This is a genomic window from Massilia brevitalea (assembly GCF_030711405.1).
GTDB lineage: Bacteria > Pseudomonadota > Gammaproteobacteria > Burkholderiales > Burkholderiaceae_D > Telluria > Telluria brevitalea.
Window position 1 is genome coordinate 1 of sequence record NZ_JAULSI010000007.1, and the last position, 55,665, is coordinate 55,665.

Below are 55,665 nucleotides of genomic sequence, written 5' to 3' on the forward strand. Positions count from 1 at the left end.
GGCCAGCTACGGCGAGGAATATGATCGCACGATACTAAACAATTACCGGCGATGGCTTCGATGAGCGCGTGGAGCTAGGCTTTCGATTTCTCGATCAATTTATCGACAGGGATAGCGCCAACACAACGCTGGATATCGATGTGGTCGGCTTCAGCCGTGGCGCTGCGGAAGCCAGGGTCTGGATGAATACGTTAGCGAAGCGCTTGCAGGACGGGAAATACACGAGCGCAGCAGGTAAGGCGCGTTGCCTGAGTCTGCGTTTCGAAGGACTATGGGACACTATGCCGCATCTGGGGGCAGCGAACGGGGATGAACGCAAATACGATTTTTCTGTGCCGGGGCAGGTAAAATTCGCTGCACATGCGGTGGCCCTGAACGAGCATCGAGGGGGATGGATCAATTTCCATGGCCGCTCGATTTTGCAGAATCCTGCTTCGCCGAATGGTGGCAACCGTATCGAAATGGGGTTTGTTGGGAGTCATTCCGATATTGGCGGCGGCTACGGTACAGGTGATCTCTCCGATGTTGCGCTCATGTGGATGATCAAGCAAGCAAAAGATCAGGGTATAAAAATGCTGGACCAGGTTATTGATAAGAACGGTTGGAATATTGTGACAAACCCGATCCTGCACGATAAGAGCGGCAACAGGATTGATCCTGGCAGTTCGCCAGAGCGCGAAGACCGGGATTTCATCTATGGCGATGGCACCAAGGTCAGACAAAGCGAGGCAGTCCTTGGCCACAATACAGCTTGGGCAAAAAGTTTCGTTAATTACTATCACAATTGGTGCGGACCCCGCGGTTCACCTGCAGTTAGTCTGGTGGATATGCAAAAATACAGCGCCTGGCTCGAAACCCAAGGCGTGAATATCGGCTATGCCGTTCCATCCAATCCTCAACCGTGTAATTGAGTCCTATGAGACGTACCGTGATCAAGTCACTCCTTGCAGGGGTAATCGGCATGCTTGGCGCCGGTTGTGTCGAGGCTGGCGAGGGCCCCGGGATGGTTTTACATTTCGCCTCATTGAAGGAAGGGATTGTGGTTGTCTGCATGGGAGGGCGTTTGCCCAGCGGGAAACGCTTCCCCGGCCCTGGCGGACTCAGTCGAACCAAAGACTGGCTAACCGGCGGGAAGACTGAGGGGGCGGCACCGGACGGCCGACAATTGCCGGAATGGGTGGAGTTCGAGTGGACCGAATACGCCTCTGATAAGGATGATTCAGTAGAAGAACTTGGGCCGCTTCCTGTACACGTAGAGCGGGTCGTCATCAGAGAGCGCGTGCCGCAAGATGTGATCGAAGAAGTGATTCGCTCCAAGCTTGCCACCCCGCCGGGAAAATTGCCGGACAAATCCCTTTGGTTGGATTTCGTATGGACTGACGGCGGCATCAAGTTTCATTGGCGACTCGAGTCAGTGAAGGCGGCGCCGGAATACACATTGCGATCCGGTGGTGATGTGCTTGAAAGACCTTGACCCTCCAAAAGGAGATTAGTGAGCTGTGATATCCCATCCTCAACCGTTTAATTGAGTTTTATGAGACGCACCGTGATCTAGTCACTCCTTGCATGGGGCATCGGCATGCTTGGCACCGGCTGTGTCGAGGCCGATGAAGGCCCCGGCATGATGCTGCATTTCGCCTCACTGAAGGAAGGGGTGGTCATTGCTTGCAAGGGAGGACGACTGGCTAGCGGAAAGCGCTTCCCCGGCCCCGGTGCGCTTGGTCGAACCAGGGATTGGGTAACCGGCGGGGCAACCGAGGGCGCGGCACCGGACGGCCGGCAATTGCCTGAATGGGTGGAGTTCGAGTGGAAAGAATATGTCTCCGATAAAGATTATGCACTGGAAGAACTCAAAGCGCTTCCTGTGCATGTTGAACGAGTCACGATCAGGGAGCGCGTTCCGCAAGATGTCATCGACGAAGTGATTCGCTCCAGGCGCGCAACCCCGCCGGGGAAACTGCCCGACAAATCCCTCCAGTTGAATTTCGTCTGGACCGATAGCGGCATCAAGTTTCGTTGGCTGTTCAGGGAAAAGGACATCCCAAGACGTATGTCGCGATCCGGTGGCGATGTCATCGAAGGACCTTGACCTTCAAAAGGCAGTGCAGGGTGCCCACGTTTGATTCGGTAACGACGCAAAAACGCGAAGGCTGGCTCAAACTCCACACCCCCCAGCACGGTTGAACCGGCTCACTTGCCGAGGAGGCAAGAAAGCACTTACACTGCATGCGGGGCGCTAAGCGGCGCCCCGCGCGCGTTGTAGCGCATGTGCCGTGTACGTGCGTTTGCCTTCGTTTTGCGCAAGTCTGCGCGCGGGCGCTTGTTGTGTTCACCTGGACCTTGCCCGGCCCGGCAAGGAGTTTCGATGCATTCCTCATCCTTATTCGAGTCGGTTTTCAACCACGCGCCGATCGGCAACTACCTGCTGTCGCCCACGCCCGAGGCCATCGTCCTGGCCGTGAACGACGCCTTCCTGGCGGCGTCCGGCCGCACGCGCGAGGAAATGGTCGGCGTCAGCCTGTTCACCACCTTTCCCGCCGACCCCAACGATCCCACCGACGACAGCGAGACCGTATTGCGCGCCTCGCTGGCGCGTGCGGTCGCCAGCGGCAAGCCTGACAGCCTGCCGACGGTGCGCTATCCGATTCCGGTCACGCTGGCCGATGGCAGCGTGCGCTTCGAGGAACGCTTCTGGAACGCGATCAGCACACCGCTGTTCGATGCCGACGGCCGCATCCTGTGCGTGTCCCACTCCACCAGCGACATCACCGAACAGGTGCGGGCGACGGCCGCGCTGCGCGAAAGCGAAAAGCGTTTCCGCGCCCTGACCGATGCCGCCGCCGACGTGGTCTACACCATGAGCCCGAACTGGAGCGAGATGCACCAGCTCGACGGCCGCGGCTGCCTGAAGGACACCAGCGGCTCCGACGAATCCTGGCTCGACGACTACATCCCGTCCGAGGAGCGCGTGCGCGTGCGCCAGGCCATCGACACGGCGCGCCGCAACAAGGCGGTGTTCGAACTCGAGCACAAGGTGCTGCGCGCCGACGGCAGCTGCGGCTGGACCCTGTCGCGCGCGGTGCCGATGCTCGACGCCGCGGGCGAGATCTACGAATGGATCGGCGCCGCCAACGACGTGACCGAGCGCCGCGAAACCGAGGAAAAGCTGCGCCAGGCCGACCGCCACAAGGACGAGTTCCTGGCGATGCTGGCGCACGAGCTGCGCAACCCGCTGGCGCCGCTGGGCGCGGCCGCCCAGTTGCTGCAGATGGGCAAACCCGACGAAGCGCGGGTGCGCCACACCAGCCAGATCATCGCTCGCCAGGTGCTGCACATGACGCACCTGATCGACGACCTGCTCGACGTTTCGCGCGTGACCAACGGCCTGGTCGCGCTGGACAAGGCGCCTGCCGAACTGAACCGCGTCCTGGCCGAAGCGGTGGAACAGGTGACGCCGCTGATGCGCGCCCGCGCGCACGATTTCTCCTGCGAATTCGCGCCGGGTACGGTGATGGTCGACGGCGACAGCAAGCGCCTGGTGCAGGTAGTGGCCAACATCCTGAACAACGCCGCCAAGTACACGCCCGAAGGCGGCACGGTTTCCCTGGCGGCCGAGGCCGACGCGCGCGAGATCCGCATTACCGTGACCGACAACGGCATCGGCATGGCGCCCCAGCTGGCGGCGCGCGCCTTCGACCTGTTTGCCCAGGCCGAGCGCAGCCCGGACCGTTCATCCGGCGGCCTTGGCCTGGGGCTGGCGCTGGTGCACAGCCTGGTCGAGCTGCACGGCGGCAGCGTGGCCTGCGACAGCGCCGGCGAAGGGCAGGGCAGCCGCTTCACGGTACGCCTGCCGCGCCTGCCCGCCGGGGAAGGCCCCGCGCAGCCCGAAGCCAGTGCGGGCGTTGCGCACGATGCTGGCGGGGCGCTGCGCATCATGGTGGTCGACGACAACGTCGACGCCGCCTCGACACTGGCCATGCTGCTGGAAATCGACGGCCACGAGGTGGCGGTGGAACACCATCCGCACCCGGCTTTGGCGCGGGCGCGCGCCGCGCCGCCCCAGGTCTGCCTGCTCGACATCGGCTTGCCCGACATGGACGGCAAGGAGCTGGCCCAGCGCCTGCGCGCCCAGCCGGAAACGGCGCACAGCCTGCTGGTGGCGATCACCGGCTATGGCCAGGACAGCGACCGCGCCAGCGCCCTGGAGGCCGGCTTCGACCATTACCTGGTGAAACCCATCGACACGGCCAAGCTCGGCGATATCCTGGCCGAAGCCGGGGCCACGGCGTAAGCCGGTCGAAGGATTTGCCAAGATTGCAGTAGACGGCGCCAAGATTTTTCTCCTGCCGGCGTGCAGACTCTCCTTTCGAAGGAGAATCGCATGCACGCACAAACAACCTGGCGCGGTACCGGCGCCGGCATCGCCGCCGGCGCCTTGTGGGGGCTGGTGTTCCTGGCCCCGGAACTCACCCACGGCTTCACCTCGATGCAACTGTCGGCCGGGCGCTACCTCGCCTACGGCCTGGCGGCGGCGCTGCTGATCGCACCCGGCTGGCGCCGCGTGAGCGCGCGCCTGACGCGCAGGAAATGGTGGACCCTGGCCTGGCTCAGCCCCGCGGGCAACGTCGTCTACTACATCTTCCTTGCCAACGCGGTGCGCAGCGGCGGCGTGGCCATGGCTTCGCTGGCAATCGGCCTGTCGCCGCTGGCCGTGACGCTGTTCGGCAGGGACGAGCGGCAGGCGCTGCCGCTGCGCCGTTTGCTGCCCTCGCTGCTGCTGGGCTTCGCCGGGCTGCTGTGCATCAGCTGGGAATCGCTGCGGCAGTCCGGGCCCGGCTCGCTCTTCGGCCTGCTGTGCGCGGTCGGGGCGCTGGCGTCCTGGACGATCTACGCGGTCGCGAACAGCCGCGTGCTGGCGCGGCTGACGGCGGTCACGGCGCACGAGTGGAGCTTGCTGACCGGGGTGATGACCGGCGCCCAGGCTTTGCTGCTGGCAGTGCCTGCCTTCCTGTTCGCGTCGAACGCGCAGTCGGCGGCGGACTGGCTGCGCTTCATCGGCGTGGTGAGCGGCGTCGCCATCCCGTGCTCCATCATCGGCAATGGCTTGTGGAACGTCGCCAGCCGCGCGCTGCCCATGAGCCTGATGGGACAGATGATCATCTTCGAGACCGTGTTCGCGGCCCTGTACGGCTGGCTGTGGGAAGCGCGCTGGCCGAGCGGACTGGAATGCGCGGCGATGCTGCTGCTGGTCTGCGGCGTGGTGTCCTGCGCCTCGGCGCACCGGAACGCGGCGCGAAAAGACCGGGCGCCGAAGGCCGGAAATGCGGTATGCTGATCGACGCACCAGCCTGTTGATCGACGCGTTTCCTCAACCTTGGGAGAAATAAAGTGACCAGCAAAAATACGGTATGCCTGTGGTACGACGGTACGGCTTTGGAGGCGGCGCAGTTCTATGCCGAGACCTTTCCCGACAGCGCAGTCGGCGACGTATTCCGTGCGCCGGCCGACTTCCCGGCGGGGAAGGCAGGAGACGTGCTGACGGTGTTGTTCACGGTGGCCGGCATCCCCTGCCTGGGCCTGAACGGCGGCCCGATGTTCAAGCACAGCGAAGCTTTTTCCTTCCAGGTCGCCACCGACGACCAGGAAGAGACCGACCGCCTGTGGAATGCCATCGTTGGCAATGGTGGACAGGAAAGCGAGTGCGGCTGGTGCAAGGACCGCTGGGGCCTGTCCTGGCAGATCACGCCGCGCGTGCTGACCGATGCCTTGGCCAATCCCGACCCGCAAGTGGGCCGGCGTGCCTTCGAGGCGATGATGACGATGCGGAAAATCGACGTGGCGCGGATCGAGGCGGCGGTGCGCGGCTGATGGGCCGGCTTGCAGGCTGGCCGGCGTTTGCGCCGCCCAGCCTGCCTGCGTTCAGTCCAGGTCGGACGCGTCGTGGCGCTCGGCCACTTGCTCTTCGGGCTTGCCGCGCACGCGGTTGACCTTGCGGCCCCGGATCACGGCCGGGCGCGCCGCGATCTCGTCGGACCAGCGCTTCAGGTGCTGGTACTCGTGCACGGCCAGGAATTCGGCCGCGTCGTAGATTTCGCCCTGCACCAGGCCGCCGTACCAGGGCCAGATCGCCATGTCGGCAATCGTGTACTCGTCGCCGGCGATGAAGCGGTTGTCGGCGAGCTGGCGGTCCAGCACATCGAGCTGGCGCTTGGCTTCCATGGCGTAGCGGTTGATCGCGTACTCGATCTTTTCCGGCGCGTAGGCGTAGAAGTGGCCGAAGCCGCCGCCCAGCAGCGGGCCGGCGCCCATCTGCCAGAACAGCCAGTTCAGGGTCTCGGTGCGCCTGGCCGGGTCTTTCGGCAGGAAGGCGACGAATTTCTCGGCCAGGTAGAGCAGGATGGAACCGGATTCGAACACGCGCACCGGCGCGTCGCCGCTGCGGTCCAGCAGGGCCGGGATCTTCGAATTCGGGTTGACGTCGACAAAACCGCTGCCGAACTGGTCGCCCTCGTTGATCTTGATGAGCCAGGCGTCGTATTCGGCGTCCTTGTGGCCGGCGGCCAGCAGCTCTTCGAGCATGATGGTCACCTTCACGCCGTTCGGCGTGGCCAGCGAATACAGCTGCAGCGGGTGCTTGCCGACCGGGAGTTCTTTCTCGTGGGTCGGCCCGGCGGTCGGGCGGTTGATGCTGGCGAAGGGGCCGCCGTTGGCGGAGGGTGCCCAGACCCTGGGCGGTTGATATTCTGTTGTTTGATGCGACTGGTCAGTCATCCTGTTCTCCTTTGTGGGGTGGACTTGCATGCCTGACCAGATTCTAGCCGCACTCGCCGGATGGCGCTGGCGGCGGACAAATTTGTACGGATCAGCGGCCGAATCAGCGGCCGAACTCCGGGTTCGGGCGGGTCAGGTAGTACCACTCCGAGTTGGCGTTGGCCTTGGCGTCCGGGAACAGGATGCGGCCACTGAACTCGGCCACCACCGGCGTGCCGTCGGCGCGCGTGCCGATCTGTTCGCCCTCGATTACCGGATCGAAACTGGCCCAGCTGCGGGAAAACGCATCGGCGGCATCCGTCTTGTCGTGCACCACGACCATCTGCAGCGCTTCCATTTCGTCGAACGGAACCGGTTCCGGTTCCGGCGCGTCGATCAGCTTCAGGAAGGCCAGGGTGTTCATGATGGCACGGTAGGCCACTTCCGGTGCGCGCGGGTCGAGGTGCTGGCCGCATTCCAGGGTCAGCGCGTAGCCGCCCGTGGTGCGCATGTATTCGGTGGTGCCGACGCCGTAGCGCAGCACGGTTTCCAGCTCGGCCGCATTCCCGCGCGAACGGCGCTTGACGCCGCCGCCGTAGGCCGCCATCCAGCCGGTCACGAAGCGGCGCACGCCGAGGCGCCGCGCCAGTGCGCGTTCCTTCTCGGCGTGCTGGAAGGGTTCGAGGTCGCCATCATTATTGGCCGGGCCCACCATCACGAAGGGCTCGCCATGGGCGGCGTTGAACGAGTGCAGGTCGAGCAGCACGTCGTGCTGGGCCAGGAGCGGGCACAGCCAGTTGGCGACCTGGTCTTCGAAATCCTGCGGAACGTCTTTCGGGAACAGGTTGCGGTTCAGGTTGCGGTCGCCGTTGCGCTCGTTCTTCTGGTAGGCGAGGGGATTCACGATCGGCACGAAGGTGACGCTGCCGGCGGCGATACGCAGGGCGCCGCTATCGAGCTCGGCCATCACGCGCTTGATCGCTTCGGTGCCGCAGATTTCGTTGCCGTGGGTGGCGCCCATGATGATGACGCGCGGGCCCTGGCCGAGGCCGGTATAGGTGACGGATTTGAACTGGAAGTTGCGGGCGGAGCTCATGCGATGGTGATCCAAGGAAATATCGGTGGCGTCATTTTATCGGGAAACCTTGGCCCGTGCGGAGTCGCATGGCATCATGCGCCACCTCCGCAAGCTGGCTCTCTACGATGACTTCTCCCCACAGTGCTCGCATATATGGACTCGATACCCTGCGCGCGCTGGCCGTGACGCTGGTGGTGCTGCACCATTACATCCTGTTCGTCTCGAACGACGACGCTACCTTCGGCTGGGTCGGGCGCATCGGCTGGACCGGTGTCGACTTGTTCTTTGCCCTCTCGGGCTACCTGATCGGCAACCAGATCTTCGCGGCGCTGCGCACGGATGCCGGGCTATCGCTCAAACACTTCTATGCGCGCCGCCTGCTGCGCACGCTGCCGAATTTCTGGGTAGTGCTGGCGCTGTATTTCCTGTGGCCGGCCTGGCGCGAGCATGCCGAGCTGCTGCCGCTGTGGCGCTACCTCAGCTTTACCCAGAACATCGGCCTGCCGCCGGGTACCGGTTTTTCGCACAGCTGGTCGCTGGCCATCGAGGAACAGTTTTATTTGCTGCTGCCGGCGCTGGCCATGATCGCGGCCGCACTGCGCTGGCGCATCGGCGTAGCCTGGCTGGCGATTGCGCTGGTGGTCGCTGGCGGGATGCTGCTGCGCGCCGATTTGTGGAGTGCGCACGTCGGCGGCAACAAGTATGGGACTTACTTCTATTACAAGCTCATCTATTACTCAAGCTTATGCAGGCTCGACGAGCTGGTGGCCGGCGTGGCGCTGGCGCTGCTGAAGAACCGCCACCCAGGCGCCTGGGCTGCGCTCACGCGCCACGGCAACGCGGCGCTGGTGGCGGGCCTTGCCATCATCGGCGTGGCATTCTGGTTCTTCCTCGACAAGCGCTACGGCTTTGCGGTGACGGTGTTCGGCCTGCCGGCGCTGGGCCTCGGTTTCGGCTTGCTGATCCTGTCCGCGCTGTCGCAGCGCTCGCTGCTGCGCGACCTGCGCATTCCCGGCGCCGCCAGCCTGGCGCTGTGGTCGTACGCGATTTACTTGACCCATCGCGGCGTCAGCGCGCTCGGCTCCGCATGGCTGGCGGACAGGGGATATGGGCCGGAGACGGCGCTTGCCATCGTCGTGCTGCTGGCGCTGTCGGTGCTGGGCGGCTGGCTGCTGTATGTGCTGGTCGAGACGCCCTTCATACGCCTGCGCGAGCGTTACGTACCCAGCAACCTGGCGAAACCTGTGTTCAGTCCCGTGCTTCGATGACGTCGAAGGCGGCCGGCATCGCGCCAAGAAATGCGAGCGTCGCATGCACGCGCTCGCGCATCTCTTGCCCCTGCGTTGCTTCGATGGCGGCGCGCAGGCCGGGTCGGGCTTCCAGCGTGTGCGGACTGCGGTAGGCCTCGACCAGCAGCGCCACCAGGTCGAGCGGGGCATTGCAGCTGCGGCGCAGGCTGGTGTCGATCATGGCGAGCAGGGTGCGCTGCATGGCCGGCGTCGGGTTGACGATGTGGGCGAACACCGACGGGGTATTCGCGATCGACGCGCACAGCGAACGTTCGATGGCGTCGGGTTTCAGGTCGGAGGCGATGTCGAAGTATGCGCGGTCCCAGCGCGTGCGCGCATAGGCGTGGCCGGCGGGGAAGCGGTCGACCGTCTCGAAGCCGAGCGCATGGCTGGCCTTGGACAGCAGATCGAGCACGATGGGCATCAGCGGCATGGCTGGAAGGGGTAGCGTGTGGACATGCCGTGAGTGTAATCGAAAGCGCAGTGGGCGATCGAACGACCGCCCGCCCACGCGTAAAACTTATGCCGCGAACTTCCCGGCGCGGAAATCCTCGACGGCCTGGTGCAGCTCGGCCTGGGTATTCATTACGAAGGGACCGTACTGCGCGATCGCTTCCTTCAAGGGCCGGCCCGCGATCAGCAGCAAACGCGTCGGCTTGGCCGCCTTGATCGCCACGCCATCGGCGCCTTCGGCATTGTCGAAGATCGCCATGCGCGTCTGCGGCACGCCTTTGCCGCCCACGACCGCTTCGCCGCGGAACACGTAGATGAAGGCGTTGTGGCCGGCGGGCAGCGCCTGCTCGAAGACCGCGCCCTCGGGCAGTTCAATGTCCAGGTACAGCGGCTCGGTGCCTTCACGCTGCACCGCACCGGCCACGCCATGGCTTGCGCCCGCAATCACCTGCACCGTTGCGCCAGAATGGAGCGTAAAACGCGGCACCTGTTCGTTCGGGATGTCGCGGTACCACGGCGCCATCATCTTGTCCTTCGCCGGCAGATTCAGCCACAACTGAAAGCCTTCCATCAGGCCTTCGTTCTGCTCGGGCATCTCGGAGTGGATCACGCCACGGCCGGCCGTCATCCACTGCACGCCGCCATCGGTGACGAGACCTTCGTTGCCTGCGCTGTCGCGGTGGCGCATGCGCCCGGCCAGCATGTAGGTGACGGTCTCGAAGCCGCGGTGCGGGTGCTCGGGGAAGCCGGCGATGTAGTCGCCCGCCTCCTCGCTGCCAAAGGCATCGAGCATCAAAAACGGGTCGAGGCGGCGCTGCAGGGTGCTGGTGAGGACGCGGTTGATCTTCACGCCCGCGCCGTCCATTACGTACTGGCCGGCGATCACGCGCTCGACGCCGCGCGCCTTGGTCACGTTCCGGGTTTGAATCACGTCGGTCATCATGTTCTCCTTGCTTGCGCCGCCGAGGCGGCTGGTTGGATTACGCCAGTGCTGCTGCAACGGTGGCGTCGGCTTCGGCCTGGCCCTTGGCTGCCGCTTCCGGACCCATCGACTGGGCAGCCGAGTACACGAAGGTCTGGTCCGTCATGCCCAGGAAGTTCAGCAGCATGCGCACGAACGGCACCTGCGGGTCTGCGTCCGTTGGGTAGATGCCGCCACGGGCGGTGGCAATGAACACTTTCTTACCCTTCAGCAGGCCTTCCGGACCGTTCTCGGTGTAGCGGAAGGTAACGCCGGCGCGGGCAATCGCGTCGAACCAGCTTTTCAGCTGCACCGGGATGCCGAAGTTGTACATCGGCGCGCCAATCACCACCACGTCGGCAGCCTGCACCTGGGCGATCAGGGCGTCGTCCAGGGCCACGCGCGCCGACTGCTCGGCGGTGCGCGATTCGACTGGCGTGAACAGGGCGCCCAGGGCGGCTTCGTCGAGCTGCGGGTGCGGCTGGCGTGCCAGGTCGCGGGTGACGACGTTGGCGTTCGGGTTGGCTGCGGCCAGTTTCGCCACGATGCTGTTGGCAACGCGGTTCGATTCCGATTGTTCGCCGCGCAGGCTGGAGGTGATTTGCAGGATGTTCATGGTGTCTTCCTTTGTTCTGTGGTTGGATGTTCGATGGGTCTACTGTAACCATTCCATAATCGATCCGGAAGCCGTTAGAATGGATAACATTATTCAGCCAGTGGAACAATCCCATGGAAGTCGAACCGAACGATCTGCTGCTTTTCGCCCGCATCGTCGAGGCCGGCAGCTTCAGCCAGGCCGCCACCCGCGTGAACCTGCCCAAGTCCACCGTCTCGCGCCGCATCTCGCTGCTGGAAGCACGCCTGGGCGAGCGCCTGCTGCAGCGAACCACGCGCAAACTCGTCGTCACCGAATTCGGCGCCAGCCTGCTGGAACATGCGCGCAAGGTGGCGGAGGAAAGCGAGGCGGCCGGCGCCCTGGCCCAGCACCGCCAGGCCGCGCCCAGCGGGCGCCTGCGCATTTCGCTGCCTGCGGACTTTGCCAACCTGGGCATGAGCAGCATGATCGGGCGCTTCCTGGAGCGCTACCCGGCAGTGAACATCGAGCTCGATCTGTCGCCGCGCCGGGTCGACCTGGTGGCGGAAAATTTCGACATCGCGATCCGCATGGGCGATTTGCCCGACGACGCCTCGCTCAACGCGCGCCGCGTCACGCTGCAACGCTTCGGCCTGTACGCTTCGCCCTGCTACACGGCCGTGCGCGGCCTGCCCGAGCACCCCGACGACCTGCTCGGGCACGATCTCTTGTGCCTGCTGAGCCGCAGCGGCGGGCCGGTGCGCTGGGCTTTGACGCGCGGCAAGGTGAAATGGGAGCACGAACTGCCGGCGCGCCTGACCGCGAATTCGCCCGACCTGCTGGCGCGCATCGCCTGTAGCGGCGCCGGCATCGCCGCCAGCTCGGAACTGTTCGCCCAGCCGCTGGTGCGCAAGGGCGAACTGGTGCGCGTGCTGCCCGAGTGGGATTTGCCGGCGGCGACAGGTTGGGCCGTATTCCCTGGGCGGCGCCTGATGCCGGCCAAGACCCGCGCCTTCCTCGACATGATGGAAGAGGTGTTCGGCAGTGGAGCAGGGGCGTAAGCGGGTCCCCGCCGCGGTCCTTGCACACGCGCGTGCTAGGATGAAGGGCTCATCCACTACCCGTGAGCACCAGTGCGGCACCAACTCTTTCTCTTCGACCTGGACGACACCCTGCTCGACTTCCGGGCATCCGAACAGCTCTCTTTCGTGCAAACGATGTCCGCGCTCGGCTACGACGGCGCCATCGAGCCGGTGTTCCAGGACTACCAGGCCATCAACGTCGCGCTGTGGCGCAGCTTCGAACGCGGCCTGGTGGACAAGGACTTCCTGAAGGTCGAGCGCTTCCGCCAGACCTTCGCTATCCACGCTCTCGCGCTCGACCCCAGCGCCGCCAGCAAACTGTATCTCGACGCCTTGCCCGAGACCGTGGTGCTGGTCGAGGGTGCGCTGGAAGTCTGCGCGGCGCTGAGCGTGCACGGCGAAATCGGCATCATCACGAATGGCGTCGAGCACATCCAGCAGCGCCGCATCGCCAGCTCCGGCCTGGGCGCCTTTTTGTCCTTTGTCGCCACCTCGGAAGCCTGCGGCCATGCCAAGCCCGACGTGCGCATCTTCGACTACGCCGCCGGCATGGCGCGCGCCTTCGTGCCGGAAGCGACCATCATCGTCGGCGACCGCCTGGATGCGGACATCCTCGGCGCGAACCGCTTCGGCATCGACAGCTGCTGGTTCAATCCGGGGGGAGCGCCGAACGGGTCCGAAGCGCGCCCGACCTTCGAGGTGGCGCGCCTGCACGATCTGCTTCCTGTGCTCGCGCAGTAAAAGCCGGTTGCACGCACGCGCTCACTCTGCATATAATTCGTATACGTTTCGTATATGGAGAATAGTATGGGTATCGTGAACATCGACGACGAGCTGCACGACCAGGTTCGCAAGGCCACGGTGGTGTCCTGCCGCTCGATCAACGCGCAGGCCGCGTTCTGGATCAAGGTGGGCATGCTGTGCGAGCTGAATCCTTCGCTCAGCTTCAACGAGATCGTCGCGCGCGAACTGAAGGCGGCCGGGGTCAAGCCGCAGCCGGTGAAAGTGGCGGCGCTATGACCAAGCGGCCCGAGGAAATCGAGCTGATGGCGGAGTCGGGCCGCCTGCTGGCGAGTGTCTTCGGCCACCTCGACAAGCTGGACCTGATCGGCATGTCGACCATGCAGGTCAACGACCTGGCCGAGCGCCTGATCGTCGACGAACTGCAGGCGCGCCCGGCCAGCAAGGGCCAGTACGGCTACGCCTACGCGCTGAACTCCTCGCGCAACCACGTGGTCTGCCACGGCGTGCCGTCGCCGACCGAGCTGCTGGAAAGCGGCGACATCGTCAACTTCGACATCACGCTGGAAAAGAACGGCTACATCGCCGACTCCAGCAAGACTTACCTGGTGGGCGAGGTCGCGCCGCTGGCCAGGCGCCTGGTGCAGGTGACCTACGAGGCGATGTGGAAGGGCATCAAGGCCGTGCGGCCGGGCGCGCGCCTGGGCGACGTCGGCCACGCCATCGAGCGCCACGCGCGCAGGAACGGCTACACGGTGGTGCGCGAATACTGCGGCCACGGCATCGGGCGCGAAATGCACGAGCCGCCGCAGGTCCTGCACTTCGGCAAACCGCAGACCGGGCTGGTGCTGCAGGAAGGGATGGTGTTTACCATCGAGCCGATGCTCAACGGCGGCGGCCGCTCGGTGGTTACCGAGGACGACGGCTGGACCGTGGTCACGCGCGACGGCCAGTTGTCGGCGCAGTTCGAACACACGGTGGCGGTGACGCGCAATGGTGTGCGCGTGCTGACCCTGCGCCCCGACGAACGCGTGCCGCACTAAGCATCATCCGCCGGGAGACGGTTATTTTGCCGGGTCGTTCAGGTTGTCCAGCGTGATGGTTCGGCCATCCTCGATGACCTCGCCGTCGCGCAGCACGATCTGCGAATTGCCGCCCATCTTCGGCAGGTCGAGCGCGATCGCGTCGCCGCGCTGGCGATAGCTGCCTTCCGGCGCGCAGGTGCCGAACAGCGGCGTATTGCGTACCTTGTCGCCGTCGATCAGCAGGAAGAAGAACAGGGTCTCGCAGCTGTTGCGCCGCTGCGAGCGGCTTGCCGCATTGGCTGCAAAAGGCGCTGCCGGACGCAGCCTGCGCGCCGCACGAAGTACAAAACATCTGGTTTCCTTGGATAGAAGAGGGCGCCTGTGCCGATGCATGTCGGGCGTCGAACCAGGCGATTGTAGGGGATGTTGGCAGAGGGAAAACTATCGAATCCTCACCGTGCATGCCCGGGCTGGACGCAAATCGTATTGCGCGCCCGGCACTTCCTCTATACTGCCGCTCGAGGCCGCATACCGCCGGCAAACCACGGAGACAAGCAATGCTGAATCACGTCATGATCGGGTCGAACGACATCGAACGATCGAAACGCTTTTACGATGCGGTGCTGGGCACCCTCGGCGCCGGCGAAGCCGTGCGCAACGTCGCATCCTCGGGCCATACCCGCCTGTTCTACCGCCACGACGGCAACAGCTTCGGTATCAGCGAACCGATCAATGGCGAAGCGGCGACCTGCGCCAACGGCGCCACCATCGGCTTCAAGTGCCATTCGCCCGAGCAGGTGCAGCAGTTCCACGACACGGCCGTGGCCCAGGGCGGCGTCTCGATCGAGGACCCGCCGGGCCTGCGCGAAAGCAACATGGGCGCGCTCTACCTGGCCTACGTGCGCGACCCGGACGGCAACAAGCTGTGCGCCATCTACCGTCCTAAATAAGAGGGCTGGTTCATGCACGGCGAAGCCTTGTCCCTGCGCATCCGCGCGCTGATCCGTTCGCTGCCGCGTACCGGCATCACGCTCAGCGAGCTGGTGCACCGCGTCGGCAACGACGGCCTGCTGATTTTGGCCGCGCTGCTGACCCTGGTGTTCCTGATCCCGATTTCGATTCCCGGCGTGAGCACGGTGTTCGGCGCGGCGATCCTGCTGATCGGCCTGGCGCGCCTGCTGCGGCGCGAGCTCTGGATTCCGGAGCGCATCGCGCACAAGACCATCGCCACCCGCAAGCTGCGTCCCATGCTGCGCAAGGCGCTGCCGCTGCTGCATCGGCTGGAACGCGTGAGCCGTCCGAACCGCATCGCCTGGCTGGTGGCCAGCGGCCCGGCCGAGCGCATGAACAATGCCTCGCTGATTTTGGGCGCCGTGCTGTTGATGATGCCGTTCGGGCTGATCCCGTTCAGCAATACCTTCCCGGCGGTGGCGCTGCTGTTCTTCGCCATCGGGCTGCTGCAAAGGGATGGCGTGTGCGTGCTGCTGGGTTACGTCGGGAACGTGCTGACGATCGGGTATTTTGCGCTGCTGATCGGTGGCGGCGGGCTGGCGCTGCGCGAGATGGTGGGGCGGTTGATGGCCTGAGCTATTCGGGAACCTTGGTAATGGTGGGTTCGAGAACCCACCCTACAGTTTTTGCCGCCGTTGACGGCTCGTAGGGTGGGTTCTTGAACCCACCAATGCAAACATCAACCCGGCCGATTGCCCATCAATTCCCCGAGGCGCACCGAACGCTCCGGCGCCCAGTCCTTGTTGAAGCCGATCGTCTTTTCCTTGAACAGCATCACCACCGTTGAGCCGAGCAGGAAGCGGCCCATCTCTTCTCCCTTCTTCAGGACCACCGGCGTGGTTTCGTAGGTCCAGTCGCAGATGCGCGCCATGCGCGGCGGGTTGACCACGCCGTGCCAGGACGTCGCCATGCTGCCAACGATGGTCGCGCCGACCAGCACCATGACGAAGGTGCCAAATTCTTCGGATTCAAACACGCACACCACGCGCTCGTTGCGCGCGAACAGGCCGGGCACGCCGCGCGCCGTAGTCGGGTTCACCGAGAACAGGGCGCCGGGCACGCAGATCATGCGCGTCAGGCGGCCGTCGCAGGGCATGTGGATGCGGTGGTAATCCTTCGGGCTCAGGTACAGGTTCGCGAAGCTGCCGTGCCGGAAGTGCGCGGCCAGCTGCGCGTCGCCGCCCACCAGTTCGGTGGTGGTGAACTTGTGGCCCTTGGCCTGCAGGATATGGTGGTCGTCGATGGCGCCGAACTGGCTGATCGCGCCGTCCACCGGGCACACGAAATCGGCCTGGGCCAGCGGCCGCACGCCGTCGCGCAAGGGCCGGGTGAAGAATTCGTTGAAGCTGGCATAGCTGGCGATATCCGGATTGGCCGCCTCCGCCATGTTGACGCCGTACTTGCCGACGAACCAGCGGATCAGGCGGGTCGTCATCGCGCCTCCGCGGGCGCCGGCGACGCGTCCGGCAAACGAGGTCAGCGCCTGCTTGGGCAGGACATATTGTGGCAGTACTTTAAAGCGGTCGGACACGGTGGCAAGCCCCCAGATGGTAAGGATGGCGAATTATAAATAAGGGCCGGGCCGGTGCATATCCTTGTTTTCACGCCGGCCCCGCCTGTCCAGTGTAGCGCATAGTCCGGATCGGCCATGCATGCGACGATTCCGGCGCACATGCATATCAAAAAAATATTCCCGGAGGCAACACAAGGGATGTGATCTCGCAGACAATATCGGCTCCTTTCATAGTCTGTTCCCTATGCACGCCCGATTCTCCCCGATTCGCCTGACGCTGCTGGCCGCCGCGCTGGCAACCACCTTCCCGCTGCATGCACAAGAAGCGCAGGAAACCCGCCAACCCGCAACTGAAACGACGCTCAGGAAGGGCGAAACGGCCCCGGCCGGGCAGGCGATGCAGCGCGTCGAAGTGAAGGGCTCGGCCCAGGCCTACGATCCGCGCCGCGACGACACCGCCACCAAGATCGTGGTCAACCAGGAAGAGATCGTCAAGTACGGCGACACCAGCGTCACCGACGTCCTCAAGCGCGTACCCGGTATCACCGTCAACAGCAGCAATGGCCGTGGCGGCGAAATCCGCATGCGCGGCATGGGCGCCGGCTACACGCAGATCCTGATCAACGGCGAACGCGCGCCGGCCGGCTTCTCGATCGAGTCGCTGGCGCCCGACGTCATCGAACGCATCGAAGTACTGCGCGCCGCCAGCGCCGAGTTCTCGACCCAGTCGGTGGCCGGCACCATCAACATCGTGCTGAAAAAAGCGATCCGCACCGGCCAGCGCGACATCAAGGTCGGCATGCGCCGCACCAGCAGCGGCATGCGCGGGCCGAACGTGAACCTGCAGCTGTCGGACAAGGTCGGCAAGATGTCGTATTCGATCTCGGGCAGCGGCGCGCGCGAAAGTTTCGAGCGCACCTCCACCGTGTTCGAGGATGCCTACAGCAATGCCGGGCTCCAGACCCAGGCGCGCAGCACCACGGGCGTGGAAGACGGCTCCTTCAGCTACTTCAACCTGGCGCCGCGCCTGAACTGGAACCTCGAGAACGGCGACACGCTCACCTCGCAGACCTTCCTGAATTCGGGCCGCTTCCGGACCCGCACCAACGAGACGGCGAATACCGCCATCGGTGCGGGAGCGCCGTACCCGGACCTGGCCCTGGCCAACGACAACAAGAACAGCTTCTACCGCACCGAACTGAACTGGGTGCACAAGATGGAAGCCGGCGCCAGGCTCGACACGAAGCTGGGCGTGCAGGGCGGCGAGAACGACAGCACCTCGCGCCGCCTGACGCCCGCCGGCGCCGCACGCGCGCTCGACAACCTGATCGTCTCGGAAGGCGAAGACCGCGGCGTGACCAGCACCGGCAAGTTTTCGAAGACCATCTTCGAAGGCCACGCGCTGGGCATGGGCTGGGACGGCGGCTACAACACGCGCGAGGACAGCCGCTTCGAGACCGAAGCCGGCCGCGCCGTCTTCCCGGGCCTGCCGGACGGCGAGGAGTTCGAAGCCCAGGTCTCGCGCCTGGCGCTGTATGCCCAGGACGAGTGGAGCGTCACGCCGCGCCTGTCGGTGTACCTCGGCGCGCGCTGGGAAGGCATCCGCACCCGCACCTCGGGCAATACCTTCGACACCGGCCGTTCGCGTTCGAGCGTCTGGAGCCCGGTGCTGCAGACCCTGTGGAAGATCCCGGACACCAAGGGCGACCAGGTGCGCTTTGCCGTCACCCGCACCTACAAGGCGCCGAACGTCTCGAGTCTGATTCCGCGCCGCCAGACTTCCGTCGACAACCGCTCCACCGATCCCGACTACCAGGGCAACCCGGACCTGCAGCCGGAACTGGCGCTGGGCGTCGACGCCTCCTACGAGCACTACTGGGCCGAAGGCGCGCTGCTCTCGGCCAGCGCCTCGATCCGCCGTATCGACGGCTACACCCGCTCCGTCATCGAGTTCGACGGCGCGCGCTGGGTGGCCATGCCGATGAACGCCGGCCAGGCCGTCTCGAAGAACCTGGAACTCGAAGCCAAGCTGCCGCTGAAGGCGCTCATCGACGGCGCCCCGGCGGTCGACCTGCGCGCCAGCATCAGCCGCAACTGGTCGGAAGTCGACGGCGTACCCGGCCCGGGCAACCGTCTCGACGGCCAGACCCCGCTGTCGGCCAACCTCGGCATCGACTACAAGGTCGGCAACGTCAGCACCGGCGCCAGCTTCGCCTACAAGCAGGGCATGACGGTGCGCGTGTCGGAGCGCCAGACCTCGGTCATGGACACCCGGCGCGACCTGGAAGCCTATGTGCTGTACAAATTCTCGCCCAAGCTGCAGCTGCGCGTGGCGGGGCAGAACCTGCTCGACGAAGATTTTGTCTCGCGTAGCAGCTACCTGGAGCAGGGGCGCGGGCTGGTGCTACGCAGCGCCAGCTTCCCGGTGGGCGTGACGCTGCGGGCGACAGTGGAAGCGAAGTTCTAGCCCAGCCGCATCGCCGCCGCGCCGCAGGCAATCAACACCGCGCCGGCCAGCCGCGGCGGCGCCACGCGCTCGCGCAGGACGAATACCGCAATCGCGGTGGCGAACAAAATCGAGGTTTCGCGCAGCGCCGCCACCGCGGCCACCGGCGCCTGCGTCATCGCCCACAGCGCCACCCAGTAGGCGCCGACCGATAGCGCTCCGCCGCCGGGCAGGGCCGGATTGCTGCGCACGAAGGGCAGCAGTTCGCGCCGGCGCCGCACGGCCAGCGCCGCGACGCCGGGCGCGGTGGCGGCGAAGATCCACATCGTGTAGGCAGCCGGCGCGTCCGACAGGCGTACGCCGGCGCCGTCGACCAGGGTGTAGGCCGCGATGGTGGCGGCCGAGGCCAATGCCAGCAGCGTGGTGCGGCGGCTGGTTGCAGTGTTGGCCCGGGCACGCCCGGTCATCGCCAGCACGCCGCCGCAGATCAGGCAGATCGACAGCCACTGCATCGCGCCCAGGCGCTCTCCCATGAAGGCCAGGCCGAACGAAGCCACGATCAGCGGCGCGCAGCCGCGCATCAGCGGGTAGGCCAGGCTGACGTCGCCGTCGCGGTAGGTGGCCATCAGCAGCGCGTAATACAGCACGTGGATCAGGGCCGAGGCGGCAATGCAGGGCCAGCTGGCGGGCGCCGGTTGCGGGAGCCAGGGCAGGGCCAGCGCGCACAGCAGGCCGGCGCTGACGGCCACCGCCACCGTCGACAGGAAGGCGTCGCCCTTCGTCTTGAGCATGGCGTTCCAGGCGGCGTGCATCAGCGCCGCGGCCAGTACGGCCATCGCCACCGTGCCGGACATGCCGACTCCTGTGCCGCTCATGCCAGGCGTTTCATGCCGTCAGGTGCCGCCGGCGGAACCAGCGCAGCGCCACCAGCACCGCGAGCGCCTGCATCGCCGCCGACAGGAAGAAGCTGCTGCCGATGCGCCAGTCGTCGGGCGGCAGGTGGCTGACGGCGCCCAGGATCGAGGTGCCGATCAGCGGCGTCACCACCACCGCCAGGCTGCTGATCGACTGCAGGGAGCCCATGAGTTCCCCCTGCTCGCCGGGCCCGGCGTCGCGCGAGACGATGCCCTGCAGGGCCGGGCCGGCGGCAAAGGCCAGCAGGTTGCAGCAGATGAAGACATACATCATCCAGCCCTGGGTCGCGAGGCCATACAGGACGAAGGTGATGGCGCCCGAGGCCAGGCCCATGATCGACAGGCGCACTTCGCCCAGGCGCCGGATCAGGACCGATACCAGTCCGCCCTGGACCACGGCCGCGGCCAGGCCGACGCAGAACATGGCGATGCCGTTGTCGCGCGGGGTCCAGCCGAAGCGGAAGGTGGTGTACAGCACCCAGGTGGTCTGGGTCATGATCTGGCCGAAGGTGGTCAGCGCGAAGACGACGACCAGGCCGCGGATGGCGCGCCGCGCCAGCAACTTGCGCAGTGCGTAGAAGGGGTTCACCTTTTGCCAGCTGAAGGGTTCGCGCGTTGCCGCAGGCAGCGATTCCGGCACGAAGAACCAGCCGTAGACGAGGTTCACGCCGGCCAGCACGGCCGCGGCGTAGAAGGGCAGGGCAAGGTCGTATTCGCCCAGCAGCCCGCCCAGCATCGGGCCGCAGATGAAGCCGAGGCCGAAGGCGGCGCCGATCTTGCCGAAGCTTTTCGCGCGGTTCTCGGGCGTGGAGACGTCGGACGCATACGCCATCGCCACCGACATGCTGGCCGCCGACACGCCGCCGATGGCGCGCCCGATGAACAGCCAGGCCAGGCTCGGGGCCATGGCGGTGACGAGGAAGTTCAGGCACATGCCGCCCATCGAGTACAGCAGCACCGGGCGCCGCCCGATGCGGTCGCTGATGGCGCCGAGCATGGGCATGAAGACGAATTGCAGCAGGCCGAAGACGGTGGCCAGGATGCCATACCACAGCGCCTGCTCGTCGCGGCCCTGCACGAACTGGCCGACCAGCGGCGGCATCACCGGCACGATCAGGCCGATGCCGATCACGTCGATGAAGACGCTGACAAGAACGAAGTTCAGGTTGCCGGCCTGGGCCCGGTGCGTTGCAGCCTTCTGCAGCATGGGATGGTCCTGCCAAAAAAGAACGATCTTACACCGTTCAGGTTGAGCTGGCAGCGGCCGGCGGCCTGCGTCCTCAGACTTCCCACTGCAGCTTGAAGGTCAGCGCGGTGCTGCGCTCCTCGACCAGCGGCAGCTTGTCGCTTGCCACGCCGAGCGACAGCGTGCGGCCGTGCTGCCACTGGTAGCGGTACAGCAGCGAACGGTGTACTTCGCGCGCATTCCACGCCTCGAGCCGGGTCACGCCGTCGTCGCGCCTTGCGGCCCAGGTGTTCTGGGCCAGCAGGCGCAGCGAGGCGCGCGGACTGAAGTGCAGCATCGCACGCCAGCGCCAGGCGGTGTCGGTAAACGCCGGTGTGCCGAGGGTGCCGCGTATCCAGGCCCGGTTCAGGTGGTGGTCGAGTTCCAGCGACCAGCCGCGCTTCAGCGGAAAGCGCAGGTCCACGTCGAGGATCGCCTGCCCGCCCGGGCCCACGCGGTCGGCGTCGGCGTCGAGCCGGCGGCCCAGCGCCAGTTCGGCCGCGATGCGCGCGATCCAGGGCGCCGGCCTGGTCTCGATGCCGAGGTTGAGCACGCGCGTGTCGTGCAGGCGCCCGCCGGGACGGGCGCGCTGGCGGTCGAAGCCGAGTTCGGTCCAGAGGCCGGTCTGCAGCGGCGCCGCCATCCAGACGCCGGGCCGCAGCCTGCGCTCGACGGTCTCGCCGCCGGCCTGGCCGGTGGGCTTGTCGGCCAGGGTGCGCATCTCGTGGAAGCCCAGGTAGGTTTCGAGTTCATGGAGTTCGAGCGCGCCCAGCGCTTGAGATCCGAGGATGCGGTTCAGCGAGCCGCTGGCGCGCGCGATGCCGGCCTGCGGCACGAAGCCGTTGTCGTTCGCAAAGCTCGGCGCAATCGCTTCCAGCTCGACCTCGTGCCACCAGCGCTCGGTCTTGTGCAGGTATTTCTTCCACAGGTAGGCGCCGGAGCGGCGCGGTACCCGGCCGACAACGGCATCCGCGCCGAAGCCGGTACTCGTGCGCGACATCATCGCCACGCTCGACAGCTGGTGCTGCACGCCGTCCTCGCCTTCGCCGCGCCATTGCGCATCCAGCCCGAGCACGTCGTTGCGGCCGAAGCGGTGGTAGTCGCGCTGCGCGGCAAAGGCGCCCAGCAGCAGGCCTTCGCCATGCCAGCGTGCGCGTACCAGGCTGGCGACGCTGCGCCCGGCCTGCACCGCTTCCAGCGTTTCGTAGGGGCGCCCGCGCAGCACCAGGCCGCCTGGCTCGTCGCTCAGGCTCATGGCGGTGGCGTCCATGTTCGATGCGCGCCAGGTCGCGCGCAGGCCGTACTCCGGGTCGTTCACGGTGCGCGAATAAAACGCCGACAGGGGCAGGCTGAGTACGTCCGCGCTCTCCAGGAAAAAGCCGCGCTTCTCCGGCAGGCTGAGGGCGATGTTGCCGGCGCCCTGGGCCACCGGTTCGTCGATCTCGACCAGCGAGAAGTCCGGGTTCAGCGTGGCATTGAAGACCCAGTCGGCACGCGGGCGGGCGTTGATCTCCAGGCCCAGCTGCGTGTCGCGGCCACGCACGCGCTGGCCGGGCGCGGCGGTGCGCGCACTGCGCATCGTCAGTTCCGGGCGCCACTCGACGAAGCTGCGGTCGCGCACCGCGGCCACGGTGGCGTCCATGCCCTCGATCTCCTGCAGGAAGCTGAGGCGGCTCAGGGCGTCGACACGGTAGGGCGCCGATGCCAGCAGGGTGCCGTCGGCATGCGGGATGCTGCGCTCGACCATCACGCGCCAGTTGCGCCCGCCGGCGTAGGGGAAGCGCAGGTTCGACAGCGGCCAGCGCACTTCCATGCTGTAGCCGTCGGGCAGCAACCGGACGGCGGCGTCGATCGGGAAGTCGGGACCGAGGTCGGATTCGTCGTCGTCGGCGCGGTGCATGCCGTCGCTGACCACGCCGGCGATGTTCACGCGCACGAACTGGGCGGCGCGGCCATGGCCGGCCGGATCGATCCAGATGCCGATGAAGTCCTGGCCGGCGTCGACCTTGTCGCGCCGCGCCAGGGCGCTGCGCAGACGTTCGGGCGCCGGGTCCCAGGCGCGGATGGCGAACACCAGGGCGTCGTCGTCGACCACCAGTTGCACCTGCGTTTTCAGCGCCTTGGCAGCGGGCGCGCCGTCGCGCGGCAGGTGCTTGTGGAAGCCGTCGAATACGGGTGCGCGCTGCCAGGCCGGGTCGTCGAGTACGCCGTCGATGGCGGGGACGTCGGCGCTGGCGATGCGCAGCGCGCGCAGGCCGCGCGGTTCGGTCTCGATTGCCAGGGCGGGGTCGGCGGCCAGGACGGCGGCCGCCAGCAGGCTGCGGACGCGGCCGGGGAACGAAGAAGTTTTCATTCAGGCAATTATAACAATGCCATCATGCCCGAGGCTTAAAATGTGACTGCCGGTTTGCTTCAGTTGGCGACGGTATTCTCCGCTCCCAGCCACTCCGCCGCGAACTCCTTGCGAAAGACCAGCAGTTTACCCAGCCGTTCGTTGGCCAGGTCGCGGCCGGCCGCGGTCTGCATCATCTCCGGCAGTTTGGCCAGCTTCAGCACGATGTGGTCGAGCGTATAGGCGCGGTCGTCGAGCGCGCGGTTTTCCGCCAGCGGGTCGGTAGGGTGGGCCAGGGCGCGCCGCATGCGGCCGGCAATGGAAAACATGCGCGCCAGGCCGACGGCGCCGAGCGCGTCGAGCCGGTCGGCGTCCTGCACGATCTGCGCTTCGATGGTGGTCGGGACGATCGCCGCCGAAAAGCTGTGCGCCTCGATGGCATGGGCCACGGCGTCGAGCCGGTCGGGCGGGAAGCCGGCTTCCAGCAGCAGGGTGCGCGCCAGCGCGGCCGAACGGCGCGAGGCCTGGGCGCGCGCGGGATCGTCCTTTTCCAGGTTGACCAGGTCGTGCAGGTAGCTGGCCGCCATCACCACCAGCGCGTCGGCTTCGAGGTGGTGGCCGAGCAGGGCGTCGGCGCTGCGCCAGACGCGCTCCAGGTGGCTGGCGTCGTGGGCGCCGTCGTCGCCGGCAGCAGCAGCAGCCATGGCGGCCAGGCGGATGCGCCAGGCGGCGAGATCAGGCTGCGGCGCGGTATGCATGTTCATTCGCTTCCTTCATGGATTGGTTCGATGTCGTCGATTTCCTCGGCCAGCGCAGCGGTGGCGCGCTGCGACAGCGCATCGGCGTCCCCGTTCTTGTGGCGCGGGATCCAGCGCAGGGTAGTGGCCGGCAGTCGCGCCAGCAGCGCGTGCACGCGTGCGCGCAAGGGGCGCAGCACGGCGGCGCTGTCGGCAAGGGCGCCGTTCACGTCGTCGATCACCACCCGGCTGTCGCCGTACACGGTGAGCGGGCCGGCGCCGTGCGCGACGGCGGTTTCCAGCAGCAGGATCAGGGCGCGGTATTCGGCTTCGCTGCTGTTGCCGTAGCCCGCAGCTTGCGACAGCTCGACGGCTGCGCCGTTCGGCCCGATCAGGCGCACGCCGATGCCGCAGCGGCCCGGGTTCGGCTTCGCGGAGCCGTCGAACCAGCCGCGCCAGGCGGTGGGGGCGCCTTCCTGGCGCAGTCGGCGCAGTGCGAGGGCGGCCACGCGCGCCGCTTCCCGGGTCGCGTCGCGGGCGGTGCGGCGCGCCAGGGCGCGTGCCGCCTCGGCTGCGCGCAGTGCGGCGCGTTCATCGAGCAGGTGGTCGAGGCCGGCGTGGCCCGCGCTCGTCGTGAGCGTGGTGCGCAGGGCGTCTTCGAAGGGGATGTTGGAGCGCAGGGCCAGTTTGCGGCTGGCGGCAAGTTCGGTCTTGCTGGCCGCGCCTTGAAGGCGGTCGAGGTCGTTCATGGCGTGAGCATAACCGCTTTCGGCGGCGTTGACATGGCATGCAAAGCTTGCCTGGCATAACTAAATCGTTGTTAATGAGATGAACCCATGCGATTGTCCCGTCACGTCGTAGGCGTATCCAATCTTCCAGGCTAGTCAAGGCCAGGCATCGTTGGGTTGGATGTGGCTTTCCTCGACAAGCACCTGACACGTCAGCGTTCCGGCTGTTCGATAGATCGAATGTCGTACCGCGTGGGCTCGAGAGCCCACCCTACTGCCGTGGTAGGGTGGGCACTTGTGCCCACGCGGTCTCATCAAATGATCCTCGGCAAAGCTCGCGAAAACAAAAAAGCGCCTCTCCCGAGGCGCTTCTCATTCCACTACCGGCTACCCGCTCAACGGCGATACGGATTATCCGGATTCCGATCCCGGCGGTTCCCGACCCCATCGCGGTCGCGGTCATGGCGGTTGCTGATGCCATCGTTGTCGCGATCCCGGTCATACCGGTTCGACACGCCATCGCGGTCGTAATCGCGGCGCCCATCGTTGCGGCCGCCATAATTGCCGCCGCGGTGATCGCGGTCGTTCCAGCCGCGGTCCGGTCCGCGATGGCGGTCCGGCCCGTAGTAACGGTCGTTGTTCGCATAGTAGCGATCACGCGGCGCCCAGTTCCCCTGGCTCATGTACCAGCGCCCGCCGCGCTGGTGCCACGACGGCGACGCATACACGTAGCCCGGACGCTCGACCACGTAGCTGCCCGGCACCCAGAAGTGACGGTGGCCGCGCCACTCCCAGTAACCCGGCGCCCAGACGTAGCCATGACGTGCGGCAGGGATGCGTTCGTAGACAGGCGCCGGCGGCGCGGTGCCGACATAGACTTCCAGGCCCTGCGCCATCGAAGGCAGCGGTGCGTACGCGGCAGCGCCAAGGGCGATCAGGGCAGCGAGAGTGAGGCGTTTCATGTTCGTTCTCCAGTTCCAAAGCGGATGATTCACTATAGCGCTCGCTTTGGCGGAAAGGAGCATTTGAAGCATGTGCTTACAAGTGATACAGAACTGCGCGCCGGTGTGACAGGCTGGAAACGAATCGGAGAGAATTCAGGCAGGAGGAGCAGGCGGAGAAGCAGATGTGGCGGGGAAAAAAGGACAGCGGGGAAGGGTAAACCGCTGCCGGGCATGCCTGGGTCGTCAGTCGCGACCCGGCACTGCCCGGCGCACGCGGGCCATCAAATCACGCTCCCTGGTGCGCGGCGATCGGCCAGCAGCATTTGCTGTTTCTCGGCGGCGCTCGGGCGCTTGCCTTTCACGACCACGACAGCCATCCTGGTTTCGGTCGCGATGCTCGAATCCTGGATGACGGCCGGACGCGCATGCGCTTGCGGCACGCCGTCGGCGAAGTAGCTGAACGAGCCGGCGGCGGCGAGGGCAACGACGAAAACAACTTCCATGTGCTTGGCGATCTTCACGGTGTTCTCCTTGCGGGTGGGGTTTCGATGGATGCACTGTATCCGAGGGCCGTCCAGGGGGACAGCGGATTGCGACGAGCCGCATAAAAGGCGGGATGACCTGCACAGGAACGGCGCCGAACGTCCGTCTACGCGGCCGTATCTGCCTGTTTTCTGCTTCCCTCCGCTAGACCTGCGCGATGAGCGGCCACAGCGGAGCCGCGCGGAAGGAAGACAATGCAGGGAATGATCGCCACGGTATTGGGCGGGCTGGCGTCGAACCGCCGGGCGCGCCGGCGTGCACGCAACCTGCGTGCCGGCGGACGCGCGGCGCCGCTGCGGGCCGCTGCGGCAGAGGCGAGTGGACAAGCGCGTGCGCAGCCTGGTCCCGGCCTCTGGCTGGGCGTGGCCGCGCTGGCGCTGGCTATCGGCGGCGGCATCCTGATTGCGCATCACGCGCGTAGCCTGGGCGCTGCCGCCGGCAGCAGCACTGGCCACAGCGCTGGCAACAGCGCCGGCTCCGGCCTGGTGCGCGAGCTCGACGCCTTCCAGCCGGCGCTGCCCGGCCTGTCCTTCAGCGTGCCGGCCCAGGCCGGCGTCAGCCTGAACCCGCATGGCGGCGGGGCGCTGCTGGTGGTGGCCGGCATGCGCGCCGAACGCCCGGTGGTAATCGACTTGTGCGAGCAGATGCTGGACCGGGCCAGCGGACGCATTTCGCCGGTGCGGGTCGGCTATCCCTTTGCCGATGTGGCGCGCTGGGCCGCGCGCAATGACACGGCCGCCAGCCCGGTCACCCTGCGCAACGTGGTGCTGGCGAGCGGCGCGATGCCGCAGCTGGACATTGCCGGCAGCGCGGGCGGCGGCGCGCCGCTGCGCGTGAGCTGGAGCGGCACCCCGGCGGCGCGCTGGATCGGCGACGCCAGCGCCGGCGCCATCGCCAGGGGCGGCGAGGCGCAGCTGGGCCGGCAAGGCTGGCTGGTGTGGGGCGATGCCGGTGCGCTGCGCGTGATGCGGCGCGCCAGCGCGGCCTGTCCGGCTGCGGGCGAACTGGTGCTGCAGCGCTGGCTGCCGGGGGCCGCCGCTACATCAGCCGCGCTGGTGGCCGCCTTCCCGGCCCGGGGCGAACTGCGCACGGCGATGCTGGCGCCGGGCGAATACCGGGTGCCGGCAGCCGCCGCGCCGCGCCTGGAAGACGGCGCCCTGTTCGACAGCCTGCGCGAGCGCGGCCTGATCCGCCTGGCGCCGTCCGGTTTGATCGAGGTGGCGCCGCGCGACCTGGCGCGCTGGCGCGCCGCCGAGCCGGGCCAGCGCACCGGCGACCTGCACAGCTGGGACGGTGTCGTGCTCGACGCCGCCGGCCTGAAACTGCTGGAGCGCCTGCATCACCGCGCCGACGGCGCCTACGTGCTGGAACAGGTGCGCGTCTTTAACGGCGAACGGCGCCTGCTGGCCTGGCGCCTGCGCCCGAATGCGCTGGGCGGCAGCTGGCAGGCCAGCGCCGGCGCGGTGGCGGTCGGCGCCAGCACGTCCATGCCGCTGGCGGCGGCGCGCCTGTTCGAACGCCTGCCGCAGGGCTGGGAAGCATGGAGCCGCGTCGCCGACTGGCCGGCCGGCGCGCAGTCGGCGCGGCTGGAATTGGTGCTGCCGCAAGCGGCCCGCGGCGGCGAGCGCATCGAGTTGATGCTGGCCGGGAGGATCAGCGGCATCGGCGGCGCCGAACTGGTCGACACCCGCCCGGCCTGCGGCGGGCGCGCCTGCACCCGGCCCGACGACGTGCGCGAGCTGGTGCTGGCGCTGCAGCCGGGCGCGCGGCGCGTGGTGCTGGAGGCGGCGCCGCTCGACATGGCAAGCCTGGGCAGCGCCGGCGACGCGGCCTACCGCCACCTGGCGCTGGATGGCCGGGAACTGCGCTGGCAGCCCTTGCCGGATGCGAGCCGGGTCGCCCCGGCGGCGCCGGCGCCGGTGCTGCTGGCCGACCGCCATGGCACGCCGCTGTGGCAGGGCGGGCGTGCGCTGGACGCCGCGAACGGCGCCGGCCTGGCGACGCTGCTTGGCCTGCGCGAAGGCCACGCGAACAGCGTCGCCGGCATGCTGGGCCGCCTGCCGGCGCCGAACGGCCGCCCGCACGGGGCAAGGCTCACGCTCGACCTGGCCCTGCAGGGCGCGGCCCAGGGCGCGCTCGACTGCGTCGGCCTGCGCCGCGGCCAGTGGGACGGCGCGCATTGCAGCGGCGGCGCGGCCCCGGCGCCGGGCCGCCAGGCGGGGCTGGTGCTGCTCGACACCGGCAGCGGCGACATCCTGGCCGCCGCCAGCGCCCAGGCCGGCGCGCCGGCATCGAGCGCGTCGTGGAGCGAGCTGCGCGATTTCGACCGCGTCGATCCGGCACGCAGCCTGCTCCGCCAGGCGGCCCTGCAGCACGACGGCGGCGCCGAGCGCAGCCCCGGCTCGACCTATAAAATCGTCAGCGCGCTGGGGCTGGAACTGGCGGCGCAGTCGAACCCGCGCCTGGACGCCCTGCTCGACGGCATGCCGCTGGCCGCCATCAACGGCACGGCCGCGCGCGGCGGCTACGCCTTCCGCACCGACGCCGCCAGCTATCCGCTCGATAGCGCCGCCCACATCACCAACTTCCGCGACCAGCACCTCGACCGTCGTGCCCAGGACGGCAAGCTGGGCCTGGCGCAGGCGCTGACCTATAGCCTGAACACCTGGTTTGCCTGGACCGCGGAACTGGGCGACCGCAGCCTGCTCGGCAAGCCGCAGGGCGGGGCGCCCAGCCTGCGTGCGCTGGACGGCGGCGCGCTCGACGCGGTGCGCCCGGGCGTGGCGATGGCGCGCCGCCTCGGCTTCGAGCGCCCGCTGCGCCTGGATGGCGGCCTGCTGCCGGCCGACTACGCCTGGCGCAACTGGGATGCGCTGCAGGCGAGCGTCGCCGCCAGCGACCCGGTCGGCTCGCGCCACGAGCTGCGCCAGATGGCGATCGGGCTGCGCATGCAGGCCACGCCGCTGCACATGGCGCTGGCGGCCGGCGCCGTCGGCGAAGGCCGCGCGATTGCGCCGCGCCTGCTGCTGGAACTCGACGGCGCCCAGGCCCGCAGCGAACCGGGCGCCAAGCTCGGCGTGCGCCTGGACCGCATCCGCGCCGGCCTGCGCGGCGTGGTAGCCCACGGCACGGCGGCTGGCGCCTTCCGCTCGCACGAGTTCGACGGCCTGCGCGCCGGCCTGTACGGCAAGACTGGCACCGCGCCGGTCGGCGACGCCGGCCTGGCCACGGTCTGGTTCACCGGCTGGCTGGAACCGGGCAGCCTGCCCGGGCAAGACCGGCGCCTGGCGTTTGCCGCCTTTGTCAGCCGGTCCGACGCCACCGGCGGCGAGCACGCGGCGCCGGTCGTGGCCGCGCTGCTGCGCTCGATGCTGGCGCAAAAGCCTGAACAGAGCGGTAAGTGAGGTTCTCCAGCGCGCCTTGAATTCATGTTTGTATGGCATGATTTGCAAAGTTCGTTATCTGACGGACATATTGCAGATACATGAGGAAGGTATGCGTTTGCCGGGAACCCGGTACCAGGAACCTGGATGGGAGCAGGTGCGGAAACTGTTGGGCGCCTGTTCGCTCGACGTGTTTGCGCGCGTCGACCCGCTCGAACTGATCGCCCCCGCGCCGCAAGGGGCAGCGTTGGCGCTGTACGTCAACCTGCTGGCCGAGTCGCTGCACGCGGCCGGCCGCACGGCGCGTGCGCAGGCGAATGGCAACAGCTATGGCGAGACGGTGGGCGAGCTGGCCCTGGGCCTGGCCTTCGAGCTGGGCGCCCGCCAGGGCGACTGGGACGCCTTTTGCACGGCGCTGGCCGCCGAGCATGCGCGCGCGCCCGCTTTCTGGCGCCAGGCCGGGGGCGAAGCGCTGCTGCGCAAGAAGGTCAACGACATGTTCGCGGTCCTGCGCGACAAGGTCGACGCCGACAACTACCAGGTGGCCTGCGGCCGCCCCTGCAGCCCGAACCGCCTGTACGCCTACCGCATGCTCGACACGGCGTATGGCGAGATCGCGCGCCTGTTCGCCGGCTGGCGCGAGCACACGGCGCAGGTCGGCGCCATCCTCGGCCGGCCAGTAGACTTTTCTGTACCGATCGAGGTGCGCCAGCTGCAGTCGGTCGCGGCCTGCCGCCCCGAATGGATCATGCGCTGGAGCGAAAGCCTGGAACGCTTCGGCGGCGCGCCGGGACCCTTGCACACGAAGTCGAAACGCTTCGAGAGTCTGAAGAACAGCCCGGACAAGATCGCGGACATGCTGCGCGAGATCGCCGAATACGAAGCGATTTCCAGCAACCGCGACAGCGGCTGGCTGCACGACCAGGACACCGCCGGCGCCTGGATCGAGGATTACTGGCGCGTGCTGGACGAATCGGCGCATGGCGCCACACCGGGGCCGGACCTGATCCTGGAAGCGCGCACCGAAGAACTGGACGCGCCGATGGTGGAGGTGGCGCAGGCAGCGCCCGTGGCCGACGACGACCCGCTCGACGCCGTGCGCGCGCAGGCGGTTTCACTTCCCCCCGGCTTTCTGTCTGCGGCGCGCGCCACGCAGGATCCGGGCAGCTGGGCCGGGCGCATGCTGGAAGACGATTCGCTGCCGGTGCGCCTGGCCGTGTACCTGAAGCTGCTGGGCGCCGAGGACGATTGTTATCCCGACGCCTGGCGCGATCCGTCCACGGGGGCGCTGCCGAACATGCAGCAACTGGCGGCGCTGGACGCGGTGTCGCTGCCGACGCTGCGCAAGCGGCGCGACGCGGCCATCGCCAGGCTGGAAGCCGCACCACGAACGGGAGGATGAATTGATGACGACGAGCGAGATCGACCGCAAGCTGCAGGAACGCCTGCTCCTGGACCGGCGCGTGGAGGGCGACCGCCTGGCGTTGGCCGACGCCGTGCTGCTGGCGGCGCTGGACGGCAGCCGCCCGCTGACCGCAGGCGAACGCGCGGCCCTGGAAGGCTCGCCCCTGACGGCGCGCCGCCTGCGCACGCTGGCGCTCTCACGCCGGCGCACGCATGCAGCCGGCCAGGCAGCCAATGACGCGCACTGGCAAGGCAGCCATGGCATGCTGCGCGCAGCCGACAGCGGCGCGGCCCTGCGCCAGCTGGCCACCGACGACGGCTACTGGCGCCTGCATTTCCTCGATGGCGGCGCCACCGGCCGCGTGATCCTGCAGCTGGCGCCCGAGGCGCCGTTCGCGGCGCGCCTGTTGCGCGAGGCGGCGCTGCTGCGCGTGCTCGACGGCGCCGGCGCCGAAGTCCTGCAGGGGCGCCTGGACGCCGACGGCGAATGCGAATGCGTTTGGCCCTTCGCCGAAGCGCCGGACGCGCACTTCCAGCGCCACGGGGCCGCCTTCAGCGTGCAGCCGGCGCAATGACATGATGTTCGATCTCTTCAAGCGCATGGCGCGCGCACCGGCATTCGACGCGGCAGGGCTGGGTACCGAGCTGCTGGCGCGGCCGATCGCGCCCGGCTGCACGCTGCCGTCCGGCGCCACCGGCGTGGCGGTCGACAGCAGCGGCCGCACGCGCCGCATCAGCGCCGGCGGGCGCATGGGGCTGCTCGATGGCGAAAGCGGCTGGTGCTTCCATCCCGGGCCCTACGGCTGCGACCTGGCGCCGTTTGCCGCCGCACCCGAGATCGGCCTGCGCCTGCACTTCGCGGTCGACAGCCCCGACCCGCGCGTGAGCCAGCAGCGCTTCGATCTGTTCCTGGCCAGCGAAGGTGCGGGCGATTTGTCCCTGGCCGGCTTCGCGACAAGCGTCGAGGCGGCGCTGCAGCGCGAATTGGCCCAGGGCAACCTCGACCTGCCGCCCTGCACCACGCTCGACGAGTGGAATGCTTTCCGCGCCGGCTTCAACCAGCTGCTGTACACGCGCTTCGGCGTGACCGTCGACGACTGCGTGCCGGTTGATCTGCGGCCGGAACGCGACTTCGCCGAGGAATTGCGTGCGCGTGCCGTGCACGATGCGGACGAGCCCTGCGTCGGTGCGGAAACGGCGCCGGCTGCCGCCGCTCTTGAAGCTGCCGATGCTGCCGTGCCCGCTGTGCCAGGCCGCGCGCCTTTCGATCCGGTGCGCAAGGACGCGCGTGCGCTGCGCCGCCTCTTCCTCGAACTGCCTTGCCTGATGTGCCGCGTGCGCCAGGCGGCGCTGCCCAGCGGCCAGGAGCTGTTCCGCCAGCAGCAGGCGCTGTTGCAGCGGCTCGACCTGGTCTGCCTGGCGGCGAGCACCATGCCCGCGCTGGCCCTGGCGGCGCCCGGCCAGCCGCTGGCGGCAAGCCAGCAGTTGCGCCGCGCGCGCCACAGCGTGCAGGCCGCAGCGGCGCTTGACGAAGCCTGGGCTTTATTGGCGCGCTTCGAACTGGCCGAGGACCGCGGCCTGGAAGCCCTGTTCGACGAGGCCGACCGCATCGTCGCCAATCTCGAACACGCGCTTGGTGAGCGCAAGCTGGCCAGCGTGCAGGAGGAAGCATGACTGCACCCGTCAGCGAAGCCGTGTACCGCAGCCTGCTGGCCGACGGCTCGGTCGTCACCATCACGGCCACGCGCCGTCCGCGCGGCGGACGCGCCGACATCAAGTGCAGCGCGCCGGGCGCGCCGGCGCTGGCGGCGCGCATGCAGGAAGTGGCGCGCCTGGCGCGCCATACCGAGGCGCGCTACGACAGCCGCGACCAGGTTGTGATCAGCATGGACCGCGCGCCGGGCGCGCAGGAGCGCGACTGGGAACTGGCCGTGGTGCTGGCCGACCGCGCGGTGCGCGGCCTGCTGCCGCCGGCCGCGGCGCCGCAGCTGGCGCTGGGCTGGTCGGATGGATGGCAGCGCGGCCGCATCGACGGCCACGATGCAGGCAATCCGCCAGCCGGCGCGCTGCTCGGCGGTCCACAGCACCTGCGCCACCTGGGCGCCTTGAGCGGCCAGCCGGATGTGTCGGCATCGGTGTCGAGCGCGCGCGCCTGGTTCCCGCTGCACAGCGGCGGCATCAACGACAGCCTGTGCTGGGTCGAGGTGAGCGTGTATCCGCTCGCGGCGGACGAAGCGCCGGACGACGAGGCGATTGCGGCGCCGGGACTGGACAGCGCGCGCCAGCACGCCGTGCGCCAGGCGCTGGCCGGCGCGCGCCATTTCGACGGCGAGGCCGCGCCGCGCTGGCGCACCACGGTGCGCTTCGGCCAGGACGGCCTGCACGGCAATTCCTACGAACTGGCGCTGGTGCTGGCCGACCGCCTGGCGCGCGGGCGCGAATTCCTGCCGCGCGGGCGCATCATCGCCAGCGGCTGTTCCGGCGCCTGGCATGCCGGCCAGGTGGAGGGCGTGGAAGGGCTGGCGCCGAAGTGCGCGCTGATCGCGCGCGAGGCGGCGGCGGGCGACCGCGTGCTGCTGCCGCGCGCCTGGGAGGCCGACTTGCCGCCCGGCCTGCGCGATGCATTGCGGGCCAAGGGCGCCAGCCTGGCCTGCGTCGAGCGGATCGGATTGATTTGATGCGGCGCGCGTCCAGGTGCGAGCATGGGCGTGCGCTGGGTCCCGGCTGCTAGAATCGCCGGGCCAGGGATAGAGAAACTAGGGAGTCGGATCATGTTCCAGATGTTCGGTTTTGGCGGCACGCGCTGCCCGCGCTGTGAGCACAAGAATGCGGGCGGCGCAGGCTATTGCGCGGCCTGCGGCATCACGCTGGGCGCGCCGCGCAACGCGCCGGTGCTGGTCGAGAATCGCTGGATTGCCGGTCCCGACGAGCTGGCGGTCTTCTTCGGCGTGCAGGCGCTGTCCGGCCTGTTCGTGAAGACCCTGCGCGTGCCGGCCACCGCGCGCGCCTACATCCTGCAGGGCAGCCAGGCCACCGAGGTGCCGCAGGGCGAATACGAGATCGAAGGTTTCTTCACGCGCCTGAACCACCTGCTGCGCGACAGCCATGCCGAAATCCTGATCACGCGGACCAATGCGTTGCCGGTCGAATTCGATTTCGACGACCTGGAAACCGTCGAGCACCTGGCGGTGGCGGCGCGCTTCAGGGTCAGCCTGCGCGTGGAAAACGTGCCGGCCTTTGCGCGCCACTTCATGACCATGCCGGGCGTGGTTGGCAGCGCGCAGCTGCGCGAACTGCTGGCGCCGGCCGTGCGCCAACTGGCGGCCGAATTCGTGGCCAGCCAGTCGCTGCGCGAGATGGCGGAAAACCGCGAACTGCGCCCGCAATTCGACGAGCGCCTGCAAGGCGCGCTGCGCCTGCTGCTGGCCTCCTACGGCCTGGGCGTGGCCGGCGTCGACACGCTGGCCCTGCGCCACGACAAGTTCGACGCCAACCGCGCGCGCATCGGGACGCTGTGGCTGGCGGCCGACGAGCGGCGCGTGCAGATGGAGCATGCGCGCCAGCTCGACGAACTGTACGACGAGCAGGAATGGAAGCGCCTGCGCCACGAGGAGCACGCCGCCCGGGTGCGCCTGCGCCGCATGGAATTGCGCCAGGACGAGACCCTGGACCGCGCCGAGCGCACGCTCGACAACGCCGAGCGGGCGCAAGGCCTGCGTGCGCGCGAGATCGACCTGTATGCGCGCGTGGCCGAATCGAAGTCGCGGCGCGAGGCAATCGCGCGCGGCGCCGGCGAAGTGCTGGCCGAGCTGGAACACGATTTCGCGAAGAAGCGCAGCGAGCGGCTCGGCGAAGAAGCCGAGTGGAAGCAGTTGCAGGCGCTGGCGCAGATCCGCATGCGCGGCGCGTTCGAGGTGGCGCAGCAGGAAGCGCAGCAGGCGCGCCAGCTGGCGCAGCAGCGTTTTTCGCAGACTTTGCTGGTCCAGCAGATCCGCAACAAGGTCGAGCAGGCCAGGGAGATCGAGGACGCTTCGCGCCAGCGCGAGGAACTGGTGCGCCTGCGCGCGGCCGAGCGGCTGGCGGCCGAACGCGCCCGCGCCATCGACGAGGAAGAGCATGCGGCCCAGCTGGCGCTGGTGGTGCTGGCGAACGCCGCGCGCCGCCGCGCCGCCGAGCGCGAGCAGGAATGGGAAGAGCTGGCCGGCGGCCAGCGCCTGCGCGAACTGCAGCGCGCCGAAAGCCTGGAAGCCGAGCGCATGCAGCAGAAAATCGACGCCTTGCGGCGCGAGGGCGGCCAGCAGGAGTCGCTTGCCCAGCACGAGAAGCTGCTGCGCACCATCGAGGCCGAGCACCGCCAGTCCCAGCGCGCGAAGGAGGTCGAGCTGATGGCGGGCGAGCGCCAGGCCGCGCTGCGCCGCGCCGAGCAGGAAGCGGCCTGGCAGCAGGAGCTGCGCCGCCTCGGCCACGAACGCGCCGAGCGCGCCGCCCAGCTGGAACACGCGCTGGAACTGGCGCGCATCGACATCGCGCGCAACGAGTCGGTCAGCCGCATGGACGACACCGCCAAGCTGGCCGTGGCCGCCGCGCCGAATGCCGCCGTGCTGGCCGACTACATGAAGACCCGCGTGCACGCGACCATGGATGCGGGCCAGCTGGCGGCGCTGGCCAGCGTGGTGCAGGCCGGAGGCGGGTTGAGTCCGGCAGATGCCGCGCGCCTGGCCCAGGACGCCGTGCGCCAGGAACAGGCCCGGCGCGATGCCGAAGTCGACAAGGACCGCCGCCACCAGGTCGACCTGCTGGCGCTGCAGAACGACGTCAACAAGGCGGCGCTGGATGCGCAGGCGCGGGTGGCCGCGGCGCGCGCACCCCGAACCTGCGCCAACGGCCATCCTGCATGCGGGAGCGACCGCTTCTGCGCCAGCTGCGGCACGCCGCTCCAGGACTGAACTGCGATGCAGACAGCCATCGACAAGATCCGCGAACTGCGCGCGCTGCACGATGACGGCCTGCTGAGCCGCCAGGAGTTCGACCAGCGCAAGAACGCGATCCTCGATGCGGCGCACGCGCTGCCGGAGCCGGCACCGGCCGGCACAACGCGCCAGGCCCCACGCGGCACCGAACTGGGGCTGATGCAGGGCCAGCAGGTGGGCCCGGCGAACCGCCGCTACCGGCTCGAACGCCTGATCGCGCATGGCGGCATGGGGCAGGTCTGGCAGGCCACCGACCTGGCTACCCACGCCGAGCTTGGCCATAGCGCCCAGGTGGCGCTGAAGATCCTGTCGCCCGAACTGACCGAGAGCGCCAGCCACGCCAAGCTGCTGGTGCAGGAAGCCACGCGTGCGCGGCGCCTGGCGCACGAACACATCGTGCGCGTGTACGACTGGGCCCAGGACCCGGCCACGGCCAGCTATTTCGTGATCATGGAATGCCTGGAGGGCGAGGACCTGGACGCCTTGCTGGCGCGCGAACTGGCCGCGCAGCCGCTGCCGCTGGCGCGCGCGCTGGCCCTGCTGCGGGCGGTGGCCGAGGCCCTCGACTATGCCTGGGACCGGCACCGCCTGGTGCACCGCGACATCAAGCCGGCCAATGTCTTCGTCACCGCCAGGGGCGAGGTCAAGCTGCTCGACTTCGGCATCGCGGCGCGCGCGCGCCAGGGCGCCGTGTCGCCGCTGGAAGCGCCGGCCGTGTCGGGCACGCCCGGCTACCGCGCCCCGGAAGCGTCTACGCCCGGCCTGACGCCGGCGCGCACGCTGGACGTGTATTCGGTGGCGGCGATGGTCTACCAGATGGTGAGCGGCGCGCTGCCGGCCGGCGCCATCGAGACGCTGGCCCGCCCCGAGACGCTGGCCGAGGCGCAGTGGCAGGCGCTGCTTGCCGGCTTGGCGCCGGACCCGGGGGCGCGGCCGGAGAGCGTGTCGGCGCTGCTGGCGCGGCTGGATGGGGCTGGGGTGGAGCCGGAACAGGAGGCGGCGCCGGACGCCGTGCCGGAGACGCGGCCGGTGCCCGAGCCGGCCGCCCTCATGGAACCGGCGGTAGCGCAGCCGCTGGATGCGGCGTCCGCGCCAGACGCTGTGCCGTCTCCACCGCCCAGGCCGCCGGCAGCGCCCACAGCATCTCCACCACCCGCAGCGCGCGTGCCGAGCGAACGCGCGCGCGCCGAGGCCGCGGCGGCCGTGGCGGCCCAGGCGGCGGCCGAGCGCCTGCGCCGCGAACAGCAGCGCCGCGAACGCCAGGAAGCCGAGGAAGCGCGCCGTGCGCGGCGCGAAGCCCTGCGCGAGCAGCTGCGCGTGCGCCAGGCTGAAGAGGTGGCCAAGGCACGCCAGGCCCAGGACGAGGCCCAGCGCAAGGTCTTGCAGGCCAGGGCCGCGGCGGCTTACCTGGCCGAGCAGGAGCGTGCGCGCGCCAAGGCGGCGCAGGCGAAGGACGCGCAGGAATCTCCGGAAGGGAAAGAAGGGAAGGACGCGCCGCTGCCTGATTCAGCCAGACCGGATCAGGCAGCGGCGCTGCTGATGCGCGATCGCTTCCTCGACGGCAGCGCACAGGGTCCGGAACTGGTGGTGCTGCGCGCCGGCCGCTTCCAGATGGGCTCACCCGAACACGAGCGCAAGATCGCGATGGCGGCCGGCGCCCAGAAGAACTGGCTGGCGCGCGAAACGCCCCAGCACTGGGTCGGCATTGCGCGTCCCTTTGCGATGGGGCGCTACCCGGTGACGGTGGGCGAATGGCGCGTCTTCGCCAAAGCGACCGGCTGGCAGCCTGACGGCGACGTCGACTGGACGGCGCCGGGCTTCCCGCAGAGCGACATGCACCCGGTGGTCGGCGTGTCCTGGGTCGACGCGCAGCACTACCTGGCCTGGCTGGCGCAATCCACCGGCCAGCACTACCGCCTGCCGAGCGAAGCCGAGTGGGAATACGCCTGCCGCGCCGGCACCAGGACCGCCTTCAGCTTCGGCGACAGCATCGGCACCGACCTCGCCAACTACGACGGCAACTTCACCTGGAACGGCGGCGCGCGCGGCGACTACCGGCGCGGCACCACGCCGGTGACGCAGTTCGCGCCGAATCCCTGGGGCCTGCACGACATGCACGGCAACGTCTGGGAATGGGTGCAGGACGTCATGCACGACAGCTACGAAGGCGCGCCGCTCGACGGCAGCGCCTGGGAAGAGGGCGGCGACCGCGCGCGGCGCGTGCTGCGCGGCGGCTCCTGGCTGTACAACCCGCGCTACCTGCGCTCGGCGCTGCGCAATGGATTCTCGGCGGTGATGTCGAACGATATCGTGGGATTCCGGGTGGTGCGCGAGTTGGCGGCGGATGGGGATGGCGGCGTTTCCTGATTACGATTGATCGCAGGCTAGCGTGCGCCGCGTGCTGGCGCCAGGCGTAGGCTCGAGACTCCCGGTAGTGGTGAGTTGATTGGGAGGCGAATCATGAACATCCCCGAAGAGCTGCGGATTCCTGCGATCGTGTTCGGGCTGCAGGCCGCATTGCTGGCCGGCTGCGCGTTGATCTTCCTGGTGTTGTTGCCGCTGGGGCATTAGAAGCACGTTGGCAGCAAGCGTACGGTGGGCACTCCGTGCCCACGCGGATGCGTGCGCCGTGTTGACTGCGTTTCGGCCGTGCTTCCCGCCTCGTACCGGCGTTCGCAAATGATCATTGCAGACGTCTGCGAACGGACGCATGTTTCGGCCGGAATGCCGATATCGCCGTGCTACCTTCCGCGTGGGCAGTGGGGCCGGCTAAATGCCAGCACTACAAAGTGCCCACCGTACGGGTTAAGCTGACGACTCGCGGGACTCGAGGCTCTGTGCTCGCGTCGCGACGCTTTTTCGCATTTCCGGATACGCGCTCGCGGAAAAACTCGCGCCGCGCGGCCATCCCTGCATCCGTTCGAACGCGGTAGCCGGCGTCAGCGGCGTCGCGTCGCCTCCCGTCCCGGCCGCCCAGAACCCGCCATCGCGGTGGAACAGGGGCGGCAAGCCGAGCGCGCCACCATGCGCGGAACTGCCCGGCTGCCTGTCCGGATCGACGATATACAAGGCCTCGTACGCCATGCCCGCATCCACGCGCTGCAGCAGCAGCGCATGCGGCAGCACAGCCGCGACTTCCAGTGTCACGATGCCGGGAATGCTGGCCGTCAGTTCGATGCGCATGCCCGGATGCAGCCTGACCGGCTTGTGCTTGCCCGGCCAGACGCCATCGACCAGCAGCCCGTAGCGCGACACGTCCTCGATCTCGAAGCCTTCGCGGCCGCGCCGGATCACGGCGTGCTGCGCCGACAGCCGGCGCGTCAGGCCTTCGGGCGTGGGGCCGCTGCCGAGATGGTGGGCCAGCAGGATGTCGGCCTCGCCATCCGCGCGCCCCAGCACGCATTCGTCGAGTGCGAACAGGCGCAGGCGGCGGGCACGCGGCAACTCCCCGGCGGGCAGGTCGAGGCAGGCCGTGCTGGCCGGGCAGGGGTGAAGGGCAGGCTGGGCCTGTACGTCGATTTCCAGCAGCTCCTCGTCCCAGGCGATGCTGGTGACGCCGAAGTCGATCTTGCCGCCGTGGGCGTCCAGGGCGTCCAGGTCGAGGTGGGCGATGCCGGCATTGCTGGCGTTCACATCGATGTCGATTCGTCCGCCGCCGGTGCGCGCCTGCACCCGCGCGATCGAGGCGTCGTCGGCATGCACGCGCACGTTTTTGTGGGTGGCGAGGAAGGTCTGGTGGATGTCGCGCAGGCTGGCGTCGGCGCGCGGGGCGAGGATCAGCAGCGTGGCGACCCAGGTGCGGGCCGGCTGGCTGCGGCTGTGCAGTTCGAGTTCGACCCGGTATTGACCGTGCTCGAGCCCGCGCGAGGAAAACTCGAGGAAGACCGGCAGCCAGTCGCCGCGCAGGGTACGCGTGAAGCTGTGGCGCTCGCCGCCTTCCAGGCGCAGGCGCGAGCTGGCCAGCAGCGTGACTTGCGGTGCGCAATCGGCCGGCATGCCGCGCAGGTCGAGTTTCAGCACTTGCCGCCCGCCGGCTGCACGCGGGTCGAAGCCGCTGACGTGCAGGTGCGGGCGCTGGGTGGGAGCAGAAATCGGTGCAGAGATCGGAGCAGAAATCGCAGCGGAAACCGGTGTGGAAACCAGTGCAGGGACGGACCCATCGACCGGGGCCAGGATGGCCGGGCCGGCAACGGTCCCACAAACCTCGGCAGCAGCGGACGTGGCGGCTTGGGAGACCTCATCCGGCGTCGGCTGCGGGTGGCCGTGCGCGCAGGCAGCATCCCCTGGCATCACCCAGACGGTGCAATGCGGATGCGCGGGATTGCTGCAACGGTTCATGGGAAATAGCCTGGCTAGCGAACCGGGCCAGCTTACGCGTTTCGGCTCGGCAGTGGCGCGCGATTAGGGATTAAAAATTGATTCTACGCACTATTTCCTATTTTAAATCAATTGTTTGCCGGTAGCGCCGTTTCGTCACGCCGGAATGGGCGAAAGCGCAACACGATCGCCGTCAGGTTGTCTGGCTGCAGGCCGACCGGCGGCCGTTCTTCCATTTCCCCGAACAGCGCCTCCAGACCGTCCACCGCATCGTTCCCGCACAGCAAACGCGGCCAGCGCGCGATGAATTCGGCCGGGTCGGCGCAGGACCAGAAACCGTCGGTGGCCAGCAAATAGCTGCAGTCCGGCCGCAGCGATACCGCGCGGCGGTCGGGCAGGGCGCGCAGCCAGGGCGGCAGGTTGCCGGCGTCGAGGGCGAACAGGCCGTCTTCCAGGTGGCGCGAGTCGGCAAACGTGTTCCCGAGGATGAAGGCCTGGGCGATCTGCGGCCAGTGCTCGCCATGCACCTGGCGCCGCCAGTCGGCTTCGCCCAGCAGGCCGAGCATGGCATACGCCGTGGCCGGCACGTGGTCGACGGTGAGCGGCGCCACGCCGCCGGGCTGGATTTCGACCAGGCGCGAGTCGCCCGCATGCCACAGCAGGGGCGCGCCGAGGGGCGGGATTTCCAGCAGCGTGAGCGTGGTGCCGGGGCGCGGCCCGTGTTCGCCAAGCGCGTCGAAGCGCGCCTGCAGCGCGCCGTGCAGGGCGTCGAGGTGGGCCGACAGCACGTCGATGTCGCTGCAGGCCGGGATGGCGAGCAAGCCTTCGGCGGCGGCTTCGGCTGCTTCGCGCCCATGCCCGTGCCCGCCCATGCCGTCCAGGACCGCCAGGCGCACGTGGCCTGCCGGCCAGCCCGGCACCTGCTGGCGCAGCACGTCGCCGCCGCGCAGCAGGGCGGCCTGGCCGTCGGCGCCGACCAGCACGCAGTTGTCCTGGTTTTCGGCGCGCATGACGGGGCCGGCGCCGATGCTGCTGCGCGCGGCAACGTCGAGACGGGGACCGAACTGCAAACCTTCGAACATGCGCGCTGCCTTGTGGGAGTGGAAAAAATGGGGTGGCGGGAGCGATGCTCCATGTGTGGTGCTCATGGTAAGCTAGCTTGCATGTTTGGCAAAGTCCCGCACCGTTCATGCTGATCCGGCCCCTCCTCGACTCCGACCTGCCCGCCGCCGCGCGCCTGCTGCGCGAAGCGGCAATCGAATTCATCGTGCACGAATCGACGCTCGAGGGCGCGGCGACCTTCCTGCGCGAGAACGACGAAGACGGCTTGCGCAACTACGTGCGCAGCGGGCATGTCTACCACGTGGCCGAAAGCGAAGGAACGCTGGCCGGCTTCATCGGCATCCGCGCCAACAACCACCTGTTCCACCTGTTCGTCGACAAGCGCTGGCATGGCCAGGGCCTGGCGCGGCGCCTGTGGCAGGTGGCGCGGCGCGCGGCGATCGAACGCGGCGGCGACGGCGCCTTCCTGGTCAATTCCTCGAACCACGCGGTGCGCGTGTACGAGGCCTTCGGCTTCGTGCGCATGGCGCCGACCCAGTGCGTGAAGGGCCTGTACTTCAACCCGATGCGCTATACGCCGGCGTAAACCGCACGTCACCTGTGCGCCTCGTCGGCGCGGCGCAGCCACAGGCTGCTGGCCCAGCCTTCGCGCGCCTCGCCCCTGATCTCGGCGCGCACCTGCCACCAGTCGCCATCCTGCACGCCGGTGGCCGTGACGATGGCGCCGGCCGGCAGCACGGTCACGCGCGCGGCGCCGACGCCGACCGACGTACGCAGGTTCAGGGCGTCGGCCACGCGGTAGCTGCGCCCCGGCAGGGGCAGTTCCTGGCGGCTGGCCAGGAGCGGCGCTGCTTGCGCCTGTGCTGCCTCTGCCTGTGCCGGCAGGGGCGCGGCAAACCACCACAGCGCGCTGCCGATGGCGCCGGTGCCCACGACCAGCACCGCCAGCGCGCGCGCGTTGGCGCGCTTCCACCAGAGGCGCGGCGTCAGCCAGGCGGCCGCTACCAGGGTCAGGACCAGCGCCGCGCCGAAGCAGGCCAGCGCGGTGAGCGCGGTGGACACCGCTCAGCCCTCGACGCGCAGCACGTAGTGGCCGGCGACGATGTGGTGACCGGGCGGAACCAGGCAGGGCGCATCGGGCCCCTGCTCGATCAGGCCCACGAAGCCGAGCCGTTCGTCGAGGTGGTACAGGGCCTGGGTCGGCGACAGGCGCGCGACGCGAAAACCCTCGGGGCCGGGCTCGATGCTGACGGCGTTGCGCGACAGGCCGAGGCGGTCGGCGCTGCCAGCATCGAGGCCGTCCGCGCCGCGCAGGCAGCCGGCGGCATCGAGCACGCGCAGGCCGGCCAGGGCTTGCCCGCCGCGGCCAAAGGCGATGCGCGCGCCGCCCGGAACCGGCAGCGACGGCGCCTGCGGCAGGCAGACCAGGGCGCTGTAGCGCTCGGCCAGCTCCGGCGCCGGGGCCAGCACACGCAGGTCGACGCCGTCGACGGGCGCGAAGCGGTTCGGCACGGCGATGCGCTGGCGCCCGGCGGCGCCGACCGCATACACTTCGTCGGCCTCGTCCACGGCAAAGCCGATCAGGGCGTCCTTGCCGGGCGCACCCGCCACCAGGTTGCGGTCGAGGCCGAATTCGAGCAGGCCGGCGCCGGTCTCGCGGTAGCGGCTCAGGCGCGGCAGGGCCAGCGCGGCCAGGGCGATGCGCTGGCGCGCCACCGGGGCAAAGGTGGCTTCGTCGGCCGGCATGCGGGCGCTGGCGCGGTGCAGGGCCGGCGTGGCGGTGAGTTCGGCATCGTCGGGCGTGCGCGACCGGGTCTTCCAGACGGCGGGGGCGCGGCCGGGCGCAGGCGGCGCGCTGGCCGGGCGTGCGGGAGCGGGGTTGCCGGGCACTGCGGACGAGATTGCGGCCGAAGCCATGCCCGCTGCTGGAGCCAAGGCCGCGGCCGGATTGCTGCGTGCGATCTTCAGCAGCAGGCGTCCGGCATTGCCCGGCGTGTCGCCATGGCGCGCGCGGATCGTGTAGTAGCCGGCGGCGTCGTCGAAGCTGCTTTCGAAGGCCTCTTTCGGGCGCACGTGCACTTCCATCGGCGCATCCGGCCCATCGTTGATCAACAGGATGGCGCCGTCGAGGGCGAACGGCCAGCCGGGCACGGCGTGGGTGGCGCTGGCGGCGTCGTGGCCGAGCACCGTCAGGCGCTGGCCCGGATACACCGGGCAGACGGTCTGCCAGATGGCGCTGTCGCGCGAGACGCTGACCGTGTATTGCACCTGCTCGCCGGGCGCCGGCAGGTAGACGGCGTGGCCGAACTTCACCTCCACCTGGCCTGCTTCCAGCTGTTCCGAGCCGACCACGTGGTAGCGCACCTCGTCGGCGCCGAGCAGGTCGCCGAAATCCTTCTGGTGCAGCGACTGCAGGGTCTGCGCCAGGTCGCGCACGCGCGCGCCGCGGGTCAGGTGGCGGTCGTCGTCGACTTCGTCCTGGGGCAGCACCAGGGTGATATGGGAAAAACAGCGGGTGGCGGCGCGCCCGCGCTGCTCGCGCGGCGAGCGCTCCAGCAGGTCGCGCAGCAGCGGGCGGCGCGCGAACAGCGCCAGGCCCGGCGCCTGCCACAGCGCTTCGGCATTGAAGACATCGTTCACCTTGCCCAGGGATTCGTGTTGGACGTAGACCGGCATGACTAATTCTCCTTGATTGAATAAGCGCTCGTGGCACCGAAGCCTAGCAGGGGGAAGATGAAAAACAGAAGGTGCGAGCCGCCCGCCGACAGGAAGCTCATCGGCTGGCCCATGATCGGGAAGAAGGACAGGTTCGTCCCCCAGGACAGCAGGAAGTGGCCGAACACAAAGGCCGCGCCGCCGCACAGCACGAAGCAGCGGAAGCGGCCTTGCCAGGCGTGGCGGAAGTCGCGCGCGCCGGCGGCCCCCAGCCAGGCGCGCACCGCCGCCTGCAGCAGCGCGCACAGGAACAGTGCTTGCAGCGCCCACAAGGCTAGCGCGGCGCCCAGGCCGTGGCGGTTCAGGAAGAAGGAAGGGGCGAAGTCGTCCTGCACCGCGGGAATCGCCAGCGCATCGGGGGCGCTGGCGCCCAGTGCGGCCAGGCCGAACACGCCGTCGGCGCCCATCCAGCCGCCTTCCAGGATCGCGCGGGCGCCGAGCAGCAGCTGCTGGCCGGTATGCGGATGCGCGGCCGGGTCGAGCCAGACCAGGAAACGCTCGCCGTAGAAATTCCAGTGCGCGATCTGGCCGGGATCGGCGCTGCGCAGCAGGCCGATGGCGCCCACCACGCCGACTGCCAGCAGGCACAGCGCCGCCGTCGCCAGCCGCTGGCGCGCCGCCAGCGACCAGGCCAGCAGCATGGCCGCGCCCCAGACCAGCAGCAGGATCAGCGGAGAGTAATCGTCGACCTGGACCAGGGCCACGGCCAGCAGCACGATGAACAGCAGCGCCGGCGAGGCCAGGCGCAGCCAGCGCAGCAGGGTGTCTTTGCGCGATGTGGTACGGGCGTCGCCGGCGCCCAGGCCGAGGGCGATGCAGTGCGCGGTCAGCACGGTCAGCGCGAGTTTGGCGAATTCCACCGGCTGCAGGTCGAACACGCCGGTTTCGCCCCCCCAGCCGACCTGGACCAGCAGCGCCGCGACCGCGCAGCAGGCCAGTGCAAGCAGGGCCCACTCCACTTGAGCCTGCGAAGCCCGGCGGCGCGTCTTGAGCAGGCCGGCGAGGCCGACCAATCCCAGCCCCAGCGTGGTGGCGGCGGCGGTCTTCTGGAAGTGGCGCATCCACGAGGTGTCGGCGGCGGCCGTGCCCAGCTCCAGCTGCAGCAGCAGGCCGCCGGCCAGCAGCAGCACGCCGGTGGCCAGCACTGCGTTCGGACGGCGCGGGTGCAGGCCATACCAGAGCGCGGCCCATGCCAGCAGCAGGGTCGGCGCGATGCCGGGCGCCTGGCCATTGCGCACGGCTAGCAGCAGGGCGAATCCGCCGAGCGCCAGCGCGACGCCGGCGCCGCAACGCAGGGCGAGCGCCGGCTGCTTGCGCCAGGCCGTGCGCCACGCCAGCAGGCCGGCAAGCAGGCCGCAGGCGAGGGCGATCGCGCCGGCCCAGGGAGCGCCGTCGGGCACGTGCCAGGGATGGCGCGCCTGCCACTGCCAGCTGACCCCGTCGGGCAACTCGGCGCGGGTGTCGGCGAAGAGGGCAACGCGGCTCACCGGTTGCAGGCGCAGGGTGTCGTCCTCGACGGCGGCCAGCAATCGCGTACGGCCGACGCTCAGGGCGCTCACACCGGCTAGCGGCAATTCGCGCAGGGCAAGGTCGGCAGGCACGCCGTCGACCTCGGCCAGCAGCGGCGCGCGGCCCACGCCGCTGGCGGCGAACAGGGTCGGCACGCCGTCGGCAAAGGCGATGGCGGCGCTGCCCGCTGCGGCGTCCGGGTTGCCAACGATGGTGGCGCAGGAGAGGTTGCCGCCGAAGCTCAAGGGACGCTGGAGGCCGAGCGGCGCGGGCATGATCCGGTTCCAGAATCCTGCCAGCCGCTGGCCGGGCGAAGATTGCGGGCAGGCGCCTTGCACGCTGCCGTCGCGGCGCAGCAGGGCGCCGTCGTATTCCCAGGTGTGGCTGCCGTCGCCGAAGCGCAGCAGCGTGTCGCTTGCGCTGTCGACGGTGTATTCGGCGGCGCCGAGCCGGAAGCGCTGGCCGGCCTGCAGCGCAAGCGAGCCGCTGCGTGTCCGTACGCCCTCACCAGTTCCGTGTTCGACGCGCAGGCCTTGTACGCCGCTGGCGCTGGCGATGAACCAGCGGCCGGCGCCGTCGCGGCGCAGGCGCAGGTGGCGCGGGTCGGCCTGGGGCGCGGCGAGTTCGGCGCGTCCGAGTTCGATCGAACGGCCCGGCGCCAGCGTCACCGTCACCTGGCTTGGGAAAAAGGCCGGCGGCATGCGCAGCACGGCCAGCGCCTGCAAGGCGTACAGCAGGGCGAGTGCGGCTGCGGCCAGCACGCCGAACCCGCCGCGTGCGAAGCGCATCATGCCGCCCTCCGCACGGTGGCTTGCGGGCCGGCGGCTGCGATCATGCGGCTGATTTCGAGCGCGTGGCGCGGGCGGTCCTGGCGGCGCGCGGCGAGCAGAGCGCGCAGCAGGGCCAGGGCGGCGGCCGGATCCATGCCGTCAGTGGCGGCGCGTGCGCATTGCAGGAAGTGCTCGGCCTCGTCCTCGGCCAGCACGGGCGGCGTGGCGCCGTTCCAGGCCGCCTGCAACTGCGCGGCGCCGTCGCGGCCATGGGCGCGCCAGGCATCGGCACAGGCGCCGCTGTAGCGCAGCGTGGCGCCGTCGGTAACGAGGTAGAAGAAGATGGCGCCGAGGGCGAAGTAGTCGCTGCGCGCATCGGTAAGATGGCCGCCGCCCTCGGGGAAGAACTGTTCCGGCGCCTGCCAGCTGGCGGTGCCGGTATAGGAGTGGGCGCTGGCGTCGAGCAGGCTGCGGTTGGTGCCGAAGTCGGCCAGCTTCAGGGTGTTGGCGGAGGCATCGACCAGCAGGTTGCCGGGCTTCAGGTCGAGGTAGCGCCAGCCGTGCTGGTGGACTTTCGCCAGTGCGGCATTGATCTGCGCAAGCCAGGCCAGGGACTGCGCCAGGCCGATGCGCCGGGCGGCGGTGTTCTGCGCGGCCATGTGGGCGGCCAGGTCGCCGTCGAGCAGTTCGAGCGCCAGCGCCGGCAGGCCGTCGTGCAGGCCATGGTCGAGCAGGCGCACGATATGGCGCGCATCCCAGGGCGCGAGTTGGGACAGGAAGGCGATCTCGCGCGCGGCGCATTCGGCCCAGCGCGCCTGCACGCCGGGTTCGGCGCGGGTCATCTGTTCGCGGTTGACCAGCTTGATCGCGACCTCGCCGGCAGCGCCGCCATCGGCGCGCCAGACCACGCCATAGGCCGAGCCGGCCAGCTGTTCGCGCAGCCGGTAGTGGCCCGCTGCCAGTGTCACGATGTCGCCGCTGTGGACCATGCCTTCCTCCGTCGAGACGGCAGGCGCCGCCGCCAGGGATAAGCGGAGGGGAAGGGAAAGGACGAAAAAAAGCCGCGTCGTAACGCGGCTTCTTTTTTGATACGACTGCGGTCGTGGATCAGCGGCGGTATCCGTCGCGGTCCCAGTCGCGGCCACCGCGGTCATGGCCACGATCCCAGTCGCGGCGGTCGTTGCCGCGGCCACGGTCCCAGCCACGGTCGTGGTGACGGTGACGCGGTTCCACGTACACCACTTCCGGCTGGCGGTAGTAGCGCGGGGCTTCGTAGTAGACCGGACGCGGTTGGGCATATACCGGCGCCGGCTGGTAGTAGCCGACCGAACCGTAGCCATAGCCGCCGCGGTTGCCATAATAGCGGCGGTCGTCGTGGGTGTTGATCGAGTTGCCGACTGCCGCGCCGAGCACGCCGCCGACCAGGGCGCCGCCGCTGCCGCCAGCGCTACCGCCAATTGCCGCACCGAGCACCGCGCCGACCGCCGTATTGACGCCGCGGTCGCCAGCGAATGCCGAGGGCGAGACGGCGACAGCGGCCAGAATCACCGCACCAAAGCATTTTTTGTTCAACATGGCTTTTCCTTTTTACCGCAGCGTGGATCGGAGTGATCGCAGTTACGCCGGGTATGGACACACTATAGTCCCGGCTGTCGTCACCCTCATCTCCTAATACAGAATATTACAAGTGGCGAAGAGTCCGTAACATTCTTTTGACAAGCCGGGCAAGCCGGCCTTGCAGACGGCGCAGCCCGCCCCATCTGACACGCACGACCCATTCTTCTTCGCTTTTATGTCAGCCCGCCGCAACCTGTCCGTCGTCCTCTCCCTGCTCATCCTGCTGCACGTGTACATAGGCGCGCGCCTGATGCCCGACATGGGGCTCGGCTTCGCCGGCGTCGCAACCGGCATCCTGCTGCTGGGCCTGTCGACGCTGCTGGTGCCGGTCGGCCTGCTGTCTTCCTCGCTGCGGCGGCGGCGCTGGTCGGATGGCCTGGCCTGGGTCGGCCTGCTGGCGATGGGGCTGTTCTCGTCGCTGATCGTCATTACCTTCCTGCGCGATATTGTGCTGCTGGCCTTGCTGGCGGTCGGGCAGGCGCATGGCGGCTTCACCCACTGGAGCGCGGTCGCGGTGCCGCTGCTGGCGCTGGCGGTGACCTGCATCGGTTTCGTGAATGCGCGGCGCCTGGCAAGGGTGAAGCGGGTGGATGTGCCGATCGCCAATCTTCCCGAAGAACTGCATGGCTATTCGATTGCCCAGATTTCCGACATCCACGTCGGCCCCACCATCCGCCGGCCCTACCTGAACGCCATCGTCAACCGCGTGAATGCGCTGAAGGCGGATGCGATCGCCGTCACCGGCGACCTGGTCGACGGCAGCGTGCAGCGCCTGTCCCTGCATACCCAGCCGCTGGCGCGCCTGTCGGCGCCGGACGGCGCCTTTTTCGTGACCGGCAACCACGAGTATTACTCGGGCGCCGAGGAGTGGATTGCCGAGGTGCGCCGGCTGGGGCTGACGGTGCTGCTGAACCAGCACGTGGTGCGCCAGCGCGGCGCGGCCCGGGTCCTGATCGCGGGCGTGCCGGACTTCACGGCGCACCACTTCGTGCCCAGCCACCGCAGCAACCCGCAGGCGGCCGCGGCCGGGGCGCCGGAGGAGGTGGATGTGAAGATCCTGCTCGCGCACCAGCCGCGGACGGCGCCGGCTGCCGCCGAGGCCGGGTTCGACCTGCAATTGTCCGGCCACACCCACGGCGGCCAGTTCTTCCCGTGGAACTTGTTCGTGCCGCTGCAGCAGCCGTTCGTCGCCGGCCTGCACCGGGTGCGCGATTTGTGGGTGTATACCAGCCGCGGCACCGGTTACTGGGGGCCGCCGAAGCGCTTCGGTGCGCCGTCGGAAATCACATTGCTGCGGCTGGTGCCGGCTTAGGCGCTCGCGCGTCTTGCGCCAGGCGTAAAGACAGCGCAAAACCGGCAGATGCGCTACCCTTCGATCTTGTAAAAACTTAACCGAAGGAATTTTCGCATGAATCGCCGCACCCGCCTTCCTGCCCTCGGCCTGATGGCCGCCTTGTTCGCTACCTCGTTCATTACTGCGGCCCAGGCTGCCAGCCCAGGCAACGATCCGGCGGCCCTGACCAGGATCCGCGACACCGCCATGACGAGCGACTACGCCTGGGAACGCACGGCAGACATGACCGACCTGATCGGCCCGCGCCTGTCGGGCTCGGCCGGTGCGGCGGCGGCGGTGAACCAGGTGGCGGACGCGATGCGCAAGCTCGGCGCCAAGGTGACGCTGCAGCCGGTAAAGGTGCCGCACTGGGTGCGCGGCCTTGAAACGGGCGAACTCGTGGACTACAAGGGCAGGCCGGACGGCATCACCCAGCGCGTGGTCCTCACCGCGCTGGGCGGCTCGGGCGCCACGCCGAACGCGGGCCTGGTGGCTCCGGTGATCGTGGTCAGCAGCTTCGACGAACTGAAGGCGCGCGCCGCCGAGGTCAAGGGCCGCATCGTGCTGTTCGACGTACCCTTCGACCAGCACATGGCCGACCGCGGCCTGGCCGGCCCGGCCTATGGCCAGGGCTCGAACTTCCGTACCAATGGCCCGCGCATGGCGGCCGAGATGGGCGCGGCGGCGGCGCTGGTGCGCTCGGTCGGCGGCGCCAACTACCGCCTGCCGCACACCGGCAACACGGCCCTGCAGGACGGCGCGCGCATCCCGGCGGCGGCGGTAAGCGTGGAAGACGCCATGCTGATGCGCCGCCTGGCCGAGCGCGGCCCGCTGCGCATGCGCCTGGTGCTGACGCCGAAGATCCTGCCCGACGCCGACAGCTTCAACGTGATTGCCGATTTCCCTGGTAGCGACAAGCCCGACGAGGTCGTGATCGTGTCCGGCCACCTCGATTCCTGGGACCTGGCCACCGGCGCCCACGACGACGCGGCCGGCGTGGCCAGCGCGATGGCGGTGTTCGAGGTCCTGAAGAAGCTCGACTACCGCCCGCGCCGCACGATCCGCCTGATCGCCTGGATGAACGAGGAGAACGGCACCCGCGGCGCGCGCGCCTACCTGGAAGCCCAGGGGGCGAACGCCGGCAGCCACGTCGGCGCCATCGAGAGCGACAACGGGGTGGGGCGCCCGTTCGGCATGCGCGCCAGCGTGCCGGCCGCATCCACCAAATTGTTCGCGCCGCTGCAGGCGGCCTTGCTGCCGATCGGCGCCGCCGTGTTCCAGCGCCAGGATGCGCTGTCGACCGGCGACCTGTCGGGCCTGGAACGTGCCGGCGTACCGAGCTTCGCGCCGCTGGTCGACACCTCGGCCTATTTCGATTACCACCACACGGCGGCCGACACCCTGGACAAGGTCGATCCCGACAACCTGCGCCGCAACGTGGCGGTGATGACGGCCACGGCCTGGTTCCTGGCCAACGTCGAGGAGCCGATCGGCCGCGCCAACGTGCCGGCGAAGTAAGCCTTGGGCGCCGCCGGCCGGTAAGCAGCACGATGCGCGGGCCTGGCGGTCTTGCCGTGGCCTGCCATATGGCGGCCCAGTGGACCGTACGCTGCCCATTCGGCCATTCCGGTAGACTCCTCCGCACATTATCTCAACGGAGGACACCATGACTGGACGGAAGAAACTGGCAGGGCAGCGCATCGCCGTGCTCGCCGCGGACGGCTTCGAGAAAGTGGAACTCACGGCGCCGGTGGCGGCGCTGCGCGGCGCCGGCGCCGAGGTCGACATCATCTCGCTCAAATCCGGCAAGATCCGCGGCATGAACCTGCACATGCCGGCCGACCTGATCGACGTCGACTGGACAATCGAGGACGTCAGCGCTCGCGACTACGACGGCCTGCTCATCCCGGGCGGCTTCATGAACCCGGACGCGCTGCGCCAGTCGGCCGAGGCGCGCGACTTCGTGCGCGCCTTCGACCTGCTCGACAAGCCGATCGCCACGCTCTGCCACGGCCCCTGGGTACTGGCGTCGGCGGGCCTGCTGTCGGGCCGCACCCTGACCTCGTGGCCGGGCGTGCGCGACGACATGGTGAACGCCGGCGCCACCTGGCTCGACCAGGAAGTGGTGCGCGACGGTAACCTGGTGACCAGCCGCGGCCCGCAGGACATGATGCCTTTCGTTCGCGAAATGATCCAGCTGTACGCAGGCGGCCCGGCCAGCAGCGCCGCACTGCGCCGCCGCCATTCCGATCCACAACGCGAAAGCCCGAACGCCGTCACCGGCGCGGCGGCACGCTGGATGCCGCGTTCGCCGCTTGGCGCCGTGCTCGGCCTGGCGCTGCTGGGCGCGGGCTGGATGGCGGTCAACCGCGCCAGCAATGGCAATCGCATCTCGGCCAACGAGGCGCGTACGGCGTCTGAATAAGACGACCGGTCGCTGCGCGCACGCGGTGATGCGTGTGCGCAGTGCGTTCGGCGGGCAGGTCGCGGCTGAATCAGGTCATGCCGGACCACGCCAGGTCATGCAGAGGCACGCCGAGCCGGGCCAAGCCAGGCCATGCCAGTTCATGTCAAGCCACGTCAAGCCAGGCCAAGCCACGCCGAACCACGCCAGGTCAGGCCACGCTATGCCGAGCCGAGCCGAGCCGAGCCGAGCCGAGCCGAGCCGAGCCGAGCCGTACAGGGCCAGCTTGGCTGACAGCGCGGTTGTGGCTTGCCGGCCTACTCGATCAGGATGCGCCTGATTGCGCGCGCATGTCCGCGGAAAGGCCGGCCGTACACGGTTTGAATACCGCTGGCAAAGTTCTCGCCCCAGACCAGTTGCGACCGGGTTTCGTGGGGCTCGGACGACCAATACCATTCCCTCTCGAATTGCTCGCGCAGGTTGGCAAACAGCAGCGACAGTTCGCGCCGGTTAGGCAATTCCCCGCCTTGCGTGCCTGTCCATTCCAGCGCGCCGGGCCAGCTGACATCGCCCAGGTCGCCGGGTAGCAGGATCAGGTGATGGTCGGCCTCGCCATCCTTGCCAAGGATGACCCCGGCATAATGTTCGCCTTCCTTCAGGGTTTCGCGTAGTTGCATATAGATGCCCATCGTGTCCTCGTGCGTCAGTGTATGCGGTCCTGTAAGACACCGGCCTCTGCGTGTAAGTTGCTGCTCAAGACACGATATGGATCAGAGCACTGTTCGATTTCAGAAGAATAAAGGCGCTTAATCTTTTGTTACTTGTAGAAAATTTTTTTGAAGAAAAGTTGAACTAAGGAAGTTTCTTCCCCTCAAAGGTTACGTATTCGCGATTTACTCGCTTCGATTTTTTACCTTTGACGTTAGGAACTTCTCGCATGAAAAAGCAAGCCACCATCGCCCTGAACGCTGTCGCTACCGCCGTCGTGTTCGCATTCTCCGCTTCCGCCCACGCCGCCCCAACCAGCTTCGCGCTCTCCGGCTATGATGCTTCGTCGAACCTGACGGTCAACACCGCCAGCAACGCCACCACGCCTGCCACCACCAATAACTACTACGTCTCGCCGACCGGTTCCGATACCGCCGCCGGCACCAAGGCAGCCCCATTCAAGACCCTGGCCCGCGCTGCGAAAGCCGTGACCAAGGCCGGCACCACCGTCTTTGTTGCGCCAGGCACCTACGACGGTGGCTTCAAGACCACCGCCAACGGCACCGCCGCCGCCCGCATCTACTGGGTCTCGACCACCAAGTGGGGCGCGAAGATTGTGCCGCCTGCAAACTCGACCAACAAGAACGCCTGGGATAACCGCGGCAACTACGTCAGCATCATCGGCTTCGAAGTCGACGGCTCGAAAGTGCGCAGCGGCACCAAGTGGACGCTCGGCATCTACACCGGCGGTTCCTACAACGTCATCGAAGGCAACCACGTCCACCACACCGCCACCACCATTCCTTGCAACAGTGCGGGCGGTTCGGCCATCGGTGTCGACAGTTACTACAAAGGCGTGATGACCGACGTCGTCGGCAACGTCGTCCACGACATCGGCCCGGCCGGTTGCACCTACGTCCAGGGCATCTATGTCAGCACCTCCGGCACGATCAAGAACAACGTGGTCTACCGTGTCGGTTCGGCAGCGATCCACCTGTGGCACGATGCAACGAATGTTCAGATCACCAACAACACGGTGAGCTCGTCGGTGTTCGGCATCATTGTCGGCGGTGGTGACTTCTACTTCACGAGTGCCGGCGCCAACAACGTTGCCGTGTACAACAACATCGTGTACGACAACAAGTACGGCATCTCGGAGCAGGGCAAGACCGGCGCTGCCAACTCGTACAAGAACAACCTGGTGTTCAAGAACACCACCTACGATTGGCAGCTGCGCAATGGCCTGAAGCACACCGGCACGATTTCGTCGGACCCGCTGCTGGCCGGTTACTCGCGCACCGCCGCGATGCCGAACTTCAAGCCGAGCGCGAGCTCGCCGGTGATTGGCCGCGGTATCGCGACCTACGCGCTGCCGACCGACATCGACGGCAAGGCGCGTAACGCGTCGACCGGCTACGACATCGGCGCTTACCAGCACTAATTATCCACCGTACTGAGCGAACACCAGGCATTACCGAGCACTACCTGTGGACAGGACCAATTGACTGGTTGCACTCAGCGCGCACCCAGCTAGCCACATCCTGACCCAATCAACCCGCGTGACCGCAAGGCACGCGGGTTTTTCATTGCGTAATCGATAGCGCATCGGCATAGCAAACACAGCTGAACGAAATATCAACATCTATTTCTATAGGCAAATAATATTTGCAGGTTTGATAGTTCAAAGAAATTTTTCTTAGAAAACGTTGAACTTAGGCAGTTTCCTACGCTCAAACCTCTCGCATTTCGCATTTAACGTAAGGACTATTGATGAAACACTCCGCTACCAAGCCCTCCAATATCCGTATCAATGCACTGACCCATGGCGCAGCTGCCGTGCTGCTGGCGCTCGGCGCATCCGCTGCCAGCGCCGCCACCGGCGTTGCCCTGTCGGGTTACGATGCCCAGGAAGGCCTGCGTGCCAAGGCGGCCGTCACCAGCAACGCTACGACGCCCGCTACCGCCTACAACTATTACGTTTCGCCAAACGGCTCGGACACCGCAGCCGGCACCAAGGCCAAGCCGTTCAAGACCCTGGCGCGTGCCGCCAAGGCAGCCACCAAGCCGGGCACGACCGTATTCGTTGCGCCGGGCACCTACGATGGTGGCTTCAAGACCACTGCCAATGGCACCGCTGCGGCCCGCATTTACTGGGTGTCGACCACCAAATGGGGCGCCAGGATCGTGCCGCCTGCAAACTCGAGCAACAAGACTGCCTGGGATAACCGCGGCAATTACGTCAGCATCATCGGCTTCGAAGTCGACGGCTCGAAAGTCCGTAGCGGTACCAAGTGGACGCTCGGTATCTACACCGGCGGTTCGTACAATGTCATCGAAGGCAACCACGTCCATCACACCGCGACCACGATTCCTTGCAACAGCGCGGGCGGTTCGGCGATCGGTGTCGACAGCTACTACAAGGGTGTGCTGACCGACGTCGTCGGCAACGTCGTCCACGACATCGGCCCGGCGGGTTGCACCTACGTCCAGGGTATCTATGTCAGCACCTCGGGCACGATCAAGAACAACGTGGTTTACCGGGTGGGTTCGGCAGCGATCCACCTGTGGCACGATGCGACGAATGTGAAGATCATCAACAACACCGTGTCGTCGTCGAACTTTGGCATCATCGTCGGTGGTGGCGACTTCTACTTCACCTCGGCTGGTGCGAACAACGTGGCGGTGTACAACAACATCGTCTATGACAACAAGTACGGTATCTCGGAGCAGGGCAAGACCGGCGCCGCCAACGCGTACAAGAACAATTTGGTGTTCAAGAACACGACTTATAACTGGCAGCTGCGCAATGGCTTGAAGCATACCGGCACCATCACCTCGGACCCGCTGCTGGCCGGTTACTCGCGCACCGCCGCGATGCCGAACTTCAAGCCGAGCGCCAGCTCGCCGGTGATCGGCCGCGGTATCGCGACCTACGCGCTGCCGACCGACATCGACGGCAAGGCACGTAACGCCAGCACCGGCTACGATATCGGCGCTTACCAGCACTAAGCGACACGAAGCAGCACGAAGCCGCACGAAGCAAGGCTAATAGAAAACTGATTGGCAAGCAGCAAAAAAAGACCCCGGAAACGGGGTCTTTGACATTGCGCAACATTGCTTCAATTGC

Annotated in this window: 49 protein-coding genes; 27 read left to right on the plus strand and 22 right to left on the minus strand. The window is 68.1% G+C overall.

Annotated elements, in window-relative coordinates; all coding sequences use genetic code 11:
• Positions 1–68: 68 nt before the first annotated feature.
• The 6 genes from QWL29_RS05705 (at position 69) to QWL29_RS05730 (ending at position 5,868) form a co-directional block, all read left to right on the plus strand.
• Positions 69–911, plus strand: coding sequence for a phospholipase effector Tle1 domain-containing protein (locus tag QWL29_RS05705; RefSeq protein ID WP_305821918.1), 843 nt, complete (start codon positions 69–71; stop codon positions 909–911).
• Between the two features lie 17 nt (positions 912–928).
• On the plus strand, positions 929–1,474 hold the full coding sequence (locus tag QWL29_RS05710) for a hypothetical protein (RefSeq protein ID WP_305821919.1): 546 nt from the start codon (positions 929–931) through the stop codon (positions 1,472–1,474).
• A 105-nt stretch (positions 1,475–1,579) separates the two neighbouring features.
• Positions 1,580–2,089, plus strand: a complete 510-nt coding sequence (locus tag QWL29_RS05715; RefSeq protein WP_305821920.1) for a hypothetical protein — start codon at positions 1,580–1,582, stop codon at positions 2,087–2,089.
• A 276-nt stretch (positions 2,090–2,365) separates the two neighbouring features.
• Positions 2,366–4,291, plus strand: coding sequence for a PAS domain-containing hybrid sensor histidine kinase/response regulator (locus tag QWL29_RS05720; RefSeq protein ID WP_305821921.1), 1,926 nt, complete (start codon positions 2,366–2,368; stop codon positions 4,289–4,291).
• 90 nt (positions 4,292–4,381) lie between these two features.
• A complete protein-coding gene (locus tag QWL29_RS05725) occupies positions 4,382–5,335 on the plus strand; it encodes a DMT family transporter (protein ID WP_305821922.1) in 954 nt (317 codons plus the stop codon).
• Between the two features lie 53 nt (positions 5,336–5,388).
• Positions 5,389–5,868 (plus strand): VOC family protein, encoded by a 480-nt coding sequence (locus QWL29_RS05730; protein ID WP_305821923.1) that lies wholly within the window; start codon positions 5,389–5,391, stop codon positions 5,866–5,868.
• Positions 5,869–5,919: 51 nt separating this feature from the next.
• On the opposite strand, the gene yghU is transcribed toward QWL29_RS05730, so the two are convergent.
• Together yghU and QWL29_RS05740 are read right to left on the minus strand one after the other, a co-directional pair.
• Positions 5,920–6,771, minus strand: a complete 852-nt coding sequence (gene yghU / locus QWL29_RS05735; RefSeq protein WP_305821924.1) for a glutathione-dependent disulfide-bond oxidoreductase — start codon at positions 6,769–6,771, stop codon at positions 5,920–5,922.
• 103 nt (positions 6,772–6,874) lie between these two features.
• Positions 6,875–7,846: a succinylglutamate desuccinylase/aspartoacylase family protein gene (locus tag QWL29_RS05740; RefSeq protein WP_305821925.1), complete on the minus strand. Its 972-nt coding sequence runs from the start codon at positions 7,844–7,846 to the stop codon at positions 6,875–6,877.
• 107 nt (positions 7,847–7,953) lie between these two features.
• On the opposite strand from QWL29_RS05740, the gene QWL29_RS05745 reads away from it, so the two are divergent.
• Positions 7,954–9,096, plus strand: a complete 1,143-nt coding sequence (locus QWL29_RS05745; protein WP_305821926.1) for an acyltransferase family protein — start codon at positions 7,954–7,956, stop codon at positions 9,094–9,096.
• Here the strand turns inward: QWL29_RS05745 and QWL29_RS05750 are convergent.
• From QWL29_RS05750 to QWL29_RS05760, 3 genes are all read right to left on the minus strand, one after another.
• Positions 9,077–9,550: a hypothetical protein gene (locus QWL29_RS05750; protein WP_305821927.1), complete on the minus strand. Its 474-nt coding sequence runs from the start codon at positions 9,548–9,550 to the stop codon at positions 9,077–9,079. The two genes, QWL29_RS05745 and QWL29_RS05750, sit on opposite strands and share 20 nt — an antisense overlap.
• Positions 9,551–9,637: 87 nt before the next feature.
• Positions 9,638–10,510, minus strand: coding sequence for a pirin family protein (locus QWL29_RS05755; RefSeq protein ID WP_305821928.1), 873 nt, complete (start codon positions 10,508–10,510; stop codon positions 9,638–9,640).
• Between the two features lie 40 nt (positions 10,511–10,550).
• The gene (locus QWL29_RS05760) at positions 10,551–11,147 is read right to left on the minus strand and encodes an FMN-dependent NADH-azoreductase (protein ID WP_305821929.1); all 597 of its coding nucleotides are present in this window, start codon (positions 11,145–11,147) and stop codon (positions 10,551–10,553) included.
• Positions 11,148–11,260: 113 nt separating this feature from the next.
• Here QWL29_RS05760 and QWL29_RS05765 point away from each other — a divergent pair, with 113 nt between their 5' ends.
• From QWL29_RS05765 to map, 4 genes are all read left to right on the plus strand, one after another.
• Positions 11,261–12,166, plus strand: coding sequence for a LysR family transcriptional regulator (locus QWL29_RS05765; protein ID WP_305821930.1), 906 nt, complete (start codon positions 11,261–11,263; stop codon positions 12,164–12,166).
• Positions 12,167–12,238: 72 nt separating this feature from the next.
• Positions 12,239–12,928, plus strand: coding sequence for a YjjG family noncanonical pyrimidine nucleotidase (locus tag QWL29_RS05770; protein WP_305821931.1), 690 nt, complete (start codon positions 12,239–12,241; stop codon positions 12,926–12,928).
• Between the two features lie 66 nt (positions 12,929–12,994).
• Positions 12,995–13,207, plus strand: a complete 213-nt coding sequence (locus QWL29_RS05775; RefSeq protein WP_229435286.1) for a ParD-like family protein — start codon at positions 12,995–12,997, stop codon at positions 13,205–13,207.
• Positions 13,204–13,971, plus strand: coding sequence for a type I methionyl aminopeptidase (gene map / locus QWL29_RS05780; RefSeq protein ID WP_305821932.1), 768 nt, complete (start codon positions 13,204–13,206; stop codon positions 13,969–13,971). The genes QWL29_RS05775 and map overlap by 4 nt, the downstream gene beginning before the upstream one ends.
• Here map and QWL29_RS26745 read toward each other — a convergent pair.
• Positions 13,865–14,416 carry a zinc ribbon domain-containing protein gene (locus tag QWL29_RS26745; RefSeq protein ID WP_370663667.1) on the minus strand — a complete coding sequence of 184 codons (552 nt, stop codon included), beginning with the start codon at positions 14,414–14,416 and terminating at the stop codon, positions 13,865–13,867. The genes map and QWL29_RS26745 overlap by 107 nt on opposite strands.
• Positions 14,417–14,510: 94 nt before the next feature.
• On the opposite strand from QWL29_RS26745, the gene QWL29_RS05790 reads away from it, so the two are divergent.
• Both QWL29_RS05790 and QWL29_RS05795 read left to right on the plus strand, forming a co-directional pair.
• A complete protein-coding gene (locus tag QWL29_RS05790; protein ID WP_305821934.1) occupies positions 14,511–14,903 on the plus strand; it encodes a VOC family protein in 393 nt (130 codons plus the stop codon).
• A gap of 12 nt (positions 14,904–14,915) precedes the next feature.
• Positions 14,916–15,539: an exopolysaccharide biosynthesis protein gene (locus QWL29_RS05795; RefSeq protein WP_305821935.1), complete on the plus strand. Its 624-nt coding sequence runs from the start codon at positions 14,916–14,918 to the stop codon at positions 15,537–15,539.
• 104 nt (positions 15,540–15,643) lie between these two features.
• Here QWL29_RS05795 and asd read toward each other — a convergent pair whose 3' ends face one another.
• Positions 15,644–16,495: an archaetidylserine decarboxylase gene (gene asd / locus QWL29_RS05800; RefSeq protein ID WP_305821936.1), complete on the minus strand. Its 852-nt coding sequence runs from the start codon at positions 16,493–16,495 to the stop codon at positions 15,644–15,646.
• Positions 16,496–16,721: 226 nt separating this feature from the next.
• Here asd and QWL29_RS05805 point away from each other — a divergent pair, with 226 nt between their 5' ends.
• Positions 16,722–18,944, plus strand: coding sequence for a TonB-dependent receptor plug domain-containing protein (locus QWL29_RS05805; RefSeq protein WP_305821937.1), 2,223 nt, complete (start codon positions 16,722–16,724; stop codon positions 18,942–18,944).
• Here QWL29_RS05805 and QWL29_RS05810 read toward each other — a convergent pair.
• The 7 genes from QWL29_RS05810 to QWL29_RS05840 all read right to left on the minus strand — a co-directional run bounded on the left by QWL29_RS05810 (position 18,941) and on the right by QWL29_RS05840 (position 26,324).
• Positions 18,941–19,798, minus strand: coding sequence for an EamA family transporter (locus QWL29_RS05810; protein ID WP_305821938.1), 858 nt, complete (start codon positions 19,796–19,798; stop codon positions 18,941–18,943). The genes QWL29_RS05805 and QWL29_RS05810 overlap by 4 nt on opposite strands.
• Positions 19,799–19,808: 10 nt before the next feature.
• The gene (locus QWL29_RS05815) at positions 19,809–21,044 is read right to left on the minus strand and encodes a TCR/Tet family MFS transporter (RefSeq protein WP_305821939.1); all 1,236 of its coding nucleotides are present in this window, start codon (positions 21,042–21,044) and stop codon (positions 19,809–19,811) included.
• 73 nt (positions 21,045–21,117) lie between these two features.
• Positions 21,118–23,415: a DOMON domain-containing protein gene (locus tag QWL29_RS05820; RefSeq protein ID WP_305821940.1), complete on the minus strand. Its 2,298-nt coding sequence runs from the start codon at positions 23,413–23,415 to the stop codon at positions 21,118–21,120.
• 59 nt (positions 23,416–23,474) lie between these two features.
• Entirely contained in the window at positions 23,475–24,158 is a 684-nt protein-coding gene (locus QWL29_RS05825; RefSeq protein ID WP_305821941.1) for an HD domain-containing protein, read from the minus strand.
• Entirely contained in the window at positions 24,155–24,880 is a 726-nt protein-coding gene (locus QWL29_RS05830) for a ribonuclease HI family protein (RefSeq protein ID WP_305821942.1), read from the minus strand. The genes QWL29_RS05825 and QWL29_RS05830 overlap by 4 nt, the downstream gene beginning before the upstream one ends.
• 374 nt (positions 24,881–25,254) lie before the next feature.
• A complete protein-coding gene (locus tag QWL29_RS05835) occupies positions 25,255–25,821 on the minus strand; it encodes a hypothetical protein (protein ID WP_305821943.1) in 567 nt (188 codons plus the stop codon).
• 263 nt (positions 25,822–26,084) lie between these two features.
• A complete protein-coding gene (locus tag QWL29_RS05840) occupies positions 26,085–26,324 on the minus strand; it encodes a hypothetical protein (protein ID WP_305821944.1) in 240 nt (79 codons plus the stop codon).
• 216 nt (positions 26,325–26,540) lie between these two features.
• On the opposite strand from QWL29_RS05840, the gene QWL29_RS05845 reads away from it, so the two are divergent.
• The 7 genes from QWL29_RS05845 to QWL29_RS05875 all read left to right on the plus strand — a co-directional run bounded on the left by QWL29_RS05845 (position 26,541) and on the right by QWL29_RS05875 (position 38,470).
• On the plus strand, positions 26,541–29,750 hold the full coding sequence (locus tag QWL29_RS05845) for a penicillin-binding transpeptidase domain-containing protein (RefSeq protein WP_305821945.1): 3,210 nt from the start codon (positions 26,541–26,543) through the stop codon (positions 29,748–29,750).
• Positions 29,751–29,886: 136 nt separating this feature from the next.
• Positions 29,887–31,131 carry a hypothetical protein gene (locus tag QWL29_RS05850; protein ID WP_305821946.1) on the plus strand — a complete coding sequence of 415 codons (1,245 nt, stop codon included), beginning with the start codon at positions 29,887–29,889 and terminating at the stop codon, positions 31,129–31,131.
• Between the two features lie 4 nt (positions 31,132–31,135).
• Positions 31,136–31,708, plus strand: a complete 573-nt coding sequence (locus QWL29_RS05855) for a hypothetical protein (RefSeq protein WP_305821947.1) — start codon at positions 31,136–31,138, stop codon at positions 31,706–31,708.
• Position 31,709: 1 nt separating this feature from the next.
• Positions 31,710–32,807, plus strand: coding sequence for a hypothetical protein (locus QWL29_RS05860; protein ID WP_305821948.1), 1,098 nt, complete (start codon positions 31,710–31,712; stop codon positions 32,805–32,807).
• Positions 32,804–33,811 carry a hypothetical protein gene (locus tag QWL29_RS05865; RefSeq protein WP_305821949.1) on the plus strand — a complete coding sequence of 336 codons (1,008 nt, stop codon included), beginning with the start codon at positions 32,804–32,806 and terminating at the stop codon, positions 33,809–33,811. Before QWL29_RS05860 ends, QWL29_RS05865 begins: the two co-directional genes overlap by 4 nt.
• A gap of 93 nt (positions 33,812–33,904) precedes the next feature.
• Positions 33,905–36,079, plus strand: coding sequence for a coiled-coil domain-containing protein (locus QWL29_RS05870; RefSeq protein ID WP_305821950.1), 2,175 nt, complete (start codon positions 33,905–33,907; stop codon positions 36,077–36,079).
• A 6-nt stretch (positions 36,080–36,085) separates the two neighbouring features.
• Entirely contained in the window at positions 36,086–38,470 is a 2,385-nt protein-coding gene (locus QWL29_RS05875) for an SUMF1/EgtB/PvdO family nonheme iron enzyme (protein ID WP_305821951.1), read from the plus strand.
• 438 nt (positions 38,471–38,908) lie between these two features.
• Here the strand turns inward: QWL29_RS05875 and QWL29_RS05880 are convergent, their stop codons facing one another.
• On the minus strand, positions 38,909–40,441 hold the full coding sequence (locus QWL29_RS05880; protein WP_305821952.1) for an FHA domain-containing protein: 1,533 nt from the start codon (positions 40,439–40,441) through the stop codon (positions 38,909–38,911).
• Between the two features lie 107 nt (positions 40,442–40,548).
• Positions 40,549–41,502, minus strand: coding sequence for a PP2C family protein-serine/threonine phosphatase (locus QWL29_RS05885; protein WP_305821953.1), 954 nt, complete (start codon positions 41,500–41,502; stop codon positions 40,549–40,551).
• 107 nt (positions 41,503–41,609) lie between these two features.
• Here QWL29_RS05885 and QWL29_RS05890 point away from each other — a divergent pair, with 107 nt between their 5' ends.
• Entirely contained in the window at positions 41,610–42,068 is a 459-nt protein-coding gene (locus tag QWL29_RS05890) for a GNAT family N-acetyltransferase (protein WP_305821954.1), read from the plus strand.
• A gap of 8 nt (positions 42,069–42,076) precedes the next feature.
• Here the strand turns inward: QWL29_RS05890 and QWL29_RS05895 are convergent, their stop codons facing one another.
• From QWL29_RS05895 to QWL29_RS05915, 5 genes are all read right to left on the minus strand, one after another.
• On the minus strand, positions 42,077–42,544 hold the full coding sequence (locus QWL29_RS05895; protein ID WP_305821955.1) for an SH3 domain-containing protein: 468 nt from the start codon (positions 42,542–42,544) through the stop codon (positions 42,077–42,079).
• Between the two features lie 3 nt (positions 42,545–42,547).
• Positions 42,548–44,158: a hypothetical protein gene (locus tag QWL29_RS05900; RefSeq protein WP_305821956.1), complete on the minus strand. Its 1,611-nt coding sequence runs from the start codon at positions 44,156–44,158 to the stop codon at positions 42,548–42,550.
• A gap of 2 nt (positions 44,159–44,160) precedes the next feature.
• Entirely contained in the window at positions 44,161–46,497 is a 2,337-nt protein-coding gene (locus QWL29_RS05905) for an FtsW/RodA/SpoVE family cell cycle protein (RefSeq protein WP_305821957.1), read from the minus strand.
• Positions 46,494–47,465, minus strand: coding sequence for a protein kinase domain-containing protein (locus tag QWL29_RS05910; protein WP_305821958.1), 972 nt, complete (start codon positions 47,463–47,465; stop codon positions 46,494–46,496). Before QWL29_RS05910 ends, QWL29_RS05905 begins: the two co-directional genes overlap by 4 nt.
• Before the next feature lie 118 nt (positions 47,466–47,583).
• A complete protein-coding gene (locus tag QWL29_RS05915; RefSeq protein ID WP_305821959.1) occupies positions 47,584–48,051 on the minus strand; it encodes a glycine zipper domain-containing protein in 468 nt (155 codons plus the stop codon).
• A 217-nt stretch (positions 48,052–48,268) separates the two neighbouring features.
• On the opposite strand from QWL29_RS05915, the gene QWL29_RS05920 reads away from it, so the two are divergent.
• From QWL29_RS05920 to QWL29_RS05930, 3 genes are all read left to right on the plus strand, one after another.
• Positions 48,269–49,405 (plus strand): metallophosphoesterase, encoded by a 1,137-nt coding sequence (locus QWL29_RS05920; RefSeq protein ID WP_305821960.1) that lies wholly within the window; start codon positions 48,269–48,271, stop codon positions 49,403–49,405.
• A gap of 96 nt (positions 49,406–49,501) precedes the next feature.
• Positions 49,502–50,944: a M20/M25/M40 family metallo-hydrolase gene (locus tag QWL29_RS05925; RefSeq protein WP_305821961.1), complete on the plus strand. Its 1,443-nt coding sequence runs from the start codon at positions 49,502–49,504 to the stop codon at positions 50,942–50,944.
• 148 nt (positions 50,945–51,092) lie between these two features.
• Positions 51,093–51,851 (plus strand): type 1 glutamine amidotransferase domain-containing protein, encoded by a 759-nt coding sequence (locus tag QWL29_RS05930; RefSeq protein WP_308634952.1) that lies wholly within the window; start codon positions 51,093–51,095, stop codon positions 51,849–51,851.
• Between the two features lie 296 nt (positions 51,852–52,147).
• Here the strand turns inward: QWL29_RS05930 and QWL29_RS05935 are convergent, their stop codons facing one another.
• Positions 52,148–52,519 (minus strand): Lcl C-terminal domain-containing protein, encoded by a 372-nt coding sequence (locus tag QWL29_RS05935; RefSeq protein ID WP_305821962.1) that lies wholly within the window; start codon positions 52,517–52,519, stop codon positions 52,148–52,150.
• A gap of 248 nt (positions 52,520–52,767) precedes the next feature.
• Here QWL29_RS05935 and QWL29_RS05940 point away from each other — a divergent pair, with 248 nt between their 5' ends.
• Both QWL29_RS05940 and QWL29_RS05945 read left to right on the plus strand, forming a co-directional pair.
• Entirely contained in the window at positions 52,768–53,979 is a 1,212-nt protein-coding gene (locus tag QWL29_RS05940) for a right-handed parallel beta-helix repeat-containing protein (protein ID WP_305821963.1), read from the plus strand.
• Positions 53,980–54,308: 329 nt separating this feature from the next.
• Positions 54,309–55,547, plus strand: a complete 1,239-nt coding sequence (locus tag QWL29_RS05945) for a right-handed parallel beta-helix repeat-containing protein (protein ID WP_305821964.1) — start codon at positions 54,309–54,311, stop codon at positions 55,545–55,547.
• The last annotated feature ends 118 nt before the right edge of the window (positions 55,548–55,665 follow it).

What these genes read in the sequence shown, in the direction of transcription:
- QWL29_RS05905 (WP_305821957.1), bottom strand. Translation starts at nt 46,497, where the DNA reads ATGATGCGCTTCGCACGCGGCGGGTTCGGCGTGCTGGCCGCAGCCGCA.
- QWL29_RS05745 (WP_305821926.1), top strand. Translation starts at nt 7,954, where the DNA reads ATGACTTCTCCCCACAGTGCTCGCATATATGGACTCGATACCCTGCGC.
- QWL29_RS05725 (WP_305821922.1), top strand. Translation starts at nt 4,382, where the DNA reads ATGCACGCACAAACAACCTGGCGCGGTACCGGCGCCGGCATCGCCGCC.
- QWL29_RS05915 (WP_305821959.1), bottom strand. Translation starts at nt 48,051, where the DNA reads ATGTTGAACAAAAAATGCTTTGGTGCGGTGATTCTGGCCGCTGTCGCC.
- QWL29_RS05860 (WP_305821948.1), top strand. Translation starts at nt 31,710, where the DNA reads ATGATGTTCGATCTCTTCAAGCGCATGGCGCGCGCACCGGCATTCGAC.
- QWL29_RS05940 (WP_305821963.1), top strand. Translation starts at nt 52,768, where the DNA reads ATGAAAAAGCAAGCCACCATCGCCCTGAACGCTGTCGCTACCGCCGTC.
- QWL29_RS05750 (WP_305821927.1), bottom strand. Translation starts at nt 9,550, where the DNA reads ATGCCGCTGATGCCCATCGTGCTCGATCTGCTGTCCAAGGCCAGCCAT.
- QWL29_RS05925 (WP_305821961.1), top strand. Translation starts at nt 49,502, where the DNA reads ATGAATCGCCGCACCCGCCTTCCTGCCCTCGGCCTGATGGCCGCCTTG.
- QWL29_RS05890 (WP_305821954.1), top strand. Translation starts at nt 41,610, where the DNA reads ATGCTGATCCGGCCCCTCCTCGACTCCGACCTGCCCGCCGCCGCGCGC.
- map (WP_305821932.1), top strand. Translation starts at nt 13,204, where the DNA reads ATGACCAAGCGGCCCGAGGAAATCGAGCTGATGGCGGAGTCGGGCCGC.
- QWL29_RS05935 (WP_305821962.1), bottom strand. Translation starts at nt 52,519, where the DNA reads ATGGGCATCTATATGCAACTACGCGAAACCCTGAAGGAAGGCGAACAT.
- QWL29_RS05720 (WP_305821921.1), top strand. Translation starts at nt 2,366, where the DNA reads ATGCATTCCTCATCCTTATTCGAGTCGGTTTTCAACCACGCGCCGATC.
- QWL29_RS05880 (WP_305821952.1), bottom strand. Translation starts at nt 40,441, where the DNA reads ATGAACCGTTGCAGCAATCCCGCGCATCCGCATTGCACCGTCTGGGTG.
- QWL29_RS05835 (WP_305821943.1), bottom strand. Translation starts at nt 25,821, where the DNA reads ATGAAACGCCTCACTCTCGCTGCCCTGATCGCCCTTGGCGCTGCCGCG.
- QWL29_RS05900 (WP_305821956.1), bottom strand. Translation starts at nt 44,158, where the DNA reads ATGCCGGTCTACGTCCAACACGAATCCCTGGGCAAGGTGAACGATGTC.
- QWL29_RS05875 (WP_305821951.1), top strand. Translation starts at nt 36,086, where the DNA reads ATGCAGACAGCCATCGACAAGATCCGCGAACTGCGCGCGCTGCACGAT.
- QWL29_RS05870 (WP_305821950.1), top strand. Translation starts at nt 33,905, where the DNA reads ATGTTCCAGATGTTCGGTTTTGGCGGCACGCGCTGCCCGCGCTGTGAG.
- QWL29_RS05820 (WP_305821940.1), bottom strand. Translation starts at nt 23,415, where the DNA reads ATGAAAACTTCTTCGTTCCCCGGCCGCGTCCGCAGCCTGCTGGCGGCC.
- QWL29_RS05805 (WP_305821937.1), top strand. Translation starts at nt 16,722, where the DNA reads ATGCACGCCCGATTCTCCCCGATTCGCCTGACGCTGCTGGCCGCCGCG.
- QWL29_RS05715 (WP_305821920.1), top strand. Translation starts at nt 1,580, where the DNA reads ATGCTTGGCACCGGCTGTGTCGAGGCCGATGAAGGCCCCGGCATGATG.
- QWL29_RS05930 (WP_308634952.1), top strand. Translation starts at nt 51,093, where the DNA reads ATGACTGGACGGAAGAAACTGGCAGGGCAGCGCATCGCCGTGCTCGCC.
- QWL29_RS05795 (WP_305821935.1), top strand. Translation starts at nt 14,916, where the DNA reads ATGCACGGCGAAGCCTTGTCCCTGCGCATCCGCGCGCTGATCCGTTCG.
- QWL29_RS05825 (WP_305821941.1), bottom strand. Translation starts at nt 24,158, where the DNA reads ATGAACATGCATACCGCGCCGCAGCCTGATCTCGCCGCCTGGCGCATC.
- QWL29_RS05775 (WP_229435286.1), top strand. Translation starts at nt 12,995, where the DNA reads ATGGGTATCGTGAACATCGACGACGAGCTGCACGACCAGGTTCGCAAG.
- QWL29_RS05865 (WP_305821949.1), top strand. Translation starts at nt 32,804, where the DNA reads ATGACTGCACCCGTCAGCGAAGCCGTGTACCGCAGCCTGCTGGCCGAC.
- QWL29_RS05910 (WP_305821958.1), bottom strand. Translation starts at nt 47,465, where the DNA reads ATGGTCCACAGCGGCGACATCGTGACACTGGCAGCGGGCCACTACCGG.
- QWL29_RS05945 (WP_305821964.1), top strand. Translation starts at nt 54,309, where the DNA reads ATGAAACACTCCGCTACCAAGCCCTCCAATATCCGTATCAATGCACTG.
- QWL29_RS05740 (WP_305821925.1), bottom strand. Translation starts at nt 7,846, where the DNA reads ATGAGCTCCGCCCGCAACTTCCAGTTCAAATCCGTCACCTATACCGGC.
- QWL29_RS05885 (WP_305821953.1), bottom strand. Translation starts at nt 41,502, where the DNA reads ATGTTCGAAGGTTTGCAGTTCGGTCCCCGTCTCGACGTTGCCGCGCGC.
- QWL29_RS05765 (WP_305821930.1), top strand. Translation starts at nt 11,261, where the DNA reads ATGGAAGTCGAACCGAACGATCTGCTGCTTTTCGCCCGCATCGTCGAG.
- QWL29_RS05755 (WP_305821928.1), bottom strand. Translation starts at nt 10,510, where the DNA reads ATGACCGACGTGATTCAAACCCGGAACGTGACCAAGGCGCGCGGCGTC.
- QWL29_RS05830 (WP_305821942.1), bottom strand. Translation starts at nt 24,880, where the DNA reads ATGAACGACCTCGACCGCCTTCAAGGCGCGGCCAGCAAGACCGAACTT.
- QWL29_RS05810 (WP_305821938.1), bottom strand. Translation starts at nt 19,798, where the DNA reads ATGAGCGGCACAGGAGTCGGCATGTCCGGCACGGTGGCGATGGCCGTA.
- QWL29_RS05790 (WP_305821934.1), top strand. Translation starts at nt 14,511, where the DNA reads ATGCTGAATCACGTCATGATCGGGTCGAACGACATCGAACGATCGAAA.
- QWL29_RS26745 (WP_370663667.1), bottom strand. Translation starts at nt 14,416, where the DNA reads ATGCACGGTGAGGATTCGATAGTTTTCCCTCTGCCAACATCCCCTACA.
- QWL29_RS05760 (WP_305821929.1), bottom strand. Translation starts at nt 11,147, where the DNA reads ATGAACATCCTGCAAATCACCTCCAGCCTGCGCGGCGAACAATCGGAA.
- QWL29_RS05920 (WP_305821960.1), top strand. Translation starts at nt 48,269, where the DNA reads ATGTCAGCCCGCCGCAACCTGTCCGTCGTCCTCTCCCTGCTCATCCTG.
- yghU (WP_305821924.1), bottom strand. Translation starts at nt 6,771, where the DNA reads ATGACTGACCAGTCGCATCAAACAACAGAATATCAACCGCCCAGGGTC.
- QWL29_RS05815 (WP_305821939.1), bottom strand. Translation starts at nt 21,044, where the DNA reads ATGCTGCAGAAGGCTGCAACGCACCGGGCCCAGGCCGGCAACCTGAAC.
- QWL29_RS05845 (WP_305821945.1), top strand. Translation starts at nt 26,541, where the DNA reads ATGCAGGGAATGATCGCCACGGTATTGGGCGGGCTGGCGTCGAACCGC.
- QWL29_RS05855 (WP_305821947.1), top strand. Translation starts at nt 31,136, where the DNA reads ATGACGACGAGCGAGATCGACCGCAAGCTGCAGGAACGCCTGCTCCTG.